Source organism: Arsukibacterium sp. (genome assembly GCF_033722355.1).
In the GTDB taxonomy this organism is placed as follows: domain Bacteria; phylum Pseudomonadota; class Gammaproteobacteria; order Enterobacterales; family Alteromonadaceae; genus Alishewanella.
The window spans coordinates 1-57,413 of sequence record NZ_JAWVZF010000002.1; the positions used below are offsets into that span (position 1 = coordinate 1).

A 57,413-nucleotide genomic window follows, 5' to 3' on the forward strand; every position below is an offset into this window, starting at 1 on the left:
ACACTGCTGACTGTGTATCATAATAAGCAGATACTATTTTCTGGCAGGATGGTGCATGAACAGCTACGACAAAGCATTTCTGGTTAGCGGGCGAAATACCCTGATCCATAAAAATAAGAAACTTGATTTAATTGTTATTAACGATGATAACGATCCGCCGCTGATCATAACCCGGCATGGCGTCAAAATGTTTCAGGAGACCGTGCCTGCGAATAAGGTGGAGGCAAAAGAGCGTTATATGGAAATTGTCGATATTTCCAGTACCGAAGTGTTTGGCGAAACCAAAACTTTACTTTTTGTTCAGGCATTAAATAACAAAGAATATAAAATCGACTATAGCAAGAAAGGTACAGATTTGTTTATTCGGATCCACCAGGACAATTATATTTAGTTTTTTTAGCCTCGAATGCCCTGAAATAAAGTAAGGGCTTGCCTTTCTGTCTGATATTTGCTTCATTAAGCGTAATACTTTTGTCGTAGTTCAGGCAGACAACCTACATGCAATTTACTGAGCACAATAATACAATAAAAATAACGGTGCCTGTCTCGTTAGCTGCCATCAGTGCAGCCGAAATTCAGCAACATATTAATAATAACGGTTATGAACGTTGTCTGGTGCTACAGGATCAACTGACTAATCTGTTGGTTGAATATCAGCAAATTCAGCAAAAAATCAAAGAAAACCTGCTGGCAGAGAACAGTAAGGAGCTCAGCTACCGCATTGCTGAAAAGCGCAATGCGGAACTTACCTTTGATATCAGCGAGGATAAAATGATGGCAACGGCCATCATTACGGCTGCCTGGGGAGGGGCGCCGGTTTCTGCTAATGATCTTGTTAAAAGTGCCCAGGCAACCGGGATCGTGTTTGGTTTCAGCAAAGAGCAGATCATAAAACTGGTATCTTATGCCGCTAAAGCGGAGCCTGGCAGTAAAGTTAAACTGCTGATTGCCCGCGGCAGAGTCATGGTGCCGGGTGCCAACTCCCGCTTCGAACCCTTGCTGGCAGAAATGGCCAGTCGCAGAAACCGTCCCATTGTAACAACAGATGAAAAAGCTGACCTGCGTGATTTCGGCGTTATACCGGCGGTCAGAGCAGGGGAAGCTATTATGCGGCGTCATCCGCCCACAGCAGGTGTTGCCGGCATGCTGGTTACCGGAGAGATAATACCGGCCACTCAGGGCCTGCATCTGGAGTGGCAACTGGGTGAAGGGGTTGAACTGGCGCCGGCTGATGGCAATTTGCTGCTGGCCGCCAGAGACGGCTTACCCAGGGTGATTGAAGCAGGTGCCACCGTTGACGAAGTGTTTACTGTAAAAAATGTTGATTTAGCGACCGGCCATATTGTATTTCGTGGCTCGGTAGTGGTCACGGGTAATGTCGCCGAGGGAATGAAAGTGGTGGCCGGCGGTAATGTATTTGTTAAGGGCATGGTTGAAGGCACCTTAATTGAGGCCGGGGGTGATATCACGATAAATGGTTCAGTTATCGGCCATCAGCTGGCACAGGCTGATCAGCAGAGTGATTACAGCACTGAGCTAAAGGCCAATGGCGATATCCAGTGCAATCTGGCCCAGTACAGCAGGATAAGCTGCGGTGGCAATCTCTATGTCAGTAAGCAGCTGATGCATTGTGCGGTTGAGGCAGCCATTGTTTATGCCGGGCCCGAAGATAACCCGAATGGTAAGTTAGTGGGTGGTTACTTCTATCTGGATCGGGGCTTGTATTGCGGTAACCTCGGCGCACCGTCGAGCAGTGCCGTATTAGTGAAGTTAAACCGGCAACTGGACCCTATTGTTGAAAAACAAGAAGTGCTGCGAGCCAGTGTGATGGCTGAGCGGACAGAAATGGAAGAGCTACGTCAGCAACTGGAGAAGCTGAAAAAAATAGAAGGTAACGCCCAGATTGAAATGCGTCGTTATGAACTGGTGGCAAAATTCGACGAGCATAAAGAGCTGGCCGTATCCTTAATTAATGATATTAAAATTCTCGAAGCCCAACGCCAGGAAAAACTGGCAGAATTAATGATAGTAGTCCGTCAGCAACTGTTTTCGGCTGTGGAAATTCACTTTGGTAAAGAGCAGGTAAAAAGCCGGCGGGAATATGGTCCGTCCAAAGTGGTGATGGTGGACGGCCATCCGTCTATTGAGCCGCTTTAACCCGGATACGCGATAAGCTGTGCCCGCGCTGCGGCATAACACCGTGTCTTTGCCGGTGCTATCGGGTAGGCTGTAACGGTGTACTTAAAGCGAGTGTTGTTGTGAAGGCTCTATTGCTCATTTTATCCCTATGTTTATCATCGGCAGCTGTTGCAGATTGCAATATGGCCTTTCGGTATGGCTTGCTGATTGCACCTGACCATATTCGATTTATGCAAAACACCCGGACTTACGTGCAGATCAATCATGATCGTCAGTTGTTTGTCGCAGGTGAGTGGGTGCATTTAACAGCTGAAGATACCCTACTGCTCGAGCAGTATAGTCAGGGTTTACGCAGGTTTGTACCTGAAATTGTTACGCTGGCGGTGGATGGCGTGGAAGTAGGGCTGTCGAGTATTGAGTCGATGCTGTCAGGTTTGGGCAGTCAGTCACAGCAGGCCGAGTGGCAGGCTTTAATCAGGGAAACCACTTTTCAGTTTCTGTCACGTTTTGTTCGCACCGGCGAGTACTTTTATCTGGCCCCGCAAAGCTTAAATGAGCTGGATCACTTTTTAAACCGCGAGTTAAAACCACAGTTAAGCAATCTGGCGCGCCATACTGTAGGGGCGGTGTGGGGAGCTCTGCGAGATGCATTGCGCCAGTCTGACAGCAACTTTGAGCGTACTGACAGTCAGGGGCTGGAATCTGTAGAACAACTGGTGGAAAATATCAGCTTTGGTCTGGACGAAAAAGTGATTGAGCTGGAAGCAAAATCAGCGCTTTTCTGTCAGCGGATGCGCGAATTGGATGATATTGAAACCCGCCTGCAACAGCGGGTCCCGTTGTTAAGCCAGTATGACGTGGTAACGGAGAAGAACTAAGCATTTATCATCGTTATACCACGCCGTATTCATCCCGCAGCGCTGCCGGCATGGCATTGTCGACTTCATCACTTATCGCATCGAGGGTCTTTTCCGCTTCGTCCAGTGAGCTGACTTCTGCCACATGGAACAGCGCTTCACCTTCGTTTACCAGTGGCAGGTTATTGCGGCCAATCACCACACCATCAAAGCTGGCCTGAATCGCCACTTCAAAGTCAGAGTAAGGCGAATAAATGTGCGCCAGAATATCGCCGGTTTTTACGGTCTGGCCCAGTGTGACGTAATAGCGGGCAATGCCGTCGTGCTCAGCCCGCACCCAACTGCTTTTCTTCGAGAACACGGAACGGTTTTCCGGTGCTTTGGTTTTGCCGCTGAGCATCCCTAAATCCTGCATCACATTGACAATACCCCTTACACCAATTTTAATTGATTGCTCATCAAAGCGTAGTGCCTCACCGGCCTCATACAGCAAGATCGGAATTCCCAGATTGTTGGCAGTACCGCGCATTGTACCTTCGCGGCTGGCGGCTTTGATAATGACCGGAGCATTAAAAACTTCCGCCATACGCAGGGCGGTTTTATCTTTAGCACTGGTCCTTACCTGCGGCAGATTTGCCCGGTGAATAGCGCCGGTATGTAAGTCAATAGCATGGGTACAACATTTAAGAATTTTGTCGGTGAACTGATAAGCCATCCGGCTGCCAAGTGAGCCTTTTTCGCTGCCGGGAAAGCTGCGGTTTAAATCGCGCCGATCGGGCAGGTAGCGCGATTGCTGGACAAAACCATAAGTATTGACAATAGGCACCACGACCAAGGTGCCCTTAATCCGGTTTAAACGGGGTAATTTCAACAAGCGCCGGCAAATTTCAACGCCGTTAATCTCGTCCCCATGCAAAGCGGCGGTAATTAACAATACCGGTCCGTCCTGCCGGCCATGAATAACGTGGGCTCCGATATTCAGCTCGGTATGGGTATACAGCTTGCCAAAGGGGATATCGACCACCGCCCTGCTGCCGGCAGCAATTTTATCGCCACCCAGGGTAAATGCAGCCCGGTTTATCATCAGCCTGTTCCTTTGGTTTTGGCTTTACGCCGGGTTTTATAGCTCGCCACTTTTTTCTCCAGAAAGCCGATAATCAGCCCGGCGACATCTTTGCCGGTGGCACCTTCAATGCCCTCTAAGCCAGGAGAGCTGTTTACTTCCATTACCACCGGACCATGGTTGGAACGCAGTAAATCGACACCGGCCACGTTTAATCCCATGGTTTTGGCGGCATGCACCGCTGTACTGCGCTCCTCCGGAGTTAACCGAACCACAGTGGCAGAACCACCACGATGTAAATTTGAGCGAAACTCACCTTCTCTTGCCTGACGTTTCATTGCCGCAACAATTTTATCGCCGACTACAAAACAGCGGATATCCGCACCTTTTGCTTCCTGAATGTATTCCTGCACCAGAATATTGGCATTCAGTCCCATAAAAGCTTCAATTACGCTCTCTGCTGCGGTGCGGGTTTCAGCCAGTACCACACCTATGCCCTGAGTGCCTTCAAGTAATTTTATCACCAGCGGCGCGCCCCCGACCATATCGATTAAGTCGGGAATATCACCAGGTTTATCAGCAAAACCGGTAATAGGTAAACCTATGCCCTGACGGGCCAGTAACTGCATCGAGCGCAATTTATCACGGGCCCGGCCAATGGCAACTGATTCATTCAGAGAATAGACACCCATCATTTCGAACTGCCGCAGCACGGCAGTACCATAAAAGGTAATTGACGCCCCAATCCGCGGGATCACGGCATCAAAGCCATCCAGTACTTCGCCTTTGTAGTGAATAGAGGAATTGGTGCGGTTAATGTTCATATAGCACATTAACGGGTCAATAACCTGCACCAGATGACCGGCGGCTTCGGCTGCCGCCACCAGCCTTTTGGTCGAATACAGTTCGGCATTTCGCGACAGTATCGCAATTTTCATGCGCTCTCCGAAAATAAGTTAATTAAGCGCTGTGGCTTCTGTCGGTTTAAAGCAGCCAGCAGAAATCAGGCCAGTAAAAAAAGTGATCCCAAGCCAAGGAAGGCAAAAAAACCTACCACATCGGTGACGGTTGTCAGAATAACCGATCCTGACAGTGCCGGATCAATATCCAGTTTCTCCAGCCAGATAGGAATAAATACCCCGGAAATGGCCGCAGCTATAATATTAATGACAATCGCCATACCAATGACGCCGCCAATAATCCAGTCACCAAACCAGAAGTAGGTAATCACGGCAATCACCAGTGCCCATAACACGCCGTTGATAGCGCCAACCCCTAACTCTTTTCGAAACAGCATCAGATAGGTTTGCGGGGTGATTTGTTCAAGTGCCAAGCCGCGGATCATTAGCGTTAACGTCTGGCTGCCAGCGATGCCGCCCATACTGGCAACAATCGGCATTAGCACTGCCAGTGCCACAACCTGCTGCAGGGTGGCCTCAAATAAACCGATCGTCCAGGCAGCCAGAAAAGCGGTCAACAGATTAATGCCCAGCCATAATGCGCGTCGTTTAGCGCTGTCAAATACCGGTGCAAATAAATCTTCCTCTTCATCCAGACCGGCTGTATGCATAAACTGGCTTTCCAGCGCCCGACGCACGTTCTCAAGCGCTTCACCAATCGACAAGCGACCAAGCAATTTGTTGTCGGCATCGACCACTGCCAGTGCGGTGTAGCCAGAGCGGGAAACGATATCTGACCCCTGTTCCAGCTCCATGTCACCGGTTACCACCGGCGCCTCTTTATCCAGAAAATTCTCAACCGGCAGATGGCTGGGTTGACCCAGCAGCGCAGTAGCATGCACCAGCCCGGCATAGCGGCCGGTACGGTCGATAACAAACAGCGCATCCTGATATTCCGCATCATCTGCCAGCTTGCGGAACATTCTGATACCATCCCGTACTTTGGCATTTTTATTAATGATCAGTAAGTCATGATCTGCATAGCGGCCACATTGATCATCATCATAAGTTAACGCTGTTTCCAGCCAGCTGCGCTGACTGGCATCAAGCCGTGAACAGGCGTAGTTATAAATGCGCTGTGGCAGTTCATCCAGCAACTCAATTAAGTCATCAACCTCCATTCCCTCCACCAGGGTACGTAGTTGTTGCTCATCAAGCTGTTTGAAAATATTGTCCCGGGCATCGACCCGCATATAGGTAAGCGCGGCCACCTGATCGTCCGGATGCAAGTCAAGCCAGGTGCTGACCCGCTGCTCAACCGGCATGGCTTCAAGTACCAGAGCGATTTCTTCCGGCTCCAGTTGACTGATTTTTTCAATCAGCGAGCTGCTGTCTTCATCTGTCAAGCTGCCGCGGACAATATCCTCAATATCCAGAAGCGGGTTATCTGCCATTACAAATCCTTATTACCACCAGTTTTTAAACTTAAACCACAGCAGGCCGCCGACACCTAACACTGCCATGGCAAATAACGCATAAAAGTAGCCATGGGGGTTTGCTAACTCAGGTATATTAACAAAGTTCATCCCGTATAAACCGGCAATAAAGGTCAGGGGAATAAATATCGTGCTGACCATGGTCAACACTTTCATTCTTTCGTTAATCTGATGCGAAGTGGTCGACATATATCCTTCCACTAAATCGCTGAGCTGATCGTAGTATAAATCAGTCATACTATGCAGCCGTTCAAATTTTTCATAAAAATCACGTACATCCGGTGCGCTGAACTGGTTTAACAGCGGGCTTTTTTCTTCATACAGGGCGTCGGCAAAAATATCCTTCTGGTAAGCCAGATTACGGTTTATTTTGCGAAGTACTGACCGATAGCGCATCATCAGTGCCATTTGCTCATCATTGCCCCGTTGCAGCATATTGTCTTCCAATTCGCTTAATACATCTTCAAAGGCAATAAGCTTCTCCAGATAACTTGCCGACACGGTCAGAATAAATTGTTTTACCCAATCGGTCAGCAGCAGACTCTTGTCTGCGGTAATTTTAGGCGTAAGCTGCTCCAGCAAGCCAGCATTGTGACATCGCACCAGGCTGATTAAAACCTGCTTAGAGTATAACAAGTTAACCTGAGCACTGCTGCTGTATTCACTGAAATCCGGGTCAGCATAGCCACGTAAAATCAGCAGACTAAAATCAGTCTGCGTTTCAAGTTTAGGTGGATGACGCTGGCGGCTGAAATCCTCAGCAAGCGTTGGAATAATGGCAAACCGCTGCAGTACCTGCTGGATCTCTTCCGGGGTCGCTTCGTTCAAGTTCAGCCAAACCCGGGCATCAGCACTGATTACCTGCGGTAATCTGGCAAAACTGATCGGCTGCCAGCTATGCGTTTCCGGTTCAAAATAGTTGAGTAAAATCATGTTACTGCTCCAAACTGGGCCCTGTTATGACAGCATACCCAGCTTGGAGCTATTTGGCGAAAAATTTGTGGGGGAGAGCGCCACAGAATTATCCGGACAATCAATACGCGTATTAATTTTTTGTTCCAAATTTCTCATGCTCGCCAAGATCAGGTTGTTGTCCTTTGACTTTAGCAGTGATGGTTTTCAGACTTTTCATCATTTTGCTGCTGTCACTATCCCAGTGTTCGCCTTTAGTTACTTTAACTTCCAGCATGCCGACATTCGATGAGTTTTTACCCTCTGGAAACCAGGCTGCCACAAACGTATTCCAGTATTTATTTATCAGGGCTTTATCCCGGGTTGGCCGGCCAACCCCGGTAAGTGACACGTAAACCTGATTATCAGGATCAGCGAAAGTCACACAAACGTCATGATCTTTTTCTATTTCCATGACTTTTTCTGACTCAAGGTCAGTATAAAACCATAAGGTACCATCGTATGCATCCTGCACTAACACCATAGGACGAGAGCGCAGCTCTTTACCGTGTAGGGTGGTCAGCATTGCCGTTTTAATATCTTTAATCAGGTTCCAGATTTTCTGTTTATGTTCCGGGCTCGACATAATTCCTCCTGTGGGGACATTGTAAATTAAAACATGTCTATATAACTTAGCACAGATATGGCTAAAGCCCTTTAATCAGTAGCAATTTTCTGGTTAAGAAGAGGAGTCAGGATCGGAAGCAGACGTGTCCCGGTGGAAAATAGCGTAACAGACCGACGTAATAACAATAATAATTATGCCCGTCAGTATCGAGTACGTTTGCATAAAAAAGGTAATGCCTGCACAGCCGATTGCTCCGGCAACCGCGACAATCTGACCTGCATAAATCCGGAACGGCGGGGTGTACCAGTCTTCATTTCTCCGGCGAAAACGTAGGAGTGATAAACAAATTCCAGCGTATAGTACCAAATGAAAAAATGAGGCAACTTCGGCAAAAAATTCGAGGTCGCCAACAAAAAGTAAAGCAATAACTGGAATAACAACCAGTAACAGTGCGACATGAGGGGTATTAAATTTATTATTTAGTCTTTTAATTTGCTGTGGAGCCATGCCATCTTTTGCCAGGGCAAACAATGAGCGGGAAGAGCTCATTATCGACGCATTGGCGCTGGATAACGTCGCTAATATCCCGGCAATCAGCACAATAAGTGCTCCACCGTTACCCAGCAGTTTACGGGCGACGTCAAGCGTCGCTGTTTCTCCTAATGCTTTGAGCTCAGATGCAGAATATAAACTGGTACTGACAAACAGCACCAGGATATAAAGCGCAAATACTACCACTACACTGAGTATCAATGCTCTGGGCAGGTTTTGCTCTGGTTTTTTAATTTCGCCAGCCACGGTTGAAATCTGAACAAAGCCTAAATACGCTGTAAAGATTAATGCCGTGGTCGTAAACACAGGTTGATAGCCATTCGGCGTGAAATCACTGAATAGACGCTGATTGCCGGTTATTCCCACTATATCCAACAGACCATAGACAAAAATAACGCTTAGCAGCAAACTTAATAAAATGACTGCAATATTCTGCAGTTTACCGGCTTTTTTTGTGCCGATGATATTAATTGTCAGCAATATCAGCACCGCGCCGACCGAAATGACGACAGAGGTCGAACTGATATGAAATCTCCGGAGTAACTCGAGCGTGTAATGAGCAAACCCGGCCAGATAAAATGCTGAAGCAAATACCAATCCAAGCCACTGGCAAATGCCGGCAGTAAAGCCCTGAAAAGAACCAAAAGCCCTGGAAATAAAAAGATAACCACCGCCACTTTTTGGCATCACCGTTGCCAGTTCTGCCGTACAAAGCGCTACCAGCAAGGCAATAACACAGCCAATGGCGAAGGACAATATCGCTGCGGGCCCGGCGTAACCACCCGCCAATCCCGGAAACACAAATATGCCGGCACCTACCATGGTGCCAATACCTATCGACGTTGCTGCCGTTAAGCCAAGGGTACGCTGAAGGGTATTATTGTCGGATGTTGCTGCAGATTCTTGCTCTTTGTGCGCCATCGGATCAGTCGTAATTTGATACCAGTTAACAGATGTTTAAATTGAGATTAGAGCAAAAGCAGCCAGAAAGAAAGTGAACAGCTGGTGCTCATCAGGCCGGCGACACCAGACAATACTGCTCAATTAAGTGACGTGAAATAACAACAGCCGGGCAGAATGACTGGCCGGTTGTTGTTGTCACTGGTAGTGATTTATTCGCTGTCAGCCGCTGCGATATATTCGTCCACCAACTGCTCAAGTACATCCAGTGGCACGGCACCGTTTCTTAGCACCACATCGTGAAAATCCCGGATATCAAAGCGGTCACCCAGCGCCTTTTTTGCTTTATCACGCAACTCCAGCATTTTAATCATGCCAATGGTATAGGCCGTCGCCTGGCCAGGCATAACGATATAGCGCTCGATTGCTTTAGTGGCATCGGTTGCTGAATTAGGTGTATTGCTAACAAGATAAGCAATGGCCTGCTCGCGCGTCCACTTCCTGGCATGGATACCGGTATCAACGACTAAACGACAGGCACGCCAAAGCTCCATCGCCAGCCGGCCAAAGTCAGCATAGGGGTTCTGGTATAAGCCAATTTCTTTTGGCAGGACTTCACTGTACAGCCCCCAGCCCTCAATGTAAGCGGTATAGCCACCAAAGCGGCGAAATTTCGGCATATCTTCCAGCTCCTGAGCAATAGCAAGCTGCATATGATGGCCTGGAATACCTTCATGATACGCCAATGCCTCTAACTGATAGGTCGGCATATCCTGCATCTGATACAAATTGGCGTAATAAACACCGGGCCGGCTGCCATCCATTGAAGGCCGCTGGTAAAACGCTTTACCGGCGCTTTTCTCCCGGAAGGGTTCTACCGCTTTGACAATCATATCGGCACTTGGTTTTACCCGGAATAACTGATCCAGCCGGCCTTTCATATCGTCAATCACCCGGGTAGCTTCAGCCAGATAAGCAGCACGGCCTTCGGCGGTGTCAGGGTAATAAAATTGCGGATCTTGCCGCATAAATACAAAGAAGTCAGCTAAGCTGCCGCTAAAGCCAACCTGCTGCATAATTGCCCGCATTTCCTGATGAATACGGGCGACTTCTGTCAGCCCCAACTGGTGAATATGTTCAGCGGTTAAATCGGTAGTGGTGATCCGCTCAAGCCGGTGCTGATAGAAATCGGCTCCCTCGGTAAAACGCCAGACGCCATCCTCAGTAGTGGCCTGGCGCGCTAAATTCTCAAGATAACTTATCAGGCTTTGATAAGCCGGGCCGACACTGGTAAGCAAAGCAATACGGGCTTCGTCCAGCAGTAATTTTTCGTCTGCCTCACTAAGCTGCAATGCTTTAACTTTCTTCCTAAAATCGGCAAGTAGGGTGCTGTCACTGCCAGAGTCAAAGGGCGCACCGCTAATGACATTCTGACTGGCGCTGATCACATGTCCGAAAACAAATTCCGGGATGATAATGTTAAGCTCTGCCCGCTCCGTCAGTTGCTGTTGTAACTGACTGAACAATAAAGGGACATTATTTAACCGGCCAATGTAAGCTTTTGCGTCGCTGATATCCTCGACTTTATGCTGATTAATCAGCAGCGAAGGCACCAGTGAATGAATACCATACATCTGGTTTACCGGGTAGCTGTACATACGCCATTTACTATCTGCCAATCTGTTTTGCAGATCCTGTACTAACAGCTGATAACTCAGCGCAGTATTGGGGTCCAGATGTTGCGGGTTGATCCTGCTTAGCTGGCTTAGCTGATCGCGGTACATTGCCAGTTCTGCCTGATAGGCAGTATCAGTTAAATCCTGCCATTTATCATAGTCATCCTTAATGCCCAGCCGGGTTTGCAATACCGGATCCTGACGCACCTGCTCCATATAAATCTGCTCAAACAACTGATTGGCCTGGTCATTGATATCGGACTGGGCAGTCACTGCAGCAGCAGCGCTCAGCTTGGGCTGACGGCTATCAGGGCCACAGCCGCTGACTAAAGCCAGGCTGATTGCCAGCGGCAGCAGAGCAAAACTAAGCAACGGTTTTTTTCTCATAATAGTTCTCAGATTATCGTCACTCCCCGCAGCTGCACATTGCAGATAAGGACCTTGCTGGCAGATAACGGGATGTTAATCAATAAATAAGGTTAGTAAGTCATTCAGATAGCGCGCGCCGTGCTCGGTAATTTGCCAATGCTGGCCGGTATTCAGCAGCAAACGCTGCTGGACAGCGCGATTGATAGCAGGTTCTATCAGACTGACTGGCAAACCGGTCCGGGCAGTAAAGTCAGCATGCGGGCAGGGCTCCAGCAAGCGAAACCTGTTCATAAAAAACTCAAACGGTCGGTCTTCCGCCGATACCTGCTCTTTACTGTCCAGATAACCGCGGCCAATGTCCATATAACCTTTCGGATGTTTAATTTTAACGGTCCGGACTATAGTATTACGCGCCGGCAAAGTTATTTTGCCATGGGCGCCACAGCCAATGCCTAGATAATCGCCGTAACGCCAATAATTCAGGTTGTGCCGGCATTGATGGCCGGGTTTGGCATAAGCGGATATTTCGTACTGCTGATAACCGTGTTGTTGTAATAACGCCAGGCCCTGCTGCTGAATATCCCACAGGGTATCATCAGCGGGCAGCACTGGCGGACGTGAAGCAAAGGCGGTGTTGGGCTCAATCGTTAACTGATACCAGGACAAATGAGGTGGTGCCAGTGCTATGGCCTGCTGCAAATCGGCCAGGGCGCCGCTGATATCCTGCTGTGGCAAACCGTGCATTAAATCGAGGTTAAAACTGCGAAGCGGTAAGCCGGCGGCCAACCTTGCGGCCCGGATAGCTTCGTTGCAATCGTGAATACGCCCCAGCGCCTGCAACTGAGCACTCTGAAAACTTTGCACACCAATAGAAAAACGATTTACCCCGGCGGCGACATAACCGGCGAAGCGTTCGGCTTCAACGGTACCCGGGTTGGCCTCCATGGTGACTTCCATATCGGCGGTACAGTTGAAACGTTGCCTGATACCGCTGAGGATAGTGCCGATGCCGGCTGCTGAAAATACACTGGGAGTGCCGCCACCAATAAAAATACTGCTGAGCGGCCTGCCAGTCACCAGCTTCAGATCCTGATCTAAATCCGCCAGCAGATGGGCAATGTATTCCTGCTCCGGTATGCCCTGTTTTACGGCATGAGAATTAAAATCACAGTAAGGACACTTTTGTATACACCAGGGAATGTGAATATACAGCGCCAGCGGCGGTAACTGCAGGCCCATTTAACCTGCCTGCTGCGCAGTTAACTGCTCGAGTAACTGACGCAACGCCTGACCACGGTGGCTGAGCGAGGCTTTCTGTTCTTTACTGAGTTCAGCGACGCTAACGGTCTGACCGGACGGAATAAATATCGGATCGTAACCAAAGCCACCAGCCCCTTTTAACTGTTCGCTGATACTGCCGGGCCAGACACCATGGCAAACAAGCGGTGTCGGGTCACTGGCATGGCGCATAAATACCAGAACACAGTGAAACTGCGCCTTGCGCTGCTCTGGCGGTACCTTAGTGAGTGCCTTTAACAGCTTACTGATATTCTCGCTGTCAGTGGCAGCTTCACCACTGTACCTAGCAGAATAAATACCAGGCTCTCCGCCAAGGGCATCAACTGCCAGGCCGGAATCATCAGCAATAGCCGGTAAGCCTGTCACTAATGAAGCATGCCTGGCTTTGAGAATGGCGTTTTCGATAAAGGTAAGACCACACTCATCAACATCTGATACACCTAAATCCTGTTGTGGCACAATGTCGTAATGACAGGTCGATAACAGGCTGCTTAGCTCGGCTATCTTGCCCTTGTTAGAGCTGGCGAGAACAATTTTCTGCATTTTTTCCATACTTCGGATAATAAACAAGCATGTTAATCAACGTAAAACGTGTGGCTGAAGGTCAACTGCTGTTGCTGATCGCCCTGGCCAACGTCAATAGTAAAATTATACAGTTGTTCATTCTGATAGGGCACTGTTGCCAGATAATATACCGCATCGCCTTCAGTGACCTGCTTAAAATCCAGTTGACGCTGACGTCCGAATAGATCTTTGGCTACTCCTTTTATTGCAACTTGCTGCGGTTGCTGAGTGCTGGTCTCCAGTACCGAAATATTAATCACGCCATTAAATTTACTGCGCTGGATATCGTACTGCACTGCAACTTCCGGCGTTAAAAAGGTAGCCGGCAACGCCATATAATGAACATCCCAGTTGCCTAGCTGTTTCATTTGCTCTGCACTGAGCTGGACGCTGCAAAGCATCGCGATCAGACCCAGTAGTCGTGCTGAATAAGCTGACGTTTTCATAAAGTTACTCCTGTTGCATGGCTAACCTGCCAACGAAAGGGCCTAACTAAAGCCCCCGGAACACATCACTCAGTAACAGATTTATAAACTGAATGGCAATAATCAGTACCAGTACTGATAAATCCAGCCCGCCCATCGGCGGTATTATCCGCCGGACTGGTCGCAGCAGTGGTTCTGTCAGTTGATGCATCACCAGCTCAATCGGATTATTGCCCTGGCTGAACCAGCTTAACAGTGCCCGGATAATTAGAATCCAGAACAGCAGGTTCAGGGTTTCTTTTATCACCACCAGCAAGCCACTGATAAACGTTGCCGGTATCTGAATACTGCCAACCAGCACCAGCTGTAATACTATCAGTTTAGCTACTGCCACCAGATACGCCAATAACACTGTGGCGGTATCCAGTTTGCCGATACTTGGGATCAGCCGGCGCAATGGCAATACCGCCGGATTAGTGGTTTTGACAATAAACTGGCTGAACGGATTGTAAAAATCAGCTCTGGCCAGTTGCAGCCAAACCCGCAGAATGACAATCATCAGCAGTAAATTAAAAGCAGTATTAATTAAAAACAGCATCGCCTGCATTATCAGCTCTCCGGCAACTTAAATTTGCTGGGCCATTTCTTCAGCCCGTTTAATTGCAGCATACATGGCGTCGGCGACCATTTTTTCCAAGCCCTGGTCTGCAAAAGTCGTCACTGCTTCATGTGTGGTACCACCTTTTGATGTGACATTAGCCCGCAGCTGGGCAAAGCTTTCGTCACTTTGTAGTGCCATAGTCGCGGCGCCTAAAGCAGTTTTGGCAACCATGGCTTTCGCCTGATCAGAGGCAAAACCAAGTTTTTCAGCCACCTGTTGCATAGATTGCATAAAAAAGAAGAAGTACGCCGGTGAACTGCCCGTCACGGCAATAATGTGGTTAATTTGTGCTTCATTCTCCAGCCAGACATTCATGCCGGTGCCACTGAACATATGGTCAACAAAGGCCCGTTCGTAATTCGAGCAACGACTGGGAAATAACCCAGTGACTCCCTGGCCGACCAGCGAAGGTGTATTGGGCATCGCCCGCACCAGTCTTACCTGGCCAAGCCACTGCTCATAACGCTTTACTTCAATACCGGCTGCGATGGTGACAAACAGTTTTTGCTGAATGTCAGGTGCATGTTGTAACAGTTGTTCACACAAATCCTGCATCATCTGAGGTTTAACGGCCAGAACGATAATATCGGCTTTGGTTACCGCTTCAATATTATCCAGGGTGGTGCTGATGCCATAGTCAGCAGCCAGTGCTGTCAGCTTAGGCTGACTGCGGTTAGCAGCGATAATGTTTTCAGATGGGTAGCCGGCATTAACCATAGCGGCAATCACACAACGTGCCATATTACCAGCCCCGATAAAGGCAACGGTGTTGTCATTCATTTCTTTCATAAGTCCTTGCGCCAAAAATTGCGGTGCCTAATCGTATCATAGTTGCGCCGTATTGCAGAGCGAGAGGCCAGTCATCTGACATTCCCATCGACAGCTCTGTTGCACTGGGATGTTGCTGCTGCAGATTTTCAGACAATTGCTGCATCGCTGCAAATGCCCGCTCACTGTCTCCCGGCGCTGGTATTGCCATCAGGCCGCGAAACTGCAGATTCGGTAGCTTTGCAACCGCGTCGGCCAGGGCGGGTAATGCATCGGCACTGATCCCGGCTTTAGTCTCTTCATTGCTGATATTGATTTGCAGTAATATCTGCAAAGGCTTAGCAGAAGGTGGCCGTTGCGCGGATAAACGCTCTGCTATTTTCAGCCGGTCAATGCTATGCACCCAGCTGGCGTATTGCGCCACCAGCCGGGTCTTATTGGATTGTAGTGGTCCGATAAAGTGCCACTCCAGGGCGCTAAGGGCACATAGCTGCTCAGCTTTGCCAGCCAGCTCCTGAGGATAATTTTCGCCAAACTGACGCTGGCCTGCCTGATAGGCACTGACCACGGCGTCCAGAGGTTTGGTTTTGCTCACTGCAATCAGGCGGATGCTGGCCGGATCACGGCTGTGCTTCGCGCAATTTTCTGCGATGTTCTGATAGGCGACGCTCAGTTGTTCTGCTATGTTATTCATATTTGTTGGCAAGCCGGAGTAGATATTGTCATGGATATTACCGAATTATTAGCGTTTAGTGTGGAGCATAAAGCATCAGATTTACACCTTTCTGCGGGTGTACCGCCACTTATCCGGGTCGACGGCGATGTCCGAAAACTGAATATACCGCCACTGACTCATAAAGAGGTTCATGCGCTGGTATATGAAATTATGACCGATAAACAGCGTAAAGAATACGAAGAGAAACTGGAGTCAGATTTTTCATTCGAAGTTCCCAATCTGGCGCGCTTCCGGGTTAATGCCTTTGTCCAGAACCGCGGTGCCTCTGCAGTTTTTCGGACCATCCCCAGTGAGGTTCTGACGTTAGATGATTTGGGCGCACCGGATATTTTCAAGACTATTTCTGAAAATCCACGCGGGTTGGTGCTGGTGACCGGTCCAACCGGCTCAGGTAAGAGTACCACGCTGGCCGCGATGGTGGATTATATTAACAGCATGCGCCATGACCATATCTTAACCATCGAGGATCCGATCGAATTTGTGCACAATAACAAGCTTTGCCTGGTAAACCAGCGTGAAGTACACCGTGATACCCACAGTTTCAGTAATGCACTGCGCTCGGCGCTTCGGGAAGACCCTGACGTTATTCTGGTCGGTGAATTACGGGATCTGGAAACTATCCGCCTGGCGATGACCGCCGCTGAAACGGGCCACCTGGTATTCGGTACTTTGCATACCACTTCTGCTCCTAAGACCATTGACCGGATTATCGACGTATTTCCGGGCGAAGAGAAAGACATGGTGCGCTCGATGTTGTCAGAGTCGCTAAGGGCTGTCATCTCGCAAACCCTGCTGAAGAAAATCGGCGGTGGCCGGATTGCTGCCCATGAAATCATGGTGGGGGTGCCGGCTATCCGTAACTTAATTCGCGAAGACAAAATTGCCCAAATGTATTCTGTGATTCAGACAGGCGCGGCGCATGGTATGCAAACGATGGATCAGTGTCTGCTTAATCTGGTGAACCGGGGTTTAATTTCGCAAAAAGATGCGCAAGCTAAAGCTCAGGATAAAAATACTTTTGGTGCTATGGGTCGCATTTAAAGACGTATTTTGGAAGTGACGATATGGAACTAACTGATTTTTTAACAAAAATGGTGAAAATGGGTGCCTCAGACATGTTTGTGACGGCCGGTATGCCGGTCGCCGCAAAAATTAATGGTGAGTTGACCCCGATTGACGATACACCGCTGACTGATGCCGCTTCGCTGGAGCTGGTGCTTGATGCGATGAACGAAAAACAGCAGCATGAGTTTAATCACAGCAAAGAATGTAACTTTGCGATTGCCAATGACGCTGGCCGGTTCCGGATCTCTGCCTTCTGGCAACGGGATCAGGCGGGCATGGTCGTACGGCGGATTGTTACCACCATCCCCAATGCTGACGATTTAGGCCTGCCGCCTATTATGAAAGACATTATTATGTCAAAGCGGGGGCTGGTACTATTTGTCGGTGGCACCGGCACCGGTAAATCGACCTCGTTAGCGGCCCTACTTGGTTATCGCAACAGAAACTCGAAAGGTCATATTCTGACGATTGAGGATCCGATAGAATTTGTCCATGAGCACCAGAAAAGTCTGATTACTCAGCGTGAAGTGGGGATTGATACTGAATCGTTTGAGGCCGCTTTAAAAAGCTCTTTGCGCCAGGCACCCGATGTTATTCTGATTGGTGAAATTCGTAGCCAGGATACGATGGAATATGCCTTGTCGTTTGCAGAAACCGGCCATTTATGTATTGCCACCCTGCATGCTAATAATGCTAACCAGGCGATTGATCGGATAATGCACTTAGTACCAAAAGAGATGCACGACAAACTGCGATTTGATTTGTCTTTAAATTTGCGGGCAATTGTTGCGCAGCAGCTTATTCCTACGGCGAATGGACAGGGCCGCGTTGCCGCGATAGAGGTGTTGCTGAATTCGCCGCTGGTGGCCGATTTAATTGCCCGTGGTGAAGTGGGCGAAATTAAAGCGGTGATGAGCAAATCACGTGAGCTGGGAATGCAGACTTTCGATCAGGCGCTGTACGATATGTATCAGCGGGGCGATATCAGTTATGCCGATGCCATTCACCATGCTGACTCGCCCAATGACTTACGTCTGATGATAAAACTGCGAAATAACGAAACCAAAGGAGCGGGCTTTTTGTCAGGCGTTACTCTGGAAGGTTTTGAAAATAAAGAAAAAAAATAAATGGTAATCGCCCTGCAAACGTAACTGAAACATGCCGCTGTCAGGCGGCTTGTTTATAGCGTTTATGCAGAATTAGCACCCGTTTAATATAGGCCTGAGTTTCAGCAAAGGGCGGTACGCCCTGATGGCGGCGGACATTGCCCGGGCCGGCATTATAAGCGGCAAGACTCAGTGTTAAATCACCCTGGTATTGTTTCAGTAAACGGGCAAGATAGACACTGCCGCCCCGAATATTCTGTTCTGGTGATAACGGATCACTGACGCCCAGCATCGCGGCGGTATCTGGCATTAACTGCATTAAGCCAACGGCGCCCCGTTTAGACAACGCAGCGGCCTGAAACGCTGACTCAGCATGAATTACCGCCCGGATAAGCGCAGGTTCCAGTTGTTGCTCCCGCGCCACTTTGTCAATAATCAGGTTGTAATCACGGACAAACAACGGCGTTTTATGCCAGTTCACAACTGAGTCAGGATCGCAGGCAAAGCAATCAAAATACAGTTGCTGATAAGGCCGGTTAACCGGACGCCGGTCAGAAAAAAGGACTGTGCCATCAGGCTGACTGGATTTATAGACGGCGATACTGTTGGCGGCAACCGGTTTAGCCGCCGGTGTGGCAGCGTGCGCAGCAGGTTGTGCTGGAGGGCTGAGTTTCAGTTGTCGTTTGGGGTCATTATTATCGCTGCTGTTTTGCTGGGCAATACAGCAGAGCGGCAGGCAAAGTACTAACAGACCTGAGCAGATTTTTGCAGCTAAAGGTAACAATCGATTGTATCCGTCTGACGTCAGAATGCCAGTAAAGCACTAAGCTGATTAAATCTCAAGCGACGGATTCAGCTGCTGTTATCCTTTTTAAGTTGCCGGCTCAGAAACCACAACACGAGTGCGACTGTCATTAAAACAGCGGGCAGGCTGATGCTGCGCCACAGACTGAGATTAAACTGTGGCAGCCACAGCGCTGCCGCGTGCAGGGCCTTCTCTGTCAGCTGGGCCGCGTAGTAACTGATAGCAACAAAAGATAAGCTTTCCACCACCTGCTGTAATTTCAGCTGTTGCCGCGCTTTTTTGTCCATCGATACCAGTAATTGCTGGTTTTGTTGTTCAAGCTTTAAGTTTATCCGGGTGCGCAAGAGCTCGGTCGACCGCCCAAGCCGGGCACTTAATGCTGTCTGTCGCTGCTGCACTGACTGACTGGTACGAAATGCCGGAGTAAGCCGGCGTTCGGTGAAGTCCTGTAACGAAATTAAATCGCTGATGGGGGTTTCATCCAGTGCTTTAAGTCTGTCCTGAGTGAGTTGATAGTAAGCTGCGGTTGCCGATAGCCGGGAACTGGTTTCAGCAATTAAATGCTCTGTCTGAGCGGCGAGCTGGCTAATCTGGTTAAGCAAAGGCTCATCATTATTTCGCTCAAGTTCCATTTGCTGGGTAAGCCCCGACAATTGTTGTTCCAGGTTATTCAGTTTTGTCAAAGCCTGGCGTGCCACTGGCCAGCCGAGCAGTGCCAGTTTACGGTAATTGCCAAGGTCAAACAGTTGCTGAGCCAGTCGTCCCAGCCGGGCAGGGGTTAAACCATAGTCAACCAGCAATAATCTGCCTGCACCTTCAGCATGCTTCTGGAAATCGGTCCAAATCCTGGCTTTTTCATTGGCCAGCATGCTGCTGATACAGGTTTCATCATTAAAATACCGGCTGATTTCTCCTTTCTCAGCCAAGGCGCTATCCGCAATAACGGTAAGCTGCACCACCCGGAATAACTGACCGGGTAGCTCATCAAACCAGTCGCGGCTGGGTAGAAAACTCAGTGGGTCATCAAACAGGGCAGGCGCTGTCCCCGGCAAAATAAAGGTATAACTTGAAAACTCACCATGTCGCTCCCAGCGCAAGGTTCCGGCGAACAGCGAGATATTCAGATCCTGGTCGGTTTCGGTTAAATGGGCCCCCTGCAACTCTGCCTGCTGCTGCATCAGACTAAATTCCAGCTGACGTGAGGCACTGGCTACCGTAAAAGTAAAATGACATAAGCGGCAGGGCGCACTGAGCGCGGGAAAGGTTCGCTGCCGAAGCTCTTTGTCCAGCACATCACGCAACGGATGATTTCGTAAGGTCAGCTTACTCATTTGTTGTCCTCAAGCACAGAAAACCGGCAAGGCAATACATCGGTTAACCTGACACAAGCAGATCCTGTGCCAGTTGCCTGCAAACCGGACCTATCTCAGCGGTTTACCGCTAACTTATTAGATTGGTTTGAATAATCGGTGAGGCCTTCACCGTGCAGGTTATCAAGTCTGCTGTCAGTCTGTGCTAAAACAAGGCAGGCTGCTGCAAGTTGGGGCAGTGTCAGTTACTATACTGACTCTGCCTGATCATTTAATCCGGACGGCTGCTATGGCGCGCACCTTTGATAACACCCTGCTGCTGGCAATAATTTGTGTGCTGCTGGCCATGATCACCATTCAGAGTGGCGCTTCGCTGGCCAAACAGCTTTTTCCCCTTATAGGTCCTGACGGCACAACGGCGCTTCGCTTAGGCTTTTCCGCTATCGTATTATGGCTGGTATTCCGGCCCTGGCGGGCATTACCTAACAAAGGTGACTGGCAAGCCATTATCATTTACGGGCTTTGTTTAGGAGGTATGAACATTCTGTTTTATCTGGCGATAGCCCGTATCCCTCTGGGCATTGGTGTTGCCCTGGAGTTCACCGGGCCACTGGCGGTGGCTTTACTGGCGTCCCGGCGTAAACGGGATTTATTCTGGGTAGCCTGTGCGATTGCCGGCATATTATTATTATTGCCTGATATGCATGGCGCAGATGCACTTGATCCGCTTGGGGTTATTCTGGCATTAGCGGCAGGTGCGTGCTGGGCCGGTTATATTCTGTTTGGAAAAAAAACCGGCTCGCAAGCCTCCGGAGGTATTACCGTTGCGCTGGGGATGACAGTGGCCGCGGCAGTGCTGGTGCCGGTCGGGGCGATAACTCAGGGCATAGCCTTAGTCAGTTGGCAAGTGTTGCCGCTAGGACTACTGGTGGGTATTTTATCCAGTGCCATACCGTATTCGCTTGAAATGATAGCGCTGCGTCATATGACATCTCAAAATTTCAGTGTATTTATGAGCATGGAGCCGGCAATAGCGGCGTTGGCAGGCTTTGTATTTCTGACTGAATTACTGACGGTGTGGCAATGGCTGGCAATATTGCTGGTGATTCTGGCATCGCTTGGCAGCTCATTAACAGCCGGCGGGGCTAACGTAGTCCCTCCGGCCATTTCAGAGTAGTAAAACCAGCGCACTTATCCAGGCACACTGGTTACAACAGCCGGCTTACATGTTGGGCATAATAACGCTGTCCAGAACATGAATCACGCCATTACTGGCTTTAATATCGGTGGCAATAACTTCAGCACCATTGATATAGACTTTGCCCATTTTGACTGCAATCGCAACGTCTTGGCCCTGTACTGTCGTTGCGGAATCCAAACCGACCACATCAGCGGCCATCACTTTGCCAGGCACGACGTGATAGGTAAGCACCTTGCCTAGCGCAGTTTTATCGGCCAGCAAAGCGTTAAGATCAGCAGCGGGGATTTTGGCAAAAGCAGCGTCATTGGGCGCAAATACGGTAAATGGGCCTTCACCTTTTAACGTGTCGACCAAATCAGCGGCCTTCACAGCAGTAACCAGAGTGGAAAAGTTGCCTGCTGCGACAGCGGTATCGACAATATCAGCAGATTTCTTATGATCGTGCGCCTGCACCGTCAGCATAAAAGAAGCGAGCAACAGCGAACCGGTAAGTAAATATGAGACTTTCATAATGTTTCCTTCTGTTACAATTTTAAGGACAAAGATGTCGCTGTTATTAACGTAACTGCAGCCAATAGCGATCATTCTGGTCCGAAAAAAGCCTTCTACGCGTCGCTGATAGGCTTCTCAGCTGACTTTTGTTGTAGTTAGTTGCGGGCACAGGCTGGACTGAACCTTCAGCCTCTGGCGGTAACAGATAATCACCTGCCAAGGCAGGTTGCTAAAAAATTCGCTATACCTGTATGTCAGATGATGGTGTTAATCTGACAAGGAGTAAATTTTATGACCATGAATACCGTTGCCGAACTGATGACCGCTGATCCGCTATGCGTGCAGCGCAGCGACAGCTTAAAAGATGCGCATGATTTAATGCGCGAAAAAAATATTCGGCATATACCAGTGATTGATGCCAACGGCAGCCTGGCAGGCATGCTGACCCAGAAAATCATGATTGCCAAAGTAATGGGGCTGATGGCCCAATATGGTGTCGCAGCGCTGGAACGCAAAGAAAAACAGGTGCTGGTCAGCGAGTTAATGGTTACTGATTTTGCAGCTGTTACGGCAGATCAGCCACTTAACGAAGTGGTAGATTTTTTTGTTTCGAATCGTCATGGCTGTTTACCGGTGGTAAATGCAGATAATAAGATTGTCGGTATTTTAACGTCATCAGACTTTGTCAGGCTGGCGGCGCGCCTGCTGACAAGCGCCTGTTAACGCTGGTACCAGCAGAACTGATCCTTACCCTGGCGTTTGGCCTGATACATAGCCGCATCAGCCTGGCGCAGCAGTAACTCTGCGCTGAACTCATCGCCACTGAACAGCACCAGACCAATACTGCTGTAACAACGGTGATCTGGTTGCTGGTCCCGGATGGTAGCCAGTGGCTGTTGAATGGCTGCTGCAATGGCAAGTGTCACCTGCTCGGCCCGTCGCCTGCAAACTGGTTTGCTGCTGGCAATGTCATGCAACAGGACAATAAACTCATCACCGCCAAAACGGGCGACGGTATCGGCTTCCCGCACAGCTTGGCGGATCCGCTCTGCCACTTCACACAGCACCTGATCGCCGGTTTTATGACCGTATAAATCATTGACCGGCTTAAAATTATCTAAATCAATAAACATCAAGGCACAGTATTTTTTGCTGCGTTTACTGTTGACAATAGCGTGTTGCAGTCGCTCTTCAAGCAACCGGCGGTTCGGCAGGCCGGTCAGGTGATCATAAAATGCCAGCTGGCGAATTTTTTCTGCCGACACACTGCGCTCAATAGCCAGTTCAGCCAAATGACTGTATTGACTTATTTTCTGACGTTGATCAGCCGTCGGCTGACAGGGTTCACTGTGATAAATACCAAAGGTGCCGAGTACTTTGCCTGCGGCATTTTTGATAGGGTGTGACCAGCAGGCTGCCAGATTGGCTGCCTGGGTTAATTCCAGAAAAGGCTGCCAGTAGGGATGGCGGTTAATGTCCTCTATTATCACCGGCTCGCCGGTAAAGGCTGCTGTGCCGCAAGAGCCCTGACCGATTCCAATCGGCAGGCCATCAATGGCCTTATTATAAAATTCGGGCAATGACGGAGCGGCACCGTGCAGTAAAAACTGACCACTGGGATCGAGCAGTAATACCGAGCAGCGCATTTCAGGGTGTAATAATTCAATTTGCTGCACCATGCAGTTTAAAATATCGGTCAGGCTGGCACCCTGGCTTATCATACTTAAAATAAGGTTTTGCAGTTGTAGTTCCTGGGTCCGTTCGGCAACCTGTTTACCCACAGAGCTGATGGTGCGGATATACCGCTGATTAGCCATACTCAGCTCAGCAATTTGCTGGGCCAGAGCTGTCAGTAAGTTTAGTAACGCCGGTAATTTTTCTTCTGCCACTATTGGCACTTCTGCGATGGCACTGAGGTACTCTTCTTTGTCAAACCCCAGCTCATCAGCCTGCAAAGCGAAAAAGTCTAAATCGGGTTCACTGACAAAGAACTGACCAATAAACAAATTAGCGACAGGCGTCTGGTTGATAATTAACGGCGTTGAGCAGTCAGTTAAGCCATTGCGACATTTGTATAGCGCATAATTGCTGCCTTTTTCGAGCTGGCTGGCTAACTGAGTATCGCTTTCCAGGCAGCGCTGACGACTGTTTTCGTGGTGCCGGTGAAACTGCATACAGGCGCGTTGCCACTTTGAAGAGGCAAGTACTTTTCCGTCCAGGCTAACCAGCGCTATCGCAATACCCATGGCTTGGACAAAGTGGTTAAACAGGCTGTTTAAACGGGAAAAATCGATATCCGCCGCCAATTGTCTGGCAGGATCGTCTGAGGCAGAGCGCTGTGTGTTATTCCAGTCAGCGCTAAGCGGATCAAGCATTTGAATTAAGCTGGATTCTTTAAGCAAATACTTACTATGTTTGGTCATAATAATTTAACTTTAGTTGTAACAAGCAGACTTCACCAGCTCTTAGCCAGTTTAGTTAAAAAAAACCTCTGGCAAGCAGAGGTTTTTTAATAACGTTGCCGCATTGGCATAACGACAATGACAGAAATTATTTCACGCCGATTTCCTGCAGCAGTGCTGTGGCATTATCCACCATTTGCATTTGCCATAGCATAAAGCGTAAATCGACCTGAATAGAACGGGTGTTTGCCGGGTTATAGTCCCAGTCTGAAATAATGGAATCGAGCGTGCCATCAAAAGCCAGACCAGCAAACTCGCCTTTGCTGTTAAGTATTGCCGAGCCGGAGTTGCCACCGGTAATATCCAGCGTGGCAAGGTAGTTAACCGGCACTGAATTCAGACTCGGCGCCAGGTAGGGGCCATAATTTTTTGCTTTAATTGCTGCCAGTTGCTCTGCAGGCGCATTAAATTCACCTTCTCCGGTTGCCTTGGCCACAATACCACGCAGCGTCGTAAATGGCGCCCAGGCATTACCATCTTCATTGCCGTGCGCGCGGCCTTTAACATTACCATAAGTTACCCGTAAGGTACTGTTGGCATCAGGATAAACCGCCTGACGTTTATCCTGCATAAAGGCAATTTTAGCGCGCATATAGCTGGCGTAAGCCTGTTGAATTTTACCTGCCAGCTCTTCCTCCGCCGCTTCCTGCTTCATATCCGATTGATACAGGGCAACTGCTGCCATAACAAAAGGATCGGCATTCTGGCTGAATTCGGCCAGGCTGGCGCCAACGAGTGCCTGGCGACGGTTTAGGTCGGTTAAACTGGTATTGGCATACCAGCTGTCAATCAGAGCCGTTAATTCATTCAGGCTCATGTTGCCTTTGATGCCAAGCGCCCGGTCAAACTCGGCATTGCGTTGTTTTTTCGGCAAGGCGACATATTTGGTCAGGTTATGTAAGTCCAGTGCTTTTTCCACACTCACATCAAAGTTACGCTCCATGCCGGCGACATAGGCTTTAAAGCGCGGAATATCCCGTAGCTGGTAGCCGGCTTTACGCTCAGCATCCGGTTTAGTGCTCTCCTGGGCCAGCCGGTATAAAGAGCGGGCAACACTGAGCAGGCGCGGGGTGGCATTGGTTAAAGCATACTCGGCGCGGGCCTTGCTGTGCTGCTCTGCCAGCAGTTTATCGATAGTCGCTAAGTCTCTGGCGTAGGCTTTCTTATTTTGCGGGCTGCTGTTAACCCAGTTAGTCAGCGCCTGATGCTCTGTAATCTTACGCTGGAGAAAATCGCTCTGGGCGTAACTGTCCAGCATGCCCTGGCGGTTTTTCATATAATTATTCAGGCCCGCCACCCGGCTGGCATATTTCAGTTCGGCATCTTTATTGGTGGCGGTTACCCGGTCAATAATAGCGAGGGTATCTTTGAACTGCTGTACCGTATTAGGATAACTCCACTCAAAGGTCTCACTGACTTCTGACGGCAGCCGGTGCCGGTTGGTGCGGCCCGGATAACCCAGCGCCATAACAAAGTCACCTTCCTGTAATCCTGCGCTTGCCAGTTTCAGGTGATGATCCGGCTGATAAGGTACGTTATCGGTATGATAATCGGCAGACTTACCGTCCGGGCTGACATAGGCCCGTAAAAAGCCGTAATCGCCGGTATGCCGGGGCCACATCCAGTTATCAGTATCACCGCCAAATTTGCCTACACCTTCTGCCGGCGCATGCACCAGCCTGACGTCTTTAATTTCAAGCTGTTTAATCAGGTAATATTCCAGACTGCCGTAGTAGGCGGCTACCCGGCACCGGTGCCCCTCATCCTGTTCGCACTGAGCAATAAGTTGCTTCTGGTTGGCCTCGATGGCATCCATCCGCAATTTGCCGCTTAAACCGGCTGCCTTGGTATCAATAATCTTTGAAGTAACATTATCAACCGCTTTGGTCACGTATATCCGGCTGCCTGGTGCGGCCGGAACTTCATCAGCTTTGGTTGAGGCCAGAAAACCATTGGCCAGCAGGTTATTTTCCGGCGTAGAGTTGTGGGCAATGCTGTTATAGATACAGTGATGGTTAGTCACGACTAAGCCATCAGGTGAAATAAATGAGGCTGAGCAGCCGCCCAGGCTGACAATGGCTGCCATAGGAAACTCAGTGAGCTTGGTCAGATTAGCCGGGTCCAGTTCCAGACCAGCGGCTTTGAGTTCGCCGGCAATGTCAGGCAGCTGCTGCGGCATCCACATGCCCTCGTCAGCTATAACAATACTACTGGTCAGCGCCAGTATTAACAGAGATTTTTTCATAGTTGCTCTTACTTTTATTATTAGCGCACCATACGCGGTCCGGCCTTATACTCGACGCCAGCGCTGCGCTTGTCAAGACACCGGCAGCCACCGTTGGCGTATTATCAGCTGATTATCCGGTTTGGCACGTCGGATTGTCAGCGACGACTATTTAACATTGAAACCTGCTGTAAAGCAGCATGTTAGACTTTTTTATCACCGCTGCCGTAATAGTTAAATTTTAATCACAGATATGCCTATTTTCTGGTTATAGCCTAAGCTTGGTTTGCTAAGTAAAGAAAACAGATAAGTGTTTCTGTTTGGTAAAAATAATATCGGATGCTGATGACGTTTAAAATCAGACCAAAGTCCAGTCCAGTGAGGTAATGATGAGAAAAAGTTTATTAGCCCTGTCCCTTGCTATTGCAGTTATTCCAGCCACTGCCTACTCAGATACAACAATTAATGGTTTTGCGTCCATTAAGGCCGGGATGACGACCGGCAGCGATGAGCAACTATATGGTTACGATGATACGCTTGATTTTAAAAATGAAAGCCTGATAGCACTGCAGGTCAAATCAGACCTTGGCGATAGATTGTCTGTGACTGCCCAGTTACTGGGGCGCGGGCGGGATGACTTTGATGTGGGCTTTGAATGGGCTTTTATCAGTTATCAGCTGAGTGACAATATGACCATTAACGCCGGGCGTCTGCGCACCCCCTTTTATAAATATTCTGACTTTAAGGATGTCGGCTACGCTTACGACTGGTTAAGAGTACCGCAAGGTGTGTATGGGCTGGGATTTGATACGATAGAGGGCGTGACGTTCTATCGTACAGCGCAGCTTGGCAGCGTTGACTCGACCTTACAGCTGATTCTGGGAAGTTATGATGGTGAAACCAGTCTCAGTGGTAATCAGGTCAGTGCTCAGGTTGACGATATTGCCGGCATTACCTGGGAGCTGACAAAAGATGCGTTCAGTGCCAGGTTTGCTTATCTAACCGGCAAAACCAGTGTTGATGCCACGCCGGTTGCTCTGGCACCGGGTTTTACTGTCGGCAACCTCTATCAGGCACTGGGAGCAAATGGGTTGACACCGTTAGTTATGGCTCTTGATATCGATGATGAAAGCTCCAATTTTACCGGCGTAGGCCTGACTTACGATAATAGCAACTGGATAGCGGTTGCTGAATACACCCGGGTTGAGGTTGAAGACAGTTTTGTTGCAACCCAGAAAAACTGGTATGTGTCGCTTGGCAAACGTTTTGACAGCCTGACGCCTTATGTTTTATACGAGCGCGAAAATAATGATGCACGGGTCAGCATCTACCAGCCCTATACTGGCGTATTACCGCCACAACTGCTTATGCCGGTGCAGGGACTCGTAGCCAGCCAGGAGCGGGAAGCCAGCACCTGGAACCTTGGTATACGTTACGACTTTCATCCTTCCGCAGCATTTAAAGCGCAATTCAGTTCAGAAGATAATAAAACAAGCGGCCAACGAAACGGCGTATTTGCTTTTGGCGTTGATTTAGTATTTTAAGGAGCCTTTATGTTAAGCAGAATTTTAATCATAACGATACTGATGATGGCGGCTGGTATGGCGCTGCCAGTCTCTGCAGCTATTGCAGTTATTGTTAACCCTGCCTACACCGGAACCGTCAGCAACGATGATTTAACCCGGCTTTATACCGGTCGCTCCGGTGATCTTAACGCGGTCAACTTAGCTGAAAGCTCGCCAATCAGGGCTCAGTTTGACGAAAAAGGCGTAGGCCGCTCATCGTCACAACTCAAATCCCACTGGGCGAAGCTGGTGTTTACCGGTAAGGGCACACCGCCGGCGGAACTGGCAACAGAGGCGGCTGTGATTGAACATGTTGCAACCAACCCGAATGCGATTGGCTACGTCGATGCTGCCAGTGTGACAGATGAAGTAAAAGTCGTTCTTACCCTGAACTGAACGGTTTAACACCTTCAGTTAGCTGGCCGGCAATAAGAGTATTGTTATGAAAAATATGTCGATAGTGATGAAAATCTGGTTGGTGATCGGCCTGGCGATCATTGCGTTTTCCACCGTAGTGGCCGTCAGTGTTTTTTTTACCGCCAAAAATAATGCCACCACCCAGAGTATGCGGGACTACATGTATGAAACCTCAAAGCTTGCCTCACAAGTGCGTTCAGGTTTCACCTCGCTTGATGAGTTTTTTACTCAGGCCGTTACGTTGTCCGACCCTGATTTGCTGGCTACCGCGAAGCAGCACAGTGTCAAGTTACAGCAAAATCTGGATCGGCTGAAAACGCTTAACCCGGCTCAGCAATCTCTACTGGATGATCTACAGCAGGATGTGGCTGACTATGTCAGTTTAGCCGGTGGCATTGCTCAGCAGTTTATTGATGGTGACGTCGACTTTGCCAGCATTCAGGAAAGTGTCGCGACCAAAACCCAGCAATATGAGGATTTAAGCAGACGTTTTACTGAGTTCGAGCAGCAGGCTGATGAGCGCTTTTCTCAGGCCATTGCCCAGATGTCCGGTAATATGGAGTTAGCTTTAACGGTCATTCTGGCGCTGGGTAGTGTGCTTATTATACTTACAGCCGGTTTGGGCCATGTTATTGCCAGGGGGATCAGTAACTCTGCCAGGACACTGGGAGCATCACTGGCAGAGCTTGCCAGCGGTAAAGGTAATCTTGCCAGCCGGTTGCCGGTAACCGGGAATGATGAGCTCGGGGTCGTGGCTAAGCAGTTTAACCTGTTTATTCAGATGCTGCAGACCTCGTTTAATGATCTGGCGAAAACGATAGAGCCACTAAACCGAAGTGCGAAAGATCTGGCGTCAGGCATGAACAGCCTGGAAAAAATGACTCTGGAGCAATCAGACAATTCTGAAACGGTTAGCCACAGTATGGGAGAAATGCAGTTATCAGTGCAGGATATCAGTCAGTCAGCCAATGATGCCGCTACCGGGGCTGGCAAAGCCAATGAGCTGGCGAAACTGGGCTTGGACAAAACCAGCCATGCTGTGAAATACTCACAGGGTTTATCTGACGAGATTAAACATGCGCAGGATGTTATTACTGAGCTGGCAGAGAAAACCAAAAACGTCACTGACATTCTGAAAAGCATTAATGATATTGCTGATCAAACCAACTTACTGGCATTGAATGCGGCTATTGAGGCGGCCAGAGCGGGTGAACATGGCCGGGGGTTCTCAGTGGTGGCTGATGAGGTGCGAAACTTATCGTCAAAAACAGCAAAATCGGTCACTATGGTGCAGGAAGTTTTGCGACAACTGAACGATAATGTCAGTGGTGCAGTCAATATTATGGGGCAGGCGGTGAGCAACGCTGAACATTCAGCCCGTCTGGCGGCCGATGCTGGTAGCTCGATTGAACAAATTAATCAGGAAGTACAGCAAATCAGCATGTTAAACGCGCAGATTGCTGCTGCCACTGAACAGCAAACCATGGTAGCCGAGCAAATCGCCAGTAATACCGCTAAGATGATAGGATCGTTCGCCCAGACTAAAAGCTTGCAGTTGAGTGTGCATGGTATATCAGACGATTTGAGAGTTTTGTCAGAATCGCTGGTCACCGTCAGCTCAAAATTTGAGACCTGATTTTAACGCAACCCAGGTTGCAGTGAGGAAGCGCCATGAGTTCATTAATGAGTTCGGTTGACCAGAGAACGAATATTGTTGGTCAGAACCGGTTAGAATTACTGATTTTTCGCTTAACCGGGCAACAACCCTACGGCATTAACGTGTTTAAGGTGCGGGAAGTTATTCAGTGTCCGCAACTGACCGACATGCCGGGCGCCAATGCTCATGTTCGTGGTATCGCTCATTTACGGGGTACGCCGGTCACCGTTATTGATTTAAGTAAGGCCACTGGCGGTAAAGCGATTGAAGACTTATCAAAAGCTTATATCCTGGTAACAGAATATAACCGCACCACCCAGGGGTTTTTGGTGGGGGGAATTGACCGGATTGTTAATATCAACTGGGAGCAAATTCTACCACCACCGAAAGGCGCCGGGCGCAGTCATTATCTGACAGCAGTGACCCAGTTGGACGATAAGCTGGTGCAGATTTTAGATGTGGAAAAGGTGTTCGCTGAAATTTCTCCTCCCGATGAAGAGGTCAGTGAACAGATTAAGCAGCGTAAGTCAGAGCGTGACTTATCCCAACTGACAGTTCTGGTTGCTGATGACTCAGCAGTAGCGCGAAATCAGGTGAAAAGGGCGCTCAGTTCAATTGGCATTAACGTCGAGCTGGTTAACGATGGTCGTTTGGCGCTGAACTGGCTTAAAGCCAAAGCAGAGGAGCTTGGCGGTGACATTTCAGACCAGGTGCCGCTGCTGATTTCTGATATCGAAATGCCTGAAATGGACGGATATACCCTGACGGCAGCAGTAAAAGCACATGAGCATCTGAAAAATATTCATATCGTGCTGCATTCATCGCTCAGCGGGGTATTTAATGAAGCGATGGTGAAAAAAGTTGGTGCTGATCAGTTTATTGCCAAGTTTCATCCTGATGAACTGGCTTCGGCGGTGCAGCACTGGATGGCAATAGACTAGCCGGACAGCACAATAGCGCCTGTTGGCGCTATTGTGCTTTTTTATGATTTTTGAAAGTTATTTATGGCGCTGTTGTAATACTTTTATTACGTCGTTCAATTCCAGTTGCTGACTGCGCAACAATACCAGCAGATGAAAGATTAAATCGGCCGCTTCATTAGCCAGTTCTTCCCGGTCACCGGCCATTGCCGCCAGTGCCGATTCCACGCCTTCTTCGCCGACTTTCTGGGCGATTCGTTTTACGCCTTTAGCAAACAGGCTGGCCGTGTAGCTGCTGGCCGGATCCGCGCCTTCGCGGCTTTGAATAACCTGCTCTAAATCATACAAAAAGCTCAGCTGCGGGCTGTTTGCTTTATTGTCATGCCAGCAGGTTTCAGTGCCAACATGGCAGGTGGGCCCGTTAGGCTGAGCCAGCACTAAAATACTGTCGGCATCGCAATCACTGGCAATGCTGACCAGTTGCAGGGTATTGCCGGAACTTTCGCCTTTGGTCCAGAGTCGCTGTTTGCTGCGACTGAAAAAGGTCACCTGGCCGCTTTGCAGGGTATGTTCAAGTGCTTGCGGGTTCATATAGCCCTGCATCAGCACTTTACCGGAGATGGCGTGTTGCACTATCGCAGGCAGTAACTGGTTTTCTGGCCAGCTCAATGCCTGAAGATTATTGTTGTTCATATACTTTCCCTAAGGCCGGATACTGATGCCATCGGCAATCAACTTGGCTTTTAATGCCGCAATCTCAATAATTGCTTTGTGAAAAACACTGGCCGCCAGGGCGCCGTCGACATCAGCTTGCTGAAACACCTGAGTAAAATGTTCCATAGTACCGGCACCGCCACTGGCAATTAATGGCACCTTGCAGATATCACGAATGCTTTTTAACTGAGCGATATCATAACCCTGGCGCACCCCGTCCTGATTCATGCAATTTAGCACAATTTCCCCGGCGCCCCGAGCCTGCACCTCTGCCACCCAGTCGCGGGTCAGCCAGCGGGTTTTCTGAGTGCGGCTCTCATCCCCGGTAAACTGGTAAACCTGATACTGGCCGGAAGCGACATCAAAAAAGCTGTCGATGCCGATGACCACACACTGCTGGCCAAAAACATGATTAAGTTCACTAATCAGCTCAGGCCGGGCCAGGGCAGGGCTGTTAACAGAGACCTTGTCAGCGCCCATTTCCAGAATTTTGCCGGCATCGACCACACTTTTGATGCCACCGGCAACACAAAACGGGATATCAATCACCTCAGCAATCCGTCGCACCCAGCTTTTATCCACCACCCGGCCATCGCTTGAGGCAGTAATGTCGTAAAACACCAGCTCATCAGCGCCGGCTTCGGCGTAGCGCTGGGCTAACGGGACAATATCGCCGATGATTTCGTGGTTCCGGAACTGAACGCCTTTCACCACCTTGCCATCGCGCACATCTAAACAGGGAATTAACCGTTTTGCCAGCATGCAATGGCCTCCTTCAGGGTAAACTTGCCTTCCAGTAACGCGCGACCGAGGATCACGCCAGCCACGCCACTATCGGTTAATGCGTTAATATCGGCCAGCGAACCAATACCGCCGGACGCCTGCCACTGAATTTGCGGGTAATGCGCGGTCAGCTCGCGGTATAACGCGACGTTGGAGCCACTTAAGGTACCATCACGGCTGATATCGGTGCACAGCACATGCTTTGCGCCAGCGGCGATGTAATCATCCAGTACCTGCTCTAAGGTAATATCAGATTGCGCAATCCAGCCATGGGAGGGCAGGGTTTTCTGTCCTTTGTCGTTAATCGCCACATCCAGTGCCAGTACAATCTGCTCGCCACCGTAGTTGCGAATCCAGCCCTGCACCAGCTGTGGCTGACGAATAGCCAGGCTGCCAATGACTACCCGGCCGGCACCGGCATCAAGTAAATCAATGACATCCTGCTCGGAGCGCACCCCGCCGCCTACCTGAATATGCAGCGGTGATGCGGTCATCAATTCCTTGAGCAGTGTCAGCTGTCGTTTGCTGGCATCTTTAGCACCGGATAAGTCGACAATATGCAGCCAGTCACTGCCATCCTGTGCATACTGGTTGCGTAAGTTCAGTGGGCTGAACTGGTATTCAGTGGTCGCGTCGTAACGGCCCTGATACAGGCGCACGACAGTACCGTCTATTAAATCTATTGCCGGGATAATCACAATTGCCACTCCAGGAAATTCTGTAATAAGCGGGCGCCGGTTTTGCCGGAACGCTCCGGGTGAAACTGCGCGCCTGCGACGTTATCTTTACCAATAACTGCGGCAAAATCGCTACCGTAATGACACAGTGCCAGCGCATGCTCACCCGGCGCGACCGCAAAGCTATGAACAAAATACAGATAATCACTGCGGGTAAACCCCTTCAGCAGTGGGTGACTGCTGATATTATGCAGGGTATTCCAGCCCATATGCGGTAAGCGTAATCCGGCACTCTCCATCGGCAGTACCCGTCCCGGGATGAGGTTTAAACACGGCACGTCGCCTTCCATACTGTGGCTGGTTAACATTTGCATACCTAAGCAAATTCCCAGCAGTGGTTGCTCTAAGCCCCGTAAGGTTTCGATAAGATCACCATGCTGCAGTTGCGCCATGGCGTTGTGGGCAGTGCCGACACCCGGCAATACCACTTTATCGGCGGCTTTAATGACGGCTGCATCACGGCTGATCGTTGCCTCAACCGCAAGCCGTTTAAAAGCAAAATAAACCGAGCTGATATTGGCGCAGCCGGTATCAACAATCACCAACTGCATTACAGTACTCCTTTGGAGCTTGGCAACGCTTCGCCAGAGATAGTAATAGCCTGACGTAACGCCCTGCCAAAGGCTTTAAACAGGCCTTCTACCATATGGTGTTTATTACCGTCAGTAATCGATAAATGCAGGGTGATCAGCATCGCATCGCTCAGTGAGCGGAAAAAGTGCGGCACCATTTCCAGATTAAGACCACCGACGCTGCCTTCGCCTAAGTTGGCATCGAATTTAAACAATGGCCGGCCGGACAGATCCAGCACACACTCAGCACGGCACTCATCCATTGGCAGCACAAAACCAAAGCGGTTAATACCACGCTTATTGCCAAGCGCCTGTTTAAGGGCCTGACCCAGCGCCAGTGCGGTATCTTCGACACTGTGGTGATCATCAATATGCAGATCGCCGGCAACTTTTACCTGCAGTGAAAAGCCGCCGTGGGTGGCAATTTGCTCCAGCATATGGTCAAAAAAGCCGACGCCGGTATTAAAGCTGTTGTTGCCACTGCTATCCAGATCAACCGTGATTTCAATATCGGTTTCGCGGGTTGTCCGGCGCACGGTGGCCTGGCGGCCCTTACTTAACAGTTGCTTGCTGATTTCGCTCCAGCCCAGGGTTTCGCGGTTATACAAAAATGAGGGCAAGCCCATATTGTCGGCAAGTTGCACATCGGTTTGCCGATCACCAATTACAAATGAATTGGTAAAGTCGATTTTCCCCTGCTGCAGGTAATCTTTTACCAGCCCCAGCTTCGGCTTGCGGCAACTGCAGTTGTCTTTTTCAAAGTGCGGACAAATCAATACATCATCAAACTGAATGCCTTGCGAGGTTAACAGCTGCATTATCTTGTCGTGCGGCGCATCAAAGGTGTCGCGCGGGAAGCTGCTGGTTCCCAGGCCATCCTGATTCGTTACCATCACCAGACGGTAACCGGCAGCCTGCAATTTCAGCAGGGCAGGAACCAGACCCGGTTCATAAGCCAGTTTTTCCAGGCTATCAAGCTGTTTGTCTACCGGGGGTTCTTCCACCATGGTGCCGTCGCGGTCAATAAATAAAATAGGCTGGCCACTCATGAGCATTCTCTCTTCTGTTGATTTTTATAGTCAGGCATTGCAGTTGAAAAATACTGTTGCATGGTTGTTATCAGGCGCTGCATTTCTGCAGGGCTGCCAACAGACACTCGTACCACCTCTGATAGCCCCTGCTGACTTGACTGATTGCGGATCAATATATCGTCTTGTATCAGGGCTGCGACACAGTTGGCGGCATCAGTCACCTGCAGCAGGACGTAATTAGCGTTGCTTGGCCAGATTTTCTGTACGCCCGGCCACTGCGCCGCCGCCGTAATAAAGTCGTTTCGTAACTGGTTAATGCTGGCAACACTTTGCTGCATTTGCGCTATGCCTGAGGCAGACAAAGCCTGAGCAGCAATCTGGGCCACCGGTTCGGCGATGGGATAGGGTGCGATCATTTTTTTCAGCGCATTAATAATATCTGGTGCAGCCAGGGTAAAGCCACAGCGCAGCCCGGCCAGGCCAAAGGCTTTGGACAGCGTGCGCAGCACCACTAAATGCGGGTAGTGACACAGCAGTGGCACTACTGATGCTTCAGGGGCAAACTCAATATAGGCTTCGTCTACGACAACCAGTGCTTTGTCTTTGAAATGCTCCAGCACCGCGATAATCTGCTGGCGTGGAATCAGATCACCGGTGGGATTATTCGGACTGCAGATAAATATCAGTTTTGGCTCTGTCGCAAAAATGCCGTCAAGATCCAGTTGTTCAGTATTAAGCAGCAGTATCCGGTTCACAGCAATCTGGTTACTTTCGGCACTTATTGCATACATGCCATAAGTGGGTGGGCAGATGGTAATACTGTCAGTTTTTGGTTCGCAAAAGCTGCGGATCAGTAACTCAATGCCTTCATCTGCCCCCCGGCTGACCAATACCTGTCCTGGCGCTACGCCGGCGTAAGCTGCGTAGGCGTCAATGACTGCTTTGGGCTGACATGACGGATAGCGGTTAAAAGTGCCGTTAAGCTGATAGGCTGGCGCCAGTGCATTTTCGTTGGCATTAAGCCAGACGGCGCCACCACTCATGCTGCTGCGGGCAGAGGCGTAGGGCACCAATTCTTTCACAATTTGTCTGGCCATATAATTAATGCCAGAAGAGGTTATATCAGACATGCTTTGCTCAGCCCTTATCAAAAATTGGTTAATGCTGCCAGGCGCAGCCGCACGGCATTGGCATGGGCATCCAGACTCTCTGCCTCTGCCAGCGTGACAATCGCCGGGCCGATATTATGCATGCCTGTGGCAGATAATGTTTGCACCGTATAACGACGATAAAAGTCAGTTAATGATAAACTTGATACCGTTTTACTGTAGCCGTAAGTCGGTAGCACATGATTGGTACCGCTGGCATAGTCGCCGGCTGACTCTGGTGTCCACTGGCCAACAAAGATACTGGCCGCACTGTGAAACTGGTCAATTAACTGCTCGTCAACCGCCGTTTGTACAATTAAATGCTCCGGGGCATAGGCATTGGTAACATCAACAGCCTCTGCCAGATCAGTGGTTAAAATATACCGGCTATGGCTCAGCGCGGTCCGGGCGATAGCCTGGCGCGGTAATTCAGCCAGCTGGCTGGCTACTTCGATTTGCACAGCATTAATAAGCGCGGCACTGTCACTGACTAAAATAACCTGGGAGTCAGGACCATGTTCAGCCTGTGACAGTAAATCGGCAGCAACAAAAGCCGGATTGGCGCTATCGTCCGCCAGCACTAATACCTCAGACGGGCCGGCAGGCATGTCAATTATAGCGCCCTGCGGATCCTGGCTGACCTGTTGCTTGGCTTCTGTGACGTACCGGTTACCCGGGCCGAATATTTTATCAACTTTAGCAATGGTCTCGGTGCCATAGGCCAGGGCAGCAATCGCCTGGGCGCCACCGATAGTATAAATCTCGCTGATCCCGCAAAGCTCAGCGGCATACAGGATTTCCGGCGCAATATCCTCTGCAGCTGGTTTGCCGGGTGGCGTTACCAATACCGGACGCGGGCACCCGGCAAGCTGGGCCGGCACACCTAACATCAGTACTGTAGACGGTAACGGAGCGCTGCCACCCGGAATATAAAGGCCTACAGCGCTTATTGGCCGGTGTTTTAACTGACAGCTAACACCCTGGCTGGTTTCCACCTCGATATCACGGGGCAGCTGGGCTGCATGGAACTTACGAATATTGTCATAAGCAAGCTCAATTGCAGCTTTACGGGCAGGCAACAATGTAGCCAGAATACTGGCTTTTTTGCTGTCGCTAAGTCGCAGCGGATTGTAGGACAAGCCATCAAATTGCTGACTGTACTCACGTAATGCGCTGTCACCCCGCTGTTTCACGGCGCTGATAATATTTGTTACCTGTCCGGATAAGTCTGCTGTGTCAGCCAGTTCAGGCCGGGCTAACGCCGCACGCTGCTGGGCAGCATTCAGCTGTGGCCAGTTGAACAGGGTTGCCGAGGTTGTCGCCATGGTTACTCCATCATTTTTTCAATTGGCAGCACTAAGATCGAGCTGGCACCCAGCGCCTTTAACTGCTCCATCGTCTCCCAGAACAAGGTTTCACTGCTGACCACGTGAATGGCGACCATATTGTCATTGCCTGCCAGCGGCAGCATGGTTGGGTTTTCAGCACCAGGCAGTAGTGCGATCACCTGCTCCAGCTTTGCGCGTGGCGCATGCAGCATGATGTATTTACTTTCATTCGCCTGCATTACGCCATTAATCCGGGGCATCAGCTTGTTTATCAGTTTAAGCTGCTTGGTATCAGTTAACGCTTTGCGTTGAATAAGCACCGCTTTACTGCGGTAAATCACATCCACTTCTTTTAAACCGTTGGCCTCGAGGGTGGCACCGGTTGATACCAAATCACAGATGGCATCTGCAAGCCCCGCTCGTGGCGCCACTTCAACCGACCCTTTTAAAGTCACTATCCGGGCAGTGACGCCTTGTTGCTTTAAATAGCGGCCCAGTAAGCGAGGGTAGGTGGTGGCGATAGTTTTGCCCTCTAATGTTGCCGGGCCCTGATATTCGTCTTCCTGTGGCACAGCAATCGATAACCGGCAACCGCCGAAATCCAGTCGCTTGAGTACCGTGTAATCGTAACTGTCATTATCCAGTTGCCGCTGTAACGACTCTTCCTCCAGCACATTTTCACCGACAATACCCAGATCGCAGACGCCATCCATCACCAAACCCGGAATGTCATCGTCGCGTACCCGCAGAATATCGATGTCCATATTCTCAACATGGGCAATCAGCCGCTGCTCACGTAAATTGATTTTTAGGCCGCAGCTGGTAAGAAGAGCCTGGGAATCAACGGATAACCGACCTGACTTCTGCATTGCAATACGTAAGCGTTTACTTTCTGTTGCCGGACTCATAATGGTCTCCATGACGATAACTGATAAAGATAAATACAATAAACAAAAACCCCGGGCCTGGGCTCGGGGTTTTTAAGTCGTTACCACCAGAGCGCCAGACTTCAGCCCTCCGGAATACCGGACGGCTAGTGCCTGTGATGATGGTGCAGGGTAGTAACGTTAAACATAGACCGCATCTCTCTGGTTAATTGCTATACAAGTTACCGTTGAAAGAGTAAAAGTGCAAGGGTGTCGCTTGCAATAACTTTTCAGGGTGTGCTTTTTAAGTGCATGATTAATTAAAGATTATTAATTTAACTGGTGGTTTTGACTGTATTTATTTTTTTCTGTCCTGTCTCGTTAGTAGAATTTAATGGCTAAAATGTGGTCTAGTTGTATAGTCAATGCGTGCCGGTGTTTAAGTTTTTCAGTTCAACGCCGATAACCAGGTAGTCAGCCAAACAGGGGATTGTAATGGACGCATTTATGCCATTTATACCGCGGGTGCCAGGCACGCCGGTAGAGCCTGATCCAAAACAGGTGGTTCCGGTATTTAAAGAAGCCAGATTAAGCCCGATAAAACAAAATGAGCAGAAGTTTCTGATTCTGCGCCAGCCTGTATCCACCAAGAACAGGCGCAATGAGCAATATCCAGAACCACCTTACACTACTCCGGAAGAAGACCAGCATGTCGATAAAGATGGCCACCTGGATATTTTTGTCTGAATTTTTCTGCTGATAAAGGCATAATAGCGCTCTTTTAATCAGCAGGTAATGTTGTGACACGCTTATCTCTCAGTCTGAACCCGCTAAAGCATGAGTAGCAATCTTGCCAGACAAGTGCTGACGGCTTTTGCGCAAAATGGCAAACTGGCCAGCCATATTTCCGGTTTTAATCCGCGTCAGGCCCAGCTGGAAATGGCTGAAGCGGTTGCCAGCGCAATTAGTGATAACAGCGCACTGGTCGTCGAGGCTGGAACCGGCACCGGTAAAACCTATGCTTATCTGGTGCCGGCGTTACTGGCCGGTAAAAAGGTGATTTTGTCCACCGGCACCAAAAATCTGCAGGAACAACTATTCCTGCGCGACTTGCCAAGAGTGCAGCAGGCACTGGCCAGTCCGCTGCACACGGCACTGTTAAAAGGGCGGGCTAATTACCTGTGTCTGTTCCGGCTGGAGCAACATTACAATCATGTGCCGGTTCAGGATGAGCAACTGATCCAGGATTTAACCCTGATTAAAAAGTGGTCCGCTGAAACTCAGTCAGGTGATATTGGTGAGCTGACTTATATCAAAGAAGATTCCAAAGCATTGCCTTATGTAACCAGTACGACGGATAACTGTCTGGGTAAAGACTGTCCGGTGTATGAAGACTGTCACTTACTTAAAGCCCGGAAAAATGCGCAGGCTGCTGATTTAGTTGTGGTAAATCATCATTTATTTTTTGCAGACCTGGCATTAAAAGATACCGGCTTTGGTGAGCTTCTGCCGCAGATGGATGTGATTATTTTCGATGAAGCCCATCAGTTACCTGATATTGCCAGCGAATATTTTGGTGAGCAGGTATCCAGCCGTTTACTGCTGGATTTATGCCGTGATTTAGAACTGGCCTGTAAGACAGAGCTGAGGGATCATCCTCAGTTAGTCAAAGTTGCGGAAAAGCTCGCCAGTCTGGTTCGTGACTGGCGTCTGCAGTTTGCGGCTGAACCCGCGCGGGGTAACTGGCGCGATCTGGCAAGCCAGGCGCCGATGCAGACTGCTCTTACCCGGGTCAATGATGCTATTGATATGCTGTACCAGGTATTAAAAAACAGTCTGGGACGCAGCGATACCGTTGACAGCGTATTTGAGAGGCTGGCTCAGCTGAAAAAACGCTTGCTGAAAATGCAGGATTTAAACCAGACCGGGGTAAGTCTATGGTATGAAACCAGTCGGTTACACGTTAATTTACATTTAACGCCGCTGAGCATTGCGAAGCGCTTCAAAGCGATAGTGGCTGCTGAATCGCGAAGCTGGATTTTCACCTCTGCCACCTTGTCGGTTAACGAAGGTTTCAGTCATTACACCGCCCAGATGGGGCTGGATGAGGCAAAAACACTATTGCTGCAAAGCCCTTTCGATTACGCCCGCCAGGCAATGTTATGTCTGCCACGCTACCTGCCTGAACCTCATCAGCAGCAAATGGCGCCAGCACTATTAGCGCTGGCAGTGAAGCTGATTAAAGCAAATAACGGTCGCTGTTTCTTTTTATTTACCAGCCATCGTATGCTGCAGTGGATGGCCAATGCGCTGCCAGAGCAAATCAGTCAGCCGGTGCTGGTCCAGGGCACGACTGGCAAACGCCTGTTGCTGGAACAGTTCGTCACGCTGGATAATGCCGTGTTACTGGGCACCGGCAGCTTCTGGGAGGGCGTTGATGTGCGTGGTGACACACTAAGCTGCGTTATTATTGATAAACTGCCATTTGCTTCGCCGGACGATCCCTTGCTGCAGGCGCGCAGCGAAGACTGTCAGCGTGGTGGTCTTGATCCTTTCAGCACAGTACAGTTGCCGCAGGCGGTCATTACCTTAAAGCAGGGCGTGGGCCGGCTTATCCGGGATGTCACCGACCGGGGGGTGCTGGTCATTTGCGATAACCGGTTAGTAACCCGGCCCTATGGCAGTGTATTTTTAAAAAGTCTGCCACCGATGCGCCGTACCCGTTCATTGGACGATGCAGTGGCATTTTTACAACAAACAAGACAGGAAGACTAAGGTGAAGTTACTGGCATTAGATACCTCAACTGAAGCATGTTCGGTGGCGCTGCTCATGCAGGGCGATATTCTTGCTCTGGATGAGGTCTGTCCGCAGCAGCACAGTAAAAGAGTGCTGCCAATGATTGATAGTCTGTTAGCCGAAGCCGGCCTTAACTTAACCAGCCTGGACGGCATTGTGTTTGGTCGCGGTCCTGGTAGTTTTACCGGTGTGCGGATTGGGGTTTCGGTGGCCCAGGGCCTGGCATTTGGTGCTGATTTACCGGTATTTGGTGTCTCGACATTAGCGGCAATGGCCCAGGCAGCAGTGCGGCTGCATCAGGCCAGTCAGGTAGTCGCCGCTATCGATGCCAGAATGGCAGAGGTTTATCTGGCAAGTTATCGCACTGATCATAATGGCCTGGTGCAGCAACTTACCGCTGAGCAGGCGATTAAACCCCCCTTGCTGGCGCCACTGGGTTTAACCGGCGAGGTCATGGCGGTAGGTACCGGCTGGCAAACTTATGCCGCTGAATTGCAACAGGCACAGTCAGCCAGGATTGCCGACGATATCCTGTATCCGTCGGCGCGGGATATGCTGACATTGGCCCGGCCCGCCTTTTATGCCGGCGCTTTTGTTGTTGCTGAACAGGCAGAAGCCAGTTATGTGCGCGACGAAGTCAGCTGGAAAAAATTGCCTGGCAGATAAAATACTTGGCTAAAGTGGTAAACGGGTTATAATTACCGCAGTTTGTTTAGGTTGAAGATGTGATGAGCCTGACTGTTAATCAAAGCCTGAATGCCCCCGCTAACGTCGCCACTGTCTTTGCCGGCAGCGAGCAGCGCAGGGCAACTATATCTGCTGATAATGCTCAGTCTGCACCGGCCAGTGCTGGCTCTGGTGTCCGCGCCAGCCAAAAGGTCATTAATCAACTGGATAACGAACGTAACCAGCGGAGCAACTTTCAGAACAGCACCGGCACTCGCGCTCAGCAAGCCGTTGCCGCCTACCAGAGCCAGCAGAATGAGCAGCGTCGTGCTGAGGTTCAGTTACTAATGGGCGTTGATCTTTACGCCTGAACTAATCCAGCTGTCGTTAACTCGCGTAGTTATCCCATAATAAAGTCGTTATATGCTGCGGTGCAGCATCAGTATAAGGATATATTATGGCTAAAACCTGTTTGATAACCGGTGCCAGCTCTGGTCTTGGCAAAGCGACCGCATCGCTTTATGCCAGCAAAGGTTGGCAGGTGTACGCAGTTGCCCGTTCAGCAGATAAATTGGCTGAGCTCGCGGCAAAGCATGACAATGTTAAACCGGTCAGTCTCGATGTCACAGACAGCGTGGCGCTGGCAAGCTGGGCGACTGCCTTACCTGACGGTCAGACATTTGACGTTGTTATACTAAATGCCGGTACCTGCGAATATGTTGATGTGGCAGACCTTGATCTGGCTGCATTCGAGCGTACGTTTGCTGTCAATGTACAGGGAGTCGTGTGCTGTACCCGCTACCTGCTGCCTTTACTGAACAAAGGGCAGCGTCCTACCCTGGCAATTGTCAGTTCAATGTCACATTTTTTTCCGTTCACCCGAGCCGAAGCCTATGGCGCCAGCAAGGCCGCAGTGGCCTATTTCGCTGACAGCCTGCGGGTTGATTTGGCCGATACTGATATTAATGTCTGCCTGATTGAACCCGGCTTTATCGATACGCCGCTGACCCGGCAGAATGATTTTGATATGCCATTTCTGATGGACGTGACAGTGGCGGCCAACCGGATCCTCGATGGGATCAGTGCAGGAAAAAGCCGGCTGCGCTTTCCGCGCCGGTTAAGTTTTATATTAAAGACACTGAGCTTGTTGCCTTATGGTTTGCGCAACAAACTGGCCAGCAAGATGAGACAATAATGAACACGTTCAGTACGACGACAGCAGAAGGGTATCTGACACCCCATCAGGGTATTCACTGGCGATCAATTATCGGCTTTGAGCTGGCCTGGCTGGCGCTGGTTTATTTTCAGGGTATTGCAGCACTGCCGGCAGTAGCTTATTTGTTGTTCGGTTTGTACCATCTGCCTAACCGGGCCAGGCTGGCGGTTATTATTATCGCCGCATCCGGCATCATGATAGACAGCGTACTGGTGACGTTAAATGTGATGTCCTTTAGTGACAGCAGCTTATTGCCTGGTTGGTTTATATTAATCTGGTTGCTATTCGCGCTGGCGGCGGTTGAGACCATGGCCGGCTTTCTGCGACCCTGGTGGCTTGGGTGGTTGCTTGGTGCAACCGGTGGTCCTTTATCCTATCTGGGTGGCGCGACACTCAGTGGCGGGGAATTGCAATTTCCACTGGCTCCCTGGTCTTTTGTCATACTGGTAGTGGTCTGGGGATTCATTGGTATCATACTGGGATACAGCAGGAGGTTATATGCGCAGACTGATAAGTAGTATCGTTGCCCTTGGTTTTGCTGGCCTGGTGGCAGCGACGCCTGATCTGACAACCGTCGGAGAGGGCAGTTACCGTTATTTATTCTGGCAGCTTTACGATGCCAGACTGGCCAGCGCTGATGGCACCTTTAGCGATTACCAGCAAAGCCGGCCGCTGCTGCTTGAGCTGACTTATAAGCGCGAGATCAGCAAACAGGAGTTTATCGATGCAACAGTGGAGCAATGGCAGAAGCTGGATAACAGCACGGCGCAGCAGCAACAGCAGTGGGCTGAGCGGCTTCGTGAGTTGTGGCGTGATGTGGAAGAAGGAGACCAGCTGGCGGCGTTGTTAACGAAGCAGGGCCAGGTGCAGTTCTTCTTTAATGGCACAGATATCGGCACTGTGCAGGATAAGGCATTTGCTCCTGCGTTTTTTGATATCTGGTTGCACCCGGACACAATGGCACCGGATTTACGTCGAAAGCTGATCGCCGCTGAGTAAACAGCTCAACAAAATCGATTTGTTGCCAAGCAGAACACCTCGATCCGGTATCAGTAAATTATCAGCTACTGAGCGTGTTGAATATAGCGAATCAGCTTTTTGGCAATGCTGGTATTATCCATAAAGCCCTTAAATTCATCAGCGTTTTTGCCGTAGGCCATAACCTGTACATCTGCTGCGGTATGGCCACCGCTGGTCCAGCCGGTAAATGAAGCGTCACTGATAAACCGCAGGACCTGGCTGCGCGCGACCTTATCATCGGTATTTTGTAATGCTGACAGCAGCAACTGCAGTTGTGCCTGTTCGAGGGTGATGCCTGTCAGCGCAGTGTACCGCTCGCTAATCTGCTGAGGATCTTGTAATTGTTGTAATTGTTTTACTATTTCTCTGCCGGTTGCCTTCACTTTTTTAATGACATCGGGCCGCCACTGATATACGCCGTGCGCCCCTAACGATAAGCCGCCGGTTTCATGATCAGCAGTCACAATTAATAGGGTGTCCGGATTGGCATCAACGTAAGCTCTGGCAACACTGATGGCTTTGGCAAAGTCATTCATTTCAGCCATAGCACAGGCAATATCATTGTCATGACCGCACCAGTCAATCTGACTGCCCTCTACCATCAGCACGAAACCCTGCTTTGCAGGCGACAATAATTGCAGCGCTTTTTCCGTCAGCGGCGCCAGCATGCCATCATTGTCAGAATTGAGCACCGCCGGTAAACCACTTTCAGCCAGTAACGCCATGGCGGGCAAACGGGTCAGTGTACTGAGCTGACGGTAATCGTCGGTATACTGATAGCCAAGCTCAGTGAAGCCCTGCACCAGGTTTCGATCGTCCCGGACAAAATAATCAGTGCCGCCACCAAAAATTAAGTCAGCTACCGGTTTGCCATTAATCCGGTAGTCCAGATACATATCTGCAATATCATTCATATTGCGCCGGCTGCTGCTGTGAGCCAGAAATGCTGCCGGAGTAGCGTGATTAACCTGAGAGCTGGCAACAATACCATTGGCTTTACCCAGACGTTTTGCAAGCTGCATCATGGTGCCAATCGGGATATGTTGCCGGTTAACGGCAATAGCCCCGTTAAAGCTTTTTATCCCGGTGGCCAGCGCAGTGGCAGCAGCAGCAGAGTCTGTGACCAGGGTCTCATCATCCGGATAGGTACTGGCCATCCCGGTCAGCAAATCATCATAAACGGTATTAGCCACTGTGGCATCGGCAGGATTATGCTGATAATAACGGTACGCTGCCACATAGGATGGCCCCATACCATCACCAATCATATAAATAATATTTTTTGGTGCAGCAACACTGACAACGGGCAACAAACTGGCTATTGCCAGCGATAAAACAGCAGTACGCATCGGATAAACCTGTAGTGGCACGGAAATGGGGCAAGTGTACGTCAACTTGTCAAGCCAACCAAGCAGCTTGAGACAGGCTGGCTTTTTTTCAGGCAAATTGTCAGTTACGTGTTTTGCTGGACAATTTTCAGCCTTGCAGGCTATCTTAGAACCAATACGTTGTACTGTGGTCATAACCGTATGATGTCTAGCATACTGAGTAGTTGTAAAAGGAAGCTATGAGAAAAATAATAACAAACATAGTACTGGCAGCAGGCCTTAGTCTGGTCTGGCAAACGGTGGCAAACGAAGCTGATCCACGTCAAAAATTAAGCGAGCTGGCCCACAGCAGTGTCCGCAGCGCCGAGCACATCGCCCGCAACCAATACCGTAACCCGGCTGATACCTTGTATTTTTTTGGGATCAGGCCTGATATGGCGGTGCTTGAAGTATGGCCGGGCCGCGGCTGGTACACTGAAATTCTGGCGCCCTATTTAAAAGAGCAGGGACAGTTCACTATCGCCCAGTTCCGGCAGGACGATGGTACGTTAAAAGATGAACGGGCGAAATTCTGGGCCCGGCTCAGTGCCGCATTGTCAGAAAAAATCACTGAGCAGCAGGATTATTTTGGCCCTGTTCATCAGATAGAACTTGAACCTCCGTATTTTGAACCGGCGTTGGCAGCCGAACAATTTGATATGGTATTGTCTTTTCGTAATGCTCATATATGGGATGAGAGTGGCCATTTGTCGGCGACACTGCAGAGTTTATATGATCTGATTAAACCCGGCGGCGTATTGGGTCTGGTTGAACATCGGGCTGCACCGTTATCTGATACAACCAGTGTGGCCGTAGAGGGCTATCTTGATGAGGCTTATGTTATCGAAGCCGCTGAGCAGGTTGGATTTCAGCTGGTGGCACGCAGTGAAATCAATGCCAATAAGCTTGATAGTAAAGACTACCCCAAGGGAGTGTATACCCTGCCACCGACGTTGGCCTTAGGGAATGTTAACCGGGACATGTACCTGGCAATTGGCGAAAGTGACCGGATGACGCTGAAATTTATTAAGCCCTGAGCACAACGCTGACAAGCCACCATTATTGTTCTAATTGTGCAGGGCGGCTAATTATGGGATGATTGGCGCTAGAGTAAATACTCAGTATTAGGCTTTTTATCCGGCAGTAATCCTCAGACAGTTATTGCAGGCAGCCATATAAATAACTATAAAATAATAACCTTAACAAAAAGGAGAGGACGGTGGATAAAGTTTGGTTGAAGCGTTACCCGTCAGGTGTGCCCGCAGAAATTGATGCTGATCATTACCCTTCGCTGCTCGATATCTTTTCCCAGAGTATTAGTCAGTATGCCGACAGAACGGCGTTTATCAATATGGGGAAAAGTATCACTTATCGTGAACTGGACAAACTCAGCAAAGCTTTTGCTGCCTATTTACAAAAAGACCTTGGCCTGAAAAAAGGTGACGCTGTCGCCATCATGATGCCAAATCTGTTGCAATATCCAGTCGTGCTAATGGGCGTTTTACGTGCCGGTTGTACCGTGGTCAATGTCAACCCGCTTTATACGCCGCGAGAATTGCAACACCAGTTATCAGACTCCAAAGCTAAAGCGATAGTCATTGTTGAAAACTTTGCCCATACCCTGGCTGCGGTCGAAAAACAACTGCAAGTGGAACATGTTATTCTGACCAAAATGGGCGATATGCTGGGCCTGGTTAAAGGCAGCATTGTCAACCTGGTGGTTAAGCATGTTAAAAAGCTGGTACCGGCATATAAACTCAGCAAATTTGTTATGTTTAATGCGGTGCTGGAAAAAGGCCAGCATTTAAAGTACCAGAAGCCAGAGATTGGCGGCGACGATATTGCTTTTCTGCAGTATACCGGTGGCACAACCGGCGTGTCGAAAGGGGCGATGTTAACGCATCGCAACATGGTGGCGAATCTGGAACAGTGTACTGCTTTTCTGGATAGTTTCCTTGAACATGGCAAAGAGCATGTGGTTACTGCGTTACCGCTTTATCATATCTTTGCCTTAACCGCCAATTTCTTTACTTTCTTTAAGTTTGGTGGCACTAACTTACTGATCACCAACCCAAGAGATATGCCCGGTTTTGTTAAAGAGCTTGCAAAGTTTCCGTTTACTGCCATTACCGGCGTCAATACCCTGTTTAATGGCCTGCTGAATACTCCGGGCTTCGCTGAGTTGGATTTCAGCCGGTTAAAACTGTCATTAGGGGGCGGCATGGCGGTACAGCGGCCGGTGGCAGAACGCTGGAAAAAAGTCACAAAAACCCGCTTACTTGAAGGTTACGGTTTAACAGAGTGCTGTCCGCTGGTGACATTAAGCCCGTTTGATCTGGATGATTTTAACGGTAGTATTGGTTTACCTGCACCATCGACCCTAATCCGATTAATCGATGAAGACGGCAATGAGGTTGCGGTCGGAGAGCCGGGTGAAATGTTGGTCAAAGGGCCTCAGGTCATGCTGGGGTATCTGAACCGGCCTGAAGAAACGGCGAAAACGATCAAAGATGGCTGGCTTTACACCGGGGATATTGCCACGATGGACAAAGAAGGCTTCTTCTACATCGTTGACCGGAAAAAAGACATGATTATTGTTTCCGGCTTTAACGTGTTCCCGAATGAAATTGAAGAAGTGGTGGCGATGGACGAAAAAGTGCTGGAAGTTGCCGCTGTCGGTGTGGCAAACGATAATTCCGGTGAAGTTGTCAAAGTTGTGATCGTTAAAAAAGACCCGACACTGACAGAAGAGCAGGTAATAGCCCACTGCAAACAACATTTAACGGGCTACAAGGTACCAAAACTGGTAGAATTCAGAGACGAATTACCAAAAACCAATGTGGGTAAAATTCTGCGGCGTGAATTGCGGGATTAATCCAAAGCCGGCATCTGCCGGCTTTGTTTTTTATGAGAAGTTTTGATGAGTTATTTGCTAACCGATAATCTTAGTCTGGCTCAGTATTGTCAGCATGCAGCCAGTCAGCCGGTACTGGCTGTTGATTCTGAATTTATCCGCCAGAGTACGTTATATCCCAAGTTGGGGCTGATCCAGTTGTTTGACGGTAAACAGCTGGCCCTGATTGACCCGCTTGCCATTACTGACTGGCAGCCGCTGGCACAGTTGTTTGCCGATGAAACCATTGTCAAAACCCTGCATTCCTGCACCGAAGATCTGGAAGCACTGGCAACGATTGGGATTACCCATATTCAACCGCTATTTGATACCCAGCTGGCAGCAGAGTTGTTAGGCTGGGGCAGCAGTATCGGCTATGCCAGGCTGGTCGAACAGGCAACCGGTCAGGTATTAGATAAAAGCGAGTCACGAACTGACTGGCTGGCCCGGCCGCTGGCGGCAAAGCAGTTAGAATACGCTGCCAATGACGTGACGTATTTACTGCCCCTGTATCAGCATCTAATGGCACAGTTTACTAATCCGGCACACCTGCCGTTGTTGCTTGCCGAAGGGCAGCAACTTCAACAGCGAAGAGCAAATCCGCTGCCTGCCCGCTTTAAGTATCTTGAAATGAAAAACAGTAGCCAGTTACGTAGCCGTGAGTTGGCGGTATTACGGGAATTAGTTGCCTGGCGGCTGGAATATGCGGCAAGCCGTGACTTGGCGCTTGGCCTGGTTATTAAAGATTTTCAGTTGCTGGAACTGGCAAAACGCAAACCCGGTTCTGTCGAGAGTTTATTAAATATCCCCGGGTTGGCCAGCCGCGATTTGCGTCGTCATGCCAAAACACTGATCGATTTAATTGAGCTGGCAAAACAGTTGCCACAAGAAAATTGTCCGCAAGCCTTTTACTATCCCGAACATTTTCCGGGTGAAAAAGCTGTGCTGGCTGAACTGACTCAGGCAGTAAAAGACACTGCTGCTGAAACAGCCATTCCTGCTGCTTTTATCTCAATCCGACGGCAGATGCATGAGTATTTTAACTGGTGCTGGCGGGTAACCGATGAAGAACGGGTATTGCTGCCGATACCTGAATATCTAACCGGTTGGCGCCAGCAACTGTTGCTGCCCCGCTTACCCAGGCCGGCTCAGGTAAGCGATATCATAAATGATCTGTAAATAACGTTGTTATTAATAAATCAGATCAATAGAAAATTTTGGTTAATTATGGCGAAAATCTGCATTAAAAAAATATGATCCCTTTTTGTTTGCTGCGGCGTAACTGTTGCGCACCTATTAACAAAAGGGTAATAACCATGAAAGGAATACTAAAATTTGCCGTACCGGCTGTTTTAACTTTATCACTTGCAGGTTGTTTTGACAGCGATACAGATTTACCAACACCGACCCCACCGCCACCTCCGCCGCCGGTGGTTGACGCTACATTACGGGTGGTGCATGCATCTTTTGATGCCCCTGCGGTCAATGTCAGTGTGAACGGTAATGTGGTTATTGAAAATCTGGCCTATGGTAGAAGTTCCGGGAGTTTCAGCTTACCGCCAGCAAATTATGCTGTGGCCGTTGACGCCATATTACCGGGTGACGGTAACACCGCTACCGTGATTAACGTGCCCGAGCTTGCTCTTGCCGAAGCAACCAATTATAAGGTGTTTGCTGTTGGTCTGGTTGCAGATGAAACGCTGGCCCCCCTGGTTGTCAGCTCTGATATTGCGGATTTAGCTGCCGGTAATGTCAGACTTCAGGTAGTACATGCTGCCTCTGCGGCACCTGCCGTCGACATTCATGTCACGGCGCCGGATGAAGCGCTTGGCGCTCCGCTTGATACACTGGCATTCACCGAATTTACCCAGGCGGTTGATGTACCTGCCGGGAATTACAGGGTAAGGATTACGTTGCCGGGTACTGATACTGTGGTGTTTGACAGCAATACCCTGGAGCTGACAGCTGGTACCGATTTAGTGGTTGCTGCCATCAACAGCGAATATTCAGGCGCATCGCCGGTATCGCTTATTGCAGTAACCCCAGAGGGTGAGGTCATACCTGTGCTGGATGACGGTGCAACCTCGTCGCTGCGGGTGGTGCACAATGTGTCAGACGCACCGGCGGTTGATGTCGTGGTAAATGATAACTTCGCTGAACCACTGGTATCAGACTTAGCTTTCCCTGACTTTACCGGTTATGTTACTCCGGCGCCGGGTGATTACAACGTCAAAGTCGCCGTTGCCAACACGCAAACCGCAGTGATTGATGCCGATGTCACACTGGATCCAGGCGTTTTTTATACGGTGCTGGCCGTGGGGTCCCTCAGTGACGCTGATGAATTTGCCATTGAGTCATTAGTTCTGATGGACAACACCCGCACTGTCGCAACCGAAGCCCGGGTGAGGATCATTCATGGTTCTACGTTAGCGGGGAATGTTGATATCTATGTCACTGCTGATGGCGACATCAGTAATGTTATGCCGGCATTTAGCAACGTGCCATTTAAAGCTGAAACCGGTTATGTGCCGCTGGCTGCCGGTGAGTATTTTGTTACTGTGACCCCAACCGGGACTAAAACGGCTGCCATTGAGACCGGTGCCCTAACGCTTCAAGCCAATAAAATATACACGGCTGTTGCCCGTGACGGTGCCGGCTTAATGGGCGTAGGTCTAACGGTAATGGATGGGTTTGTTCCCGAGTAACTTATAAAGACAAGCGCCACTTTAACGGTTCTGTTAAGTAGCGATCAAAATGCCCGCTTAATGCGGGCGTTTTTGTTAGTTGTGATAATAGCTGGTGGTTAATATCAGACTTTTACGATAACCCGGCCCTGTATTTTGCCAGCTAATAATGCCCGGGCTGTTTCTATTACCTGATCTAACGAAATAACCTGGCTTATCGCGTCAAAATCGCTCTGGTTAAGAAGTTCCGCTAAATGCTGCCATGCCTGCACCCGATCAGCTAAGGGCCGCATTACGCTATCAATGCCATATAAGGTTACCCCTCGCAAAATAAAGGGCGCTACTGATGAGGGGAAATCCATGCCCTGAGCCAGACCACAAGCGGCAACGGCACCACCATAGCGGGTGCTGGCGCAGGCATTGGCCAGGGTGTGGCTGCCAACACAATCCACCACCGCAGCCCAGCGTTCTTTTTGTAATGGTTTTCCCGGTTCGCTCAACTGGCTGCGCGGTATAATGTCCGCTGCCCCTAGTTTTTTCAGATAGTCGCTCTCGTCCGGGCGCCCGGTGGATGCAACGACCTGATAACCGAGTTTGGCTAATATCCGCACCGCGAAACTGCCGACACCGCCATTCGCACCGGTTACCAGCACTTCGCCTTGTTTGGGTGTGATGCCATGCCGTTGCAAAGCCAGCACACACAACATGGCGGTGTAGCCAGCCGTGCCGATGGCCATTGCGTTTTCAGGGCTTATCGACTCTGGCAGCGTAATCAGCCAACTGCTGTCCAGGCGGGCTTTTTGGGCCAGGCCCCCCCAATGTCCTTCGCCAACACCAAAACCATTTAGCAGCACCTTATCGCCTGGTGCAAATCTGGCCGACTCTGAATGGCTGACTTCACCTACCAGATCAATGCCTGGCACCATTGGAAAACGCCGAACTACCGGTGCTTTTCCGGTGATGGCCAGCGCATCTTTATAGTTGATAGTACTGGCCAGTATATTCACTGTTACATCTGCGGCCGGTAGCTGCTGTTCATCAACCTGACTTAACGTCGCATGATAACCCTGATCGTCTTTATTAATTAAAATGGCCTTAAACATCGTGGTCTCTCCGTTATGGCATGCTGTTTCGTTAGGTCCCGGCTTATCAGTTGAATGCGTTGGTTAGCTCAGCCCGGTTAGTCTAAAGTAGGTCAGGTTTATGCCGCTGGCAAGGGAGAAGGGGAAAGCCGCCGGCCGAAAAGCCACATGCCAGGGCGGGGTGATAAAGCAGCTGTAAAGCCCACATATAAAAAAAGCCCGCATCAGGCGGGCTTTTGGCAGCTTAAAGGCAAACGCGATTAGCGCTTGTCTTCAGGGAACGTCACGTTAAGCTCCAGCACCGAGATCTGATCGCCACGCTGCTCTAAGGACACCGCAATCTGGTCGGCCGGAATATCAACATATTTGCGGATAACCTCCAGAATATCGCGCTCTAACTGCGGCAGATAATCGGGGCCGTTGCGCCGTTTGCGTTCATGCGCCACAATGATTTGCAGCCGCTCTTTCGCGGTGCTGGCGGTGTTTTTCTTATTTGAGCGAAAATAGTCCAGTAATGACATCAGTTAACCTCCGAAAATCCTTTTAATAAAGCCCTTTTTCTCCACGTTCAGAAAACGGAACGGCACTTGTTCGCCTAATAAGCGCTTTATCGTATCCAGATAAGCCTGACCGGCGTCACTCTCTTTATCGAGAATAACCGGCTGACCTGAGTTAGAGGCATTAAGCACTGCCTGTGATTCCGGAATGACCCCAACCAGCTCAATGGCCAGAATCTCTTTTACATCTTCGACGCTGAGCATTTCGCCTTTCTCAACCCGCTCCGGGTTATAACGGGTGAGCAGCAAATGTTCTTTAATCCCCTCGAGCCCTTGTTCGGCGCGGCGAGATTTGCTGGATAACATGCCAAGAATGCGATCAGAATCGCGTACAGATGACACTTCAGGGTTGGTGACCACTACCGCTTCGTCGGCAAAATACAATGCCATCATGGCCCCGGACTCAATACCCGCCGGCGAGTCGCAAATAATAAAGTCGAATTCCTTGGCCAGCTCGTTTAATACGCGTTCAACACCGTCTTTGGTCAGCGCATCTTTATCCCGGGTTTGGGAAGCAGGCAAAATAAACAGATTATCAGTACGTTTGTCTTTAATCAGGGTTTGTTTTAAATTTGCTTCGCCATTGATCACATTAACAAAGTCATATACTACCCGGCGTTCGCAACCCATAATTAAGTCGAGGTTGCGCAGGCCGATATCAAAATCGACAATAACCGTTTTATGGCCGGCCAGCGCCAAGCCGGTGCCAATAGCAGCACTGGATGTGGTTTTGCCAACACCGCCTTTACCCGATGTAACCACAATAATTTTTGCCATAGTGACTATCCTTACACTAATTCAGTGATGAGTAAGCTATCGTCCTGCATCTTAATGCAGGCCGATTTGCCCCAGAATTTGCCCTGCAAACTGTCACTAAGCCAGTAATTACCAGCGATAGAGACCAGTTCAGCCTGCAGGTTATAACAATAAATACGCTTGCTGGTATCGCCACTGGCACCGGCGATAGCCTTACCTCTTAGCGACCCGTAAATATGAATATTGCCATCGGCAATCACTTCTGCACCGGCACCCACAGCACCTTTTACGATTAAATCGGTGCCTTTGGCATAAATCTGCTGACCAGAGCGGACGGTTTGTTCGACGACTTTGCTGTCCATGGTTACCGTTACCGCCGCAGGGGCAGTATCTGCCGCTGTAGCTGTAACCGCACTTGCGGCGGTTGCCTGGGTAGCTGCCGGCTCTCTGGTTTTTGTACCTGCCTTGCCAGCTTGTAATACCGCCAGACCCGCGGCATGGGCCGCAGCTTTCTGCTCAGCATTCGCCGCTGTTACGCCCACCAACACCAACTTCAGTTCAGTAAACAGGCTTTTTAACGCGGTAAAGTCGGGAGTATCACTTGCATCGCTAAGATTGAGGACAATGGGAGCCTGCAGAAAAAAGGCAGGGGCTTGCGCCAGTTTGGCGCTTAATAATTTTTGCAGGGTTGCCACGCTTAAATCAGCACAGTGCAACACTGACATAGGGAATAAACTCCCCTTCAGTTCTAACGAATTATCAGACATAAAACTATTGGCGCACGCGTTATTTTTGTCACTGCGATAAGCAGTATTATTTATGCCACTGACGCTTGGGCCAGTGCGCATTACCTGTGCTTCATGTTATAGTTTCGCCCTCGGTTAGGCAAGGTAGCGAAGACATTTATTGATGTTATGTGTTGTATATAAAAGCCCGCGTAAAGAGGGCACGTATTTATATGTGGAACGGCGCGATGATTTCAGCGCGGTCCCGGCTGCTTTGCAGAAGACCTTTGGTCAGCCCCAGTTGGTGACGGTAATTAATCTGGCACAGCGGGAACAATTAGCTCAGCTGGATATTCAGAAGTTACGGACTGCGCTCAGTGAACAGGGGTTTTATCTGCAGCTGCCACCTCCACCCGAAAATCTGCTGGCCCAGCATAAAGCCAGTATCCAGACAGAAAAAGGTTAATATGAAATTAAAATTAGCGCTAAAAAATATTGGGGTACCAGCGCTGCTGGCAACCGGCTTACTGACGCCTGTGGTCGCCGTTGCGGCCACCAGTCAGACCGGCAATACACCTGATGTTACGGCTCAGACACAACCTGAAAAGCCAAGTTTTGAGCAGTATACAGCGTTACTGCGTCAGGAAGCTGAGCAGAAAGGTTATGACAAAACGTTGCTGGATCAGGTATTCAGTTCATTAACGTTCCACGAGCGGGTAGTAAAGGCGGATCAGAGTCAGCCAGAGTTTGTTGAAACACTCAGTACCTATTTACCGAAGCGGGTCAGTGATATCCGGATCAGCATGGCGCGCGGTTTCTACCAGCAATATCTGCCAGAGCTGGAAAAAATTGGTGAAAAATATGGCGTGCAACCGCGCTTTATTGTCGCATTATGGGGCCTTGAGAGTAGCTTTGGTCGCTTTATGGGTACCTATTCGATTCCGTCAGCCTTAGCTACACTGGCCTATGATGGCCGACGTGAGAGTTTTTTCCGGCAGGAGTTTTTTAATGCGCTGGATATTCTGGCCCAGGGGCATATCAGTTTTGAAAATATGAAAGGGTCCTGGGCCGGGGCCATGGGCCAGAGCCAGTTTATGCCAAGCTCGTTTTTAGCCTATGCTCAGGATGGTGACGGCGATGGTAAGAAAGATATCTGGACTAATCAGCTCGATGTCTTTGCCTCTATTGCTAACTACCTGAAGCAGCAGGACTGGAACAATAATATTACCTGGGGCCGGGAAGTGGTATTGCCTGATGGCTTTGATACTGGTCTGGCGATTCAGCGCGGCAGCCTGGCGCGTGCTGCCTGGTTAGGGCGCTGGAATCAGTCTGCCCGCAGCCTGGCAGAATGGAATGCGTTAGGTGTGCGCCGGTTAAATGGAGAAGCGTTGCCCAATCGCGACTTGCAGGCAGCGCTTATTCTGCCTGATGGCGACGGAGGCCGGGCTTTTTTAGGCTACGATAACTATAAAAGTCTGATGCACTGGAACCGTTCTTATTATTTTGTGACCAGTGTTGGTTATCTGGCCGACCTGATTATAGCTGAGTAAAGTATGAATTATTCGCATCAGCAGCGTGATAGCAGCACGATATCGCTACCGGTAGGAAAAGTGGTCTGTATTGGCCAGAACTATCAGGACCATATCGCCGAAATGCAAAGCAAAACAGCGGCTGAACCGTTATTTTTTATTAAACCGGCCACGGCGCTGTGCCCGCTGGCACCGGCCTTTGCTATCCCAGCCGGGCGCGGCGCGGTGCACAATGAGCTGGAAATTGCCGTATTAATTGGTAAGTCGCTGACCCAGGCGTTGCCCGAGCAGGTGGCCGAAGCGATTTGGGGTTACAGTCTGGCGCTCGATTTAACCCTGCGGGATGTGCAGGCTAACCTGAAACAGCTTGGCAGGCCCTGGGAGATTGCCAAAGGGTTTGATGGGGCCTGCCCGGTAGCCGGGTTTGTACCCGCCGCCGATATTGCCCATCCGCAGCAACTGGACTTCAGTTTAACAGTTAACGGCAGTCGGCGGCAGCAAGGTAACAGCGCAAATATGATTCGCGGGATCAGTCAGTTAATCAGTGAAATGTCGCATCATTTTACTTTGCTGGCAGGTGATATCGTGCTGACAGGCACGCCGGCAGGTGTCGGGCCGTTACACAAAGGTGACGAGCTGCAACTGCAGCTGGCCGATTATTTTACTGTCACGACCAGGGTAAGCTGAGCATGGCATTAGCAGAGCGTTACTGGGAAACCAAAACCCTTGATGAGATGAACACCGAGGAGTGGGAGGCATTGTGCGATGGCTGTGCAAAATGCTGTCTGAATAAATTTATTGATGATGATGAGGCGCAGGGGCCTACCGCTGTCCTGCATGCCGATGAGCAGGTGCATTACACTAATATCGCTTGTCGTTATCTGAACAGCCATAAGTGTGAGTGCACTCAGTACAGCCAGCGCAGCGTGCTGGTACCCGACTGCATTGCACTGACCAAAGCTAATTTAAAAGATATTTTCTTTATGCCGACCAGTTGCAGTTACCGCCGCTTACACGAGGGGCGCGGTTTACCCGGCTGGCATCCGCTGCTAAATGGTGGCAAGAAAAGTCTGATGCACAAAAAGCAAATGTCGGTACGCAATAAAACCCTCTGCGAAACTCACGTCGATATGGACAACTTTGAAGACTATATTGTGCGCTGGCCCCTGAACGATTTAGATTAACCTGAAGAGATCTTATTTTGTCGACTATGCAACAAGCCCAGCAACTGCTGCAACAGATCAACCCGGTCATGGTGCAGCTGTTTTTTTCGCTGGCAAGCGTCATTGTTTATTTTGTTATTATTGGCCGGGTTATGCCGTTGCTGTATCAGGTTATTGCCAGCAGTAAGCTTAAAGCTGAAATGAATAAGCGGGCAGCGGCGGTATTTCATCTGGTGCTGGTATTACTGCTGATAGTGGTGCTCAGTATTATCTGGGGACTGGATATCCGCGGATTACTGGTACTGGCGTCATCGATGATAGCCGTTATTGGGGTTGCCTTGTTTGCGGCCTGGAGCCTGCTTAGCAACATTACCGCATTTTTTATTTTGCTGGGGCAGAAAGCCTTTGCAGAAGGGACTGAAGTGCGGGTTATTGACGGCAGTAATTATCTGGAAGGCCGGATTGCAGAAATCAATATGTTCAGTACAGTATTGCGCACCAAAGATAACGAGCAGGTCATTTATCCCAACAGCCTGCTTATTTCCAGGCCGGTGGTCGTGATGCCAAAGAAAATCCGCAAGACAGTTAAGATTACTGCGGCAGAAAAAGCCCAGCGCTGGCGGCGGAAGATA

Annotated in this window: 58 protein-coding genes (1 of these 58 running past the window's edge); 27 read left to right on the plus strand and 31 right to left on the minus strand. The window is 49.7% G+C overall.

Annotated features, from left to right (window positions below; all coding sequences use genetic code 11):
• The first annotated feature begins 55 nt into the window (after window positions 1-55).
• From R3177_RS00305 to R3177_RS00315, 3 genes are all read left to right on the plus strand, one after another.
• The gene (locus tag R3177_RS00305; RefSeq protein WP_318969042.1) at window positions 56-391 is read left to right on the plus strand and encodes a hypothetical protein; all 336 of its coding nucleotides are present in this window, start codon (window positions 56-58) and stop codon (window positions 389-391) included.
• Between the two features lie 107 nt (window positions 392-498).
• A complete protein-coding gene (locus tag R3177_RS00310; RefSeq protein ID WP_318969043.1) occupies window positions 499-2,157 on the plus strand; it encodes a FapA family protein in 1,659 nt (552 codons plus the stop codon).
• A 164-nt stretch (window positions 2,158-2,321) separates the two neighbouring features.
• Window positions 2,322-3,017: a DUF2884 family protein gene (locus tag R3177_RS00315; protein ID WP_318969044.1), complete on the plus strand. Its 696-nt coding sequence runs from the start codon at window positions 2,322-2,324 to the stop codon at window positions 3,015-3,017.
• Window positions 3,018-3,030: 13 nt separating this feature from the next.
• Here R3177_RS00315 and R3177_RS00320 read toward each other — a convergent pair whose 3' ends face one another.
• From R3177_RS00320 to R3177_RS00380, 13 genes are all read right to left on the minus strand, one after another.
• Window positions 3,031-4,080: a succinylglutamate desuccinylase/aspartoacylase family protein gene (locus R3177_RS00320; RefSeq protein WP_318969045.1), complete on the minus strand. Its 1,050-nt coding sequence runs from the start codon at window positions 4,078-4,080 to the stop codon at window positions 3,031-3,033.
• Window positions 4,080-4,997 carry a 30S ribosomal protein S6--L-glutamate ligase gene (gene rimK, locus R3177_RS00325; RefSeq protein ID WP_318969046.1) on the minus strand — a complete coding sequence of 306 codons (918 nt, stop codon included), beginning with the start codon at window positions 4,995-4,997 and terminating at the stop codon, window positions 4,080-4,082. The genes R3177_RS00320 and rimK overlap by 1 nt, the downstream gene beginning before the upstream one ends.
• A gap of 65 nt (window positions 4,998-5,062) precedes the next feature.
• Complete coding sequence (gene mgtE / locus R3177_RS00330; protein WP_318969047.1) at window positions 5,063-6,412, minus strand: magnesium transporter; 1,350 nt, start codon at window positions 6,410-6,412, stop codon at window positions 5,063-5,065.
• A 12-nt stretch (window positions 6,413-6,424) separates the two neighbouring features.
• Entirely contained in the window at window positions 6,425-7,387 is a 963-nt protein-coding gene (locus tag R3177_RS00335) for a magnesium transporter CorA family protein (protein ID WP_318969048.1), read from the minus strand.
• Between the two features lie 112 nt (window positions 7,388-7,499).
• Complete coding sequence (locus tag R3177_RS00340) at window positions 7,500-7,991, minus strand: pyridoxamine 5'-phosphate oxidase family protein (RefSeq protein WP_318969049.1); 492 nt, start codon at window positions 7,989-7,991, stop codon at window positions 7,500-7,502.
• A gap of 93 nt (window positions 7,992-8,084) precedes the next feature.
• A complete protein-coding gene (locus R3177_RS00345) occupies window positions 8,085-9,446 on the minus strand; it encodes an APC family permease (RefSeq protein WP_318969050.1) in 1,362 nt (453 codons plus the stop codon).
• Window positions 9,447-9,637: 191 nt separating this feature from the next.
• Complete coding sequence (locus tag R3177_RS00350; protein ID WP_318969051.1) at window positions 9,638-11,488, minus strand: DUF885 domain-containing protein; 1,851 nt, start codon at window positions 11,486-11,488, stop codon at window positions 9,638-9,640.
• A gap of 75 nt (window positions 11,489-11,563) precedes the next feature.
• On the minus strand, window positions 11,564-12,709 hold the full coding sequence (gene hemW / locus R3177_RS00355) for a radical SAM family heme chaperone HemW (protein ID WP_318969052.1): 1,146 nt from the start codon (window positions 12,707-12,709) through the stop codon (window positions 11,564-11,566).
• Window positions 12,710-13,321, minus strand: a complete 612-nt coding sequence (gene rdgB / locus R3177_RS00360; RefSeq protein WP_318969098.1) for an RdgB/HAM1 family non-canonical purine NTP pyrophosphatase — start codon at window positions 13,319-13,321, stop codon at window positions 12,710-12,712.
• Window positions 13,322-13,344: 23 nt separating this feature from the next.
• The gene (locus R3177_RS00365; RefSeq protein WP_318969053.1) at window positions 13,345-13,779 is read right to left on the minus strand and encodes a DUF4426 domain-containing protein; all 435 of its coding nucleotides are present in this window, start codon (window positions 13,777-13,779) and stop codon (window positions 13,345-13,347) included.
• A gap of 46 nt (window positions 13,780-13,825) precedes the next feature.
• Window positions 13,826-14,365 (minus strand): YggT family protein, encoded by a 540-nt coding sequence (locus tag R3177_RS00370; protein WP_318969054.1) that lies wholly within the window; start codon window positions 14,363-14,365, stop codon window positions 13,826-13,828.
• Window positions 14,366-14,383: 18 nt separating this feature from the next.
• Window positions 14,384-15,208, minus strand: coding sequence for a pyrroline-5-carboxylate reductase (gene proC, locus R3177_RS00375; protein ID WP_318969055.1), 825 nt, complete (start codon window positions 15,206-15,208; stop codon window positions 14,384-14,386).
• Window positions 15,192-15,881, minus strand: coding sequence for a YggS family pyridoxal phosphate-dependent enzyme (locus R3177_RS00380; protein WP_318969056.1), 690 nt, complete (start codon window positions 15,879-15,881; stop codon window positions 15,192-15,194). Before R3177_RS00380 ends, proC begins: the two co-directional genes overlap by 17 nt.
• A 30-nt stretch (window positions 15,882-15,911) precedes the next feature.
• On the opposite strand from R3177_RS00380, the gene R3177_RS00385 reads away from it, so the two are divergent.
• Both R3177_RS00385 and R3177_RS00390 read left to right on the plus strand, forming a co-directional pair.
• On the plus strand, window positions 15,912-16,964 hold the full coding sequence (locus R3177_RS00385) for a type IV pilus twitching motility protein PilT (protein ID WP_318969057.1): 1,053 nt from the start codon (window positions 15,912-15,914) through the stop codon (window positions 16,962-16,964).
• A 23-nt stretch (window positions 16,965-16,987) separates the two neighbouring features.
• Window positions 16,988-18,115 carry a PilT/PilU family type 4a pilus ATPase gene (locus tag R3177_RS00390; RefSeq protein WP_318969058.1) on the plus strand — a complete coding sequence of 376 codons (1,128 nt, stop codon included), beginning with the start codon at window positions 16,988-16,990 and terminating at the stop codon, window positions 18,113-18,115.
• Between the two features lie 40 nt (window positions 18,116-18,155).
• Here R3177_RS00390 and R3177_RS00395 read toward each other — a convergent pair whose 3' ends face one another.
• Both R3177_RS00395 and R3177_RS00400 read right to left on the minus strand, forming a co-directional pair.
• Entirely contained in the window at window positions 18,156-18,878 is a 723-nt protein-coding gene (locus R3177_RS00395) for a lytic transglycosylase domain-containing protein (RefSeq protein ID WP_318969059.1), read from the minus strand.
• Window positions 18,879-18,946: 68 nt separating this feature from the next.
• Entirely contained in the window at window positions 18,947-20,230 is a 1,284-nt protein-coding gene (locus tag R3177_RS00400; RefSeq protein WP_318969060.1) for a DUF3422 domain-containing protein, read from the minus strand.
• A 268-nt stretch (window positions 20,231-20,498) separates the two neighbouring features.
• Here R3177_RS00400 and R3177_RS00405 point away from each other — a divergent pair, with 268 nt between their 5' ends.
• Window positions 20,499-21,386 carry a DMT family transporter gene (locus R3177_RS00405; RefSeq protein ID WP_318969061.1) on the plus strand — a complete coding sequence of 296 codons (888 nt, stop codon included), beginning with the start codon at window positions 20,499-20,501 and terminating at the stop codon, window positions 21,384-21,386.
• Window positions 21,387-21,431: 45 nt separating this feature from the next.
• Here R3177_RS00405 and R3177_RS00410 read toward each other — a convergent pair whose 3' ends face one another.
• A complete protein-coding gene (locus R3177_RS00410) occupies window positions 21,432-21,920 on the minus strand; it encodes a fasciclin domain-containing protein (RefSeq protein WP_318969062.1) in 489 nt (162 codons plus the stop codon).
• Between the two features lie 273 nt (window positions 21,921-22,193).
• Here R3177_RS00410 and R3177_RS00415 point away from each other — a divergent pair, with 273 nt between their 5' ends.
• Window positions 22,194-22,625, plus strand: coding sequence for an HPP family protein (locus tag R3177_RS00415; RefSeq protein WP_318969063.1), 432 nt, complete (start codon window positions 22,194-22,196; stop codon window positions 22,623-22,625).
• Here the strand turns inward: R3177_RS00415 and R3177_RS00420 are convergent.
• Both R3177_RS00420 and R3177_RS00425 read right to left on the minus strand, forming a co-directional pair.
• A complete protein-coding gene (locus R3177_RS00420) occupies window positions 22,622-24,325 on the minus strand; it encodes a diguanylate cyclase domain-containing protein (RefSeq protein WP_318969064.1) in 1,704 nt (567 codons plus the stop codon). The two genes, R3177_RS00415 and R3177_RS00420, sit on opposite strands and share 4 nt — an antisense overlap.
• A gap of 127 nt (window positions 24,326-24,452) precedes the next feature.
• Complete coding sequence (locus tag R3177_RS00425) at window positions 24,453-26,609, minus strand: S46 family peptidase (RefSeq protein ID WP_318969065.1); 2,157 nt, start codon at window positions 26,607-26,609, stop codon at window positions 24,453-24,455.
• Between the two features lie 365 nt (window positions 26,610-26,974).
• Between R3177_RS00425 and R3177_RS00430 the strand changes: the two genes are divergently transcribed.
• Genes R3177_RS00430 through R3177_RS00445 form a run of 4 tightly spaced genes read left to right on the plus strand, consistent with a single transcriptional unit; the run spans window position 26,975 to window position 31,168 of the window.
• Complete coding sequence (locus tag R3177_RS00430) at window positions 26,975-28,132, plus strand: porin (RefSeq protein ID WP_318969066.1); 1,158 nt, start codon at window positions 26,975-26,977, stop codon at window positions 28,130-28,132.
• Window positions 28,133-28,141: 9 nt separating this feature from the next.
• Window positions 28,142-28,549, plus strand: coding sequence for a phosphate ABC transporter substrate-binding protein (locus R3177_RS00435; protein WP_318969067.1), 408 nt, complete (start codon window positions 28,142-28,144; stop codon window positions 28,547-28,549).
• Between the two features lie 46 nt (window positions 28,550-28,595).
• The gene (locus R3177_RS00440) at window positions 28,596-30,206 is read left to right on the plus strand and encodes a methyl-accepting chemotaxis protein (RefSeq protein WP_318969068.1); all 1,611 of its coding nucleotides are present in this window, start codon (window positions 28,596-28,598) and stop codon (window positions 30,204-30,206) included.
• A 35-nt stretch (window positions 30,207-30,241) separates the two neighbouring features.
• On the plus strand, window positions 30,242-31,168 hold the full coding sequence (locus R3177_RS00445) for a chemotaxis protein (RefSeq protein WP_318969069.1): 927 nt from the start codon (window positions 30,242-30,244) through the stop codon (window positions 31,166-31,168).
• Window positions 31,169-31,225: 57 nt separating this feature from the next.
• Here the strand turns inward: R3177_RS00445 and hisIE are convergent, their stop codons facing one another.
• From hisIE to hisG, 8 genes are read right to left on the minus strand one after another with little or no spacing between them, the layout of a single operon-like run.
• A complete protein-coding gene (gene hisIE / locus R3177_RS00450) occupies window positions 31,226-31,840 on the minus strand; it encodes a bifunctional phosphoribosyl-AMP cyclohydrolase/phosphoribosyl-ATP diphosphatase HisIE (protein ID WP_318969070.1) in 615 nt (204 codons plus the stop codon).
• 9 nt (window positions 31,841-31,849) lie between these two features.
• A complete protein-coding gene (gene hisF, locus R3177_RS00455; RefSeq protein ID WP_318969071.1) occupies window positions 31,850-32,623 on the minus strand; it encodes an imidazole glycerol phosphate synthase subunit HisF in 774 nt (257 codons plus the stop codon).
• Window positions 32,605-33,351, minus strand: coding sequence for a 1-(5-phosphoribosyl)-5-[(5-phosphoribosylamino)methylideneamino]imidazole-4-carboxamide isomerase (gene hisA / locus R3177_RS00460; RefSeq protein WP_318969072.1), 747 nt, complete (start codon window positions 33,349-33,351; stop codon window positions 32,605-32,607). Before hisA ends, hisF begins: the two co-directional genes overlap by 19 nt.
• The gene (gene hisH, locus R3177_RS00465; protein ID WP_318969073.1) at window positions 33,339-33,932 is read right to left on the minus strand and encodes an imidazole glycerol phosphate synthase subunit HisH; all 594 of its coding nucleotides are present in this window, start codon (window positions 33,930-33,932) and stop codon (window positions 33,339-33,341) included. Before hisH ends, hisA begins: the two co-directional genes overlap by 13 nt.
• A complete protein-coding gene (gene hisB, locus R3177_RS00470) occupies window positions 33,932-35,002 on the minus strand; it encodes a bifunctional histidinol-phosphatase/imidazoleglycerol-phosphate dehydratase HisB (RefSeq protein ID WP_318969074.1) in 1,071 nt (356 codons plus the stop codon). Before hisB ends, hisH begins: the two co-directional genes overlap by 1 nt.
• Window positions 34,999-36,114: a histidinol-phosphate transaminase gene (gene hisC, locus R3177_RS00475; protein WP_318969075.1), complete on the minus strand. Its 1,116-nt coding sequence runs from the start codon at window positions 36,112-36,114 to the stop codon at window positions 34,999-35,001. The genes hisB and hisC overlap by 4 nt, the downstream gene beginning before the upstream one ends.
• A gap of 17 nt (window positions 36,115-36,131) precedes the next feature.
• Window positions 36,132-37,457, minus strand: coding sequence for a histidinol dehydrogenase (gene hisD, locus R3177_RS00480; RefSeq protein ID WP_318969076.1), 1,326 nt, complete (start codon window positions 37,455-37,457; stop codon window positions 36,132-36,134).
• A gap of 2 nt (window positions 37,458-37,459) precedes the next feature.
• Window positions 37,460-38,368, minus strand: coding sequence for an ATP phosphoribosyltransferase (gene hisG / locus R3177_RS00485; protein ID WP_318969077.1), 909 nt, complete (start codon window positions 38,366-38,368; stop codon window positions 37,460-37,462).
• 453 nt (window positions 38,369-38,821) lie between these two features.
• On the opposite strand from hisG, the gene R3177_RS00490 reads away from it, so the two are divergent.
• The 7 genes from R3177_RS00490 (at window position 38,822) to R3177_RS00520 (ending at window position 44,004) form a co-directional block, all read left to right on the plus strand.
• Complete coding sequence (locus tag R3177_RS00490; protein ID WP_318969078.1) at window positions 38,822-39,073, plus strand: hypothetical protein; 252 nt, start codon at window positions 38,822-38,824, stop codon at window positions 39,071-39,073.
• A 90-nt stretch (window positions 39,074-39,163) separates the two neighbouring features.
• Complete coding sequence (locus tag R3177_RS00495; protein WP_318969079.1) at window positions 39,164-41,101, plus strand: ATP-dependent DNA helicase; 1,938 nt, start codon at window positions 39,164-39,166, stop codon at window positions 41,099-41,101.
• A gap of 1 nt (window position 41,102) precedes the next feature.
• A complete protein-coding gene (tsaB, locus tag R3177_RS00500; protein ID WP_318969080.1) occupies window positions 41,103-41,789 on the plus strand; it encodes a tRNA (adenosine(37)-N6)-threonylcarbamoyltransferase complex dimerization subunit type 1 TsaB in 687 nt (228 codons plus the stop codon).
• Window positions 41,790-41,851: 62 nt separating this feature from the next.
• Window positions 41,852-42,160, plus strand: coding sequence for a hypothetical protein (locus R3177_RS00505; RefSeq protein ID WP_318969081.1), 309 nt, complete (start codon window positions 41,852-41,854; stop codon window positions 42,158-42,160).
• Between the two features lie 86 nt (window positions 42,161-42,246).
• The gene (locus R3177_RS00510; RefSeq protein ID WP_318969082.1) at window positions 42,247-42,984 is read left to right on the plus strand and encodes an SDR family NAD(P)-dependent oxidoreductase; all 738 of its coding nucleotides are present in this window, start codon (window positions 42,247-42,249) and stop codon (window positions 42,982-42,984) included.
• Window positions 42,984-43,523, plus strand: a complete 540-nt coding sequence (locus R3177_RS00515; protein ID WP_318969083.1) for a DUF2878 domain-containing protein — start codon at window positions 42,984-42,986, stop codon at window positions 43,521-43,523. The genes R3177_RS00510 and R3177_RS00515 overlap by 1 nt, the downstream gene beginning before the upstream one ends.
• Window positions 43,504-44,004, plus strand: coding sequence for a chalcone isomerase family protein (locus R3177_RS00520; RefSeq protein WP_318969084.1), 501 nt, complete (start codon window positions 43,504-43,506; stop codon window positions 44,002-44,004). Before R3177_RS00515 ends, R3177_RS00520 begins: the two co-directional genes overlap by 20 nt.
• A 65-nt stretch (window positions 44,005-44,069) precedes the next feature.
• On the opposite strand, the gene R3177_RS00525 is transcribed toward R3177_RS00520, so the two are convergent.
• Window positions 44,070-45,374 carry an alkaline phosphatase gene (locus tag R3177_RS00525; protein WP_318969085.1) on the minus strand — a complete coding sequence of 435 codons (1,305 nt, stop codon included), beginning with the start codon at window positions 45,372-45,374 and terminating at the stop codon, window positions 44,070-44,072.
• Between the two features lie 218 nt (window positions 45,375-45,592).
• Here R3177_RS00525 and R3177_RS00530 point away from each other — a divergent pair, with 218 nt between their 5' ends.
• The 4 genes from R3177_RS00530 (at window position 45,593) to R3177_RS00545 (ending at window position 50,990) form a co-directional block, all read left to right on the plus strand.
• Entirely contained in the window at window positions 45,593-46,429 is an 837-nt protein-coding gene (locus R3177_RS00530; RefSeq protein ID WP_318969086.1) for a methyltransferase, read from the plus strand.
• A gap of 182 nt (window positions 46,430-46,611) precedes the next feature.
• Window positions 46,612-48,267 carry a long-chain-fatty-acid--CoA ligase FadD gene (gene fadD, locus R3177_RS00535; protein WP_318969087.1) on the plus strand — a complete coding sequence of 552 codons (1,656 nt, stop codon included), beginning with the start codon at window positions 46,612-46,614 and terminating at the stop codon, window positions 48,265-48,267.
• A gap of 45 nt (window positions 48,268-48,312) precedes the next feature.
• A complete protein-coding gene (rnd, locus tag R3177_RS00540) occupies window positions 48,313-49,464 on the plus strand; it encodes a ribonuclease D (RefSeq protein ID WP_318969088.1) in 1,152 nt (383 codons plus the stop codon).
• A 137-nt stretch (window positions 49,465-49,601) separates the two neighbouring features.
• Entirely contained in the window at window positions 49,602-50,990 is a 1,389-nt protein-coding gene (locus R3177_RS00545) for a DUF4397 domain-containing protein (RefSeq protein WP_318969089.1), read from the plus strand.
• 104 nt (window positions 50,991-51,094) lie between these two features.
• Here the strand turns inward: R3177_RS00545 and R3177_RS00550 are convergent, their stop codons facing one another.
• The 4 genes from R3177_RS00550 to minC form a co-directional block, all read right to left on the minus strand.
• Entirely contained in the window at window positions 51,095-52,072 is a 978-nt protein-coding gene (locus R3177_RS00550) for an MDR family oxidoreductase (RefSeq protein WP_318969090.1), read from the minus strand.
• Between the two features lie 239 nt (window positions 52,073-52,311).
• Window positions 52,312-52,572, minus strand: coding sequence for a cell division topological specificity factor MinE (gene minE, locus R3177_RS00555; protein ID WP_318969091.1), 261 nt, complete (start codon window positions 52,570-52,572; stop codon window positions 52,312-52,314).
• A 3-nt stretch (window positions 52,573-52,575) separates the two neighbouring features.
• The gene (gene minD, locus R3177_RS00560; protein ID WP_318969092.1) at window positions 52,576-53,385 is read right to left on the minus strand and encodes a septum site-determining protein MinD; all 810 of its coding nucleotides are present in this window, start codon (window positions 53,383-53,385) and stop codon (window positions 52,576-52,578) included.
• Window positions 53,386-53,396: 11 nt separating this feature from the next.
• Entirely contained in the window at window positions 53,397-54,131 is a 735-nt protein-coding gene (minC, locus tag R3177_RS00565) for a septum site-determining protein MinC (RefSeq protein WP_318969099.1), read from the minus strand.
• A 142-nt stretch (window positions 54,132-54,273) separates the two neighbouring features.
• Between minC and R3177_RS00570 the strand changes: the two genes are divergently transcribed.
• The 5 genes in view from R3177_RS00570 to R3177_RS00590 are tightly spaced (at most 26 nt apart) and all read left to right on the plus strand, a layout consistent with a single transcriptional unit that may run on beyond the window.
• A complete protein-coding gene (locus tag R3177_RS00570) occupies window positions 54,274-54,555 on the plus strand; it encodes a YcgL domain-containing protein (RefSeq protein ID WP_318969093.1) in 282 nt (93 codons plus the stop codon).
• A gap of 1 nt (window position 54,556) precedes the next feature.
• On the plus strand, window positions 54,557-55,639 hold the full coding sequence (locus tag R3177_RS00575; RefSeq protein WP_318969094.1) for a lytic murein transglycosylase: 1,083 nt from the start codon (window positions 54,557-54,559) through the stop codon (window positions 55,637-55,639).
• Between the two features lie 3 nt (window positions 55,640-55,642).
• The gene (locus R3177_RS00580; protein WP_318969095.1) at window positions 55,643-56,305 is read left to right on the plus strand and encodes a fumarylacetoacetate hydrolase family protein; all 663 of its coding nucleotides are present in this window, start codon (window positions 55,643-55,645) and stop codon (window positions 56,303-56,305) included.
• A 2-nt stretch (window positions 56,306-56,307) separates the two neighbouring features.
• Window positions 56,308-56,802, plus strand: a complete 495-nt coding sequence (locus R3177_RS00585; protein WP_318969096.1) for a YcgN family cysteine cluster protein — start codon at window positions 56,308-56,310, stop codon at window positions 56,800-56,802.
• A 26-nt stretch (window positions 56,803-56,828) separates the two neighbouring features.
• Window positions 56,829-57,413, plus strand: the 5' portion of a protein-coding gene (locus R3177_RS00590) for a mechanosensitive ion channel domain-containing protein (protein ID WP_318969100.1). 24 nt of this gene lie beyond the right edge of the window; 585 of the gene's 609 nt are visible here — the first part of the coding sequence; the start codon lies at window positions 56,829-56,831; the stop codon falls past the right edge of the window.

Coding starts and splice junctions, on each gene's coding strand:
- R3177_RS00305 (WP_318969042.1), top strand. CDS start 56: ATGAACAGCTACGACAAAGCATTTCTGGTTAGCGGGCGAAATACCCTG.
- R3177_RS00310 (WP_318969043.1), top strand. CDS start 499: ATGCAATTTACTGAGCACAATAATACAATAAAAATAACGGTGCCTGTC.
- R3177_RS00315 (WP_318969044.1), top strand. CDS start 2,322: ATGGCCTTTCGGTATGGCTTGCTGATTGCACCTGACCATATTCGATTT.
- R3177_RS00320 (WP_318969045.1), bottom strand. CDS start 4,080: ATGATAAACCGGGCTGCATTTACCCTGGGTGGCGATAAAATTGCTGCC.
- rimK (WP_318969046.1), bottom strand. CDS start 4,997: ATGAAAATTGCGATACTGTCGCGAAATGCCGAACTGTATTCGACCAAA.
- mgtE (WP_318969047.1), bottom strand. CDS start 6,412: ATGGCAGATAACCCGCTTCTGGATATTGAGGATATTGTCCGCGGCAGC.
- R3177_RS00335 (WP_318969048.1), bottom strand. CDS start 7,387: ATGATTTTACTCAACTATTTTGAACCGGAAACGCATAGCTGGCAGCCG.
- R3177_RS00340 (WP_318969049.1), bottom strand. CDS start 7,991: ATGTCGAGCCCGGAACATAAACAGAAAATCTGGAACCTGATTAAAGAT.
- R3177_RS00345 (WP_318969050.1), bottom strand. CDS start 9,446: ATGGCGCACAAAGAGCAAGAATCTGCAGCAACATCCGACAATAATACC.
- R3177_RS00350 (WP_318969051.1), bottom strand. CDS start 11,488: ATGAGAAAAAAACCGTTGCTTAGTTTTGCTCTGCTGCCGCTGGCAATC.
- hemW (WP_318969052.1), bottom strand. CDS start 12,709: ATGGGCCTGCAGTTACCGCCGCTGGCGCTGTATATTCACATTCCCTGG.
- rdgB (WP_318969098.1), bottom strand. CDS start 13,321: ATGGAAAAAATGCAGAAAATTGTTCTCGCCAGCTCTAACAAGGGCAAG.
- R3177_RS00365 (WP_318969053.1), bottom strand. CDS start 13,779: ATGAAAACGTCAGCTTATTCAGCACGACTACTGGGTCTGATCGCGATG.
- R3177_RS00370 (WP_318969054.1), bottom strand. CDS start 14,365: ATGCAGGCGATGCTGTTTTTAATTAATACTGCTTTTAATTTACTGCTG.
- proC (WP_318969055.1), bottom strand. CDS start 15,208: ATGAAAGAAATGAATGACAACACCGTTGCCTTTATCGGGGCTGGTAAT.
- R3177_RS00380 (WP_318969056.1), bottom strand. CDS start 15,881: ATGAATAACATAGCAGAACAACTGAGCGTCGCCTATCAGAACATCGCA.
- R3177_RS00385 (WP_318969057.1), top strand. CDS start 15,912: ATGGATATTACCGAATTATTAGCGTTTAGTGTGGAGCATAAAGCATCA.
- R3177_RS00390 (WP_318969058.1), top strand. CDS start 16,988: ATGGAACTAACTGATTTTTTAACAAAAATGGTGAAAATGGGTGCCTCA.
- R3177_RS00400 (WP_318969060.1), bottom strand. CDS start 20,230: ATGAGTAAGCTGACCTTACGAAATCATCCGTTGCGTGATGTGCTGGAC.
- R3177_RS00405 (WP_318969061.1), top strand. CDS start 20,499: ATGGCGCGCACCTTTGATAACACCCTGCTGCTGGCAATAATTTGTGTG.
- R3177_RS00410 (WP_318969062.1), bottom strand. CDS start 21,920: ATGAAAGTCTCATATTTACTTACCGGTTCGCTGTTGCTCGCTTCTTTT.
- R3177_RS00415 (WP_318969063.1), top strand. CDS start 22,194: ATGACCATGAATACCGTTGCCGAACTGATGACCGCTGATCCGCTATGC.
- R3177_RS00420 (WP_318969064.1), bottom strand. CDS start 24,325: ATGACCAAACATAGTAAGTATTTGCTTAAAGAATCCAGCTTAATTCAA.
- R3177_RS00425 (WP_318969065.1), bottom strand. CDS start 26,609: ATGAAAAAATCTCTGTTAATACTGGCGCTGACCAGTAGTATTGTTATA.
- R3177_RS00430 (WP_318969066.1), top strand. CDS start 26,975: ATGATGAGAAAAAGTTTATTAGCCCTGTCCCTTGCTATTGCAGTTATT.
- R3177_RS00435 (WP_318969067.1), top strand. CDS start 28,142: ATGTTAAGCAGAATTTTAATCATAACGATACTGATGATGGCGGCTGGT.
- R3177_RS00440 (WP_318969068.1), top strand. CDS start 28,596: ATGAAAAATATGTCGATAGTGATGAAAATCTGGTTGGTGATCGGCCTG.
- R3177_RS00445 (WP_318969069.1), top strand. CDS start 30,242: ATGAGTTCATTAATGAGTTCGGTTGACCAGAGAACGAATATTGTTGGT.
- hisIE (WP_318969070.1), bottom strand. CDS start 31,840: ATGAACAACAATAATCTTCAGGCATTGAGCTGGCCAGAAAACCAGTTA.
- hisF (WP_318969071.1), bottom strand. CDS start 32,623: ATGCTGGCAAAACGGTTAATTCCCTGTTTAGATGTGCGCGATGGCAAG.
- hisH (WP_318969073.1), bottom strand. CDS start 33,932: ATGCAGTTGGTGATTGTTGATACCGGCTGCGCCAATATCAGCTCGGTT.
- hisB (WP_318969074.1), bottom strand. CDS start 35,002: ATGAGTGGCCAGCCTATTTTATTTATTGACCGCGACGGCACCATGGTG.
- hisC (WP_318969075.1), bottom strand. CDS start 36,114: ATGTCTGATATAACCTCTTCTGGCATTAATTATATGGCCAGACAAATT.
- hisD (WP_318969076.1), bottom strand. CDS start 37,457: ATGGCGACAACCTCGGCAACCCTGTTCAACTGGCCACAGCTGAATGCT.
- hisG (WP_318969077.1), bottom strand. CDS start 38,368: ATGAGTCCGGCAACAGAAAGTAAACGCTTACGTATTGCAATGCAGAAG.
- R3177_RS00490 (WP_318969078.1), top strand. CDS start 38,822: ATGGACGCATTTATGCCATTTATACCGCGGGTGCCAGGCACGCCGGTA.
- R3177_RS00495 (WP_318969079.1), top strand. CDS start 39,164: ATGAGTAGCAATCTTGCCAGACAAGTGCTGACGGCTTTTGCGCAAAAT.
- R3177_RS00505 (WP_318969081.1), top strand. CDS start 41,852: ATGAGCCTGACTGTTAATCAAAGCCTGAATGCCCCCGCTAACGTCGCC.
- R3177_RS00510 (WP_318969082.1), top strand. CDS start 42,247: ATGGCTAAAACCTGTTTGATAACCGGTGCCAGCTCTGGTCTTGGCAAA.
- R3177_RS00515 (WP_318969083.1), top strand. CDS start 42,984: ATGAACACGTTCAGTACGACGACAGCAGAAGGGTATCTGACACCCCAT.
- R3177_RS00520 (WP_318969084.1), top strand. CDS start 43,504: ATGCGCAGACTGATAAGTAGTATCGTTGCCCTTGGTTTTGCTGGCCTG.
- R3177_RS00525 (WP_318969085.1), bottom strand. CDS start 45,374: ATGCGTACTGCTGTTTTATCGCTGGCAATAGCCAGTTTGTTGCCCGTT.
- R3177_RS00530 (WP_318969086.1), top strand. CDS start 45,593: ATGAGAAAAATAATAACAAACATAGTACTGGCAGCAGGCCTTAGTCTG.
- rnd (WP_318969088.1), top strand. CDS start 48,313: ATGAGTTATTTGCTAACCGATAATCTTAGTCTGGCTCAGTATTGTCAG.
- R3177_RS00545 (WP_318969089.1), top strand. CDS start 49,602: ATGAAAGGAATACTAAAATTTGCCGTACCGGCTGTTTTAACTTTATCA.
- R3177_RS00550 (WP_318969090.1), bottom strand. CDS start 52,072: ATGTTTAAGGCCATTTTAATTAATAAAGACGATCAGGGTTATCATGCG.
- minE (WP_318969091.1), bottom strand. CDS start 52,572: ATGTCATTACTGGACTATTTTCGCTCAAATAAGAAAAACACCGCCAGC.
- minD (WP_318969092.1), bottom strand. CDS start 53,385: ATGGCAAAAATTATTGTGGTTACATCGGGTAAAGGCGGTGTTGGCAAA.
- minC (WP_318969099.1), bottom strand. CDS start 54,131: ATGTCTGATAATTCGTTAGAACTGAAGGGGAGTTTATTCCCTATGTCA.
- R3177_RS00570 (WP_318969093.1), top strand. CDS start 54,274: ATGTTATGTGTTGTATATAAAAGCCCGCGTAAAGAGGGCACGTATTTA.
- R3177_RS00575 (WP_318969094.1), top strand. CDS start 54,557: ATGAAATTAAAATTAGCGCTAAAAAATATTGGGGTACCAGCGCTGCTG.
- R3177_RS00580 (WP_318969095.1), top strand. CDS start 55,643: ATGAATTATTCGCATCAGCAGCGTGATAGCAGCACGATATCGCTACCG.
- R3177_RS00585 (WP_318969096.1), top strand. CDS start 56,308: ATGGCATTAGCAGAGCGTTACTGGGAAACCAAAACCCTTGATGAGATG.